The organism is Catonella sp. (genome assembly GCF_057250765.1).
In genome coordinates this window covers 1-51,235 of record NZ_DBHIEC010000019.1, presented here as the reverse complement: position 1 = coordinate 51,235, position 51,235 = coordinate 1, and the positions used below count along the sequence as shown (strand labels likewise).

The following is a 51,235-nucleotide window of genomic DNA, read 5'->3' as shown; positions in this document are numbered from 1 at the left end:
GCGGATTAGGGACTTTCACCCTTTAGAAACGTGCGCCGCAAGGCACACTACAGAAAAACAGGTGGCATTTTGCTTTGCCACCTGCTATAAAGTTTTATGAAAATGTAGTTATCTTTGGTTGAGAAACTGATGAATTATTAGGCATCATACTTTCTAATTTCTTCCATTACTTGACTTTTGTGTAAAGCAATCCTGAATAGATTTACAAATTCTAATTTGTCGAGTTATATAAACTGACTTAAGTGACGCTCCGAATGATAACATTTCAGACTCGCTCCGGCATCCGCTTCGCTCCGCCTAATGCGCTCGCTTAGAATTTATCATTCGTAGCTGGCACCGTAAATCTATACAAATAATAACTCGAATGCCAAATTAAAGACAGCACCCCACCTGCCCCCATGTGGCTGATGCATTTGTTTGTTATCGTTCATCAATTAAACAGCCGGAACTAATAATGCCTAAGCGAGCGCATTAGGTTTTTCGTCAACGGAACTATTCTTAAGCAGCATCTTACAGAAAAACCGGAGCGAGTCTGGACATTTATTAGTGGAGGCGTAACTTAGTCAACAAACAAACACATTAGCCCTACAAATTAGTTTTTAGCGATTTACCTCATTCCATCATAATGTGTCCACATACGTGCCACCTTCACTATTCCTTCATACGCTGTATCATCTTCATAAGTTTCCTGAGCATAGACTTCATAAACTAATCTATGCTGTATATTTATTCTTCTTGAATAGAAACCGCTCAGATTTCCAACCAATTTCTCATATGGCGGTGGCTCTTTGAATGGATCATCCGCTATAATATTTAGAAGTTCTTTTGCTTTTCCATCAAGCCTTGCACCCTTTAATAGCTTTTTGTCCTTATCAGCCTGTTTACTGAATTTAATTAAATACATCTACCACTCCTCCTCCGGATTATAAGATGTACACTCAGAAACATCTTCTGCTCTGGAATCCAAAATACTTTGCGTCATACCCGGAACGGAATTAAGATACAAGGTTTCCTGAATTGCCAGCCAATCATCCTCTGATATTAATACTGCATTTTTCCCCCTATTATTTGTTATTGTTATAGGTTCAGAGTATTCATTGACATCCGAAACTGTCTGATATAAGTTTGCTCTTGCCTTTGTTATACTAATTGAAGTCATGACATCATCTCCTTTCACCTTAAATATAACGTACTTTTTAGCGTACGTCAAGTTGCGGTCAATAACAGTTTTTAATTCTAATTGAATGTTACATTAAAATATAGGACATAAATCACCCCGTCTAATATATAATTTATCATAGCATAACACTTTTGCTTTTTCTATCACAAAAATAACCCCGGCAACACATCATCACCAGGGTCATCATCTTTTTTTATTAAATACAAGTTCCTAGGTCAAATACCGTTTGATTCCTACGATATCACTTAATTTTACTCTATATAAACATATCCGAAATTAAACTGTGAATTGGATATTACCTGTTTCAAATTTGAATTTGTCTTTCTAAACTTTAGCATTTCAGCTTTCAGTTCCTTCTCCTCTTGAATATTTGTTATTTTTATCCATATTTTTGCTTTTTCTTCATACACAAATTCACTAGGTACATAAGCTTTGCAATCAGGACAAATAACACCGTCACTTTCAGATACAATCTCCAATACTCTAGCAGAATATACAATATCGTTAACATCTTTTCCAATAGCAAATAGTATTCTTACATTTTCACCCGATTCACACAAAAAATTATAATCCCTTACTTTTTTCTCATTCATACCTTTAGAAAGTGCATTTGTAGAGAACCAAGTATAACCTTTCCCATTTTCAGAGCAGTTCCTAATATACGCATTAATTGTTTCAATACCATCAATTATATTTCCATCTGCATCTTGGCTTGTTCCTAGTTTCATAATAATATAATCGTTTAATTCTTTCTTATGTGTTCTCTGCATTAACATCTGCTTTGCCGCCTCCACTCCTAGGGATTTCTTCTTTAATCTTGTGTACAGTTCCTCATCCTGACACAACATATAGATTTCAAGCATTTCCATTAGTGCCTTAGTTTTTTTTAATTCCTTTGATTTTAACAAATTCATCAAATATCTGTTGTGTTTTCTCATCTGCATACAATGACATATACCATGGTCTGCCCATAACATTATCCCTCTCTATATAATTGTACCGCAAAAATCTATATAAGGATTATACTATCTCCAATTTCATATGTCAATAAATTGTGATATAGTGGTTTGTGTCAAAGTCTCCAATGTATACCAATGGTCAGTTATATCACCATCTTTGCCTACGAAAGAAAGAAGCTTTCTTATCTTCTTTTCTAGATATCCATTTAGAATTCTGTCAAAGTTTATAAGGTTGCTTGTATCCATAGCGATAATGTGGTCAAAATCCCCGTATTCTTTCTTGGTTATTCGAATAGAAGTATGTAGTAGAACAGACACCCCCATTTCTTTAAGCTTTTTCACTATCCCATAGTGGATGGAATCTCCAAGTGCCTCTATACTGGTAGCCTTGGAGCCAATAAAGAACTCGTCTGTTGACCTGCTTTGTTAATTATGTCTTGGATTACAAAGTGCAACATGGTACTGTGGCGGATGAAAAGTATTTTTGTCATAGTTATCAAACTCCTTAAATCACCCTGAATCACCTTATTTTGCAGTCCTTTCAGGGATTATAGGTAAATTGTTGTTTGATTGTCAGACAGACAAATTATAGCATCATTTAGCAAGTTACAACTACCTGTTACTAGTAGAAATGGTAGTAAAACGGAAATTCCTACTAATAAAGATTTTCGTTAGTATATTCTTCCTTTACTATAGGCTTTAATTCTAATAGGAAATGGGTAAATATAATTGCATTTAATGCCATCTTTCTATTTGGATATGTATCATACCAACAATGAGCTATGCCATGTCGCCCAGGAACATCTAATTTCACTTCATCTGGTTTAGTACAATTATAGAAAATAAATTCATCACAAAATGATGCGAATATTTTATTAAATTCATTTTCTTTAATTAACTTTCCAAGGTTTTCACGAGTCTTTCGACAAATACGATAACTGTTATCATTCATTTTCTCTTGAATAATGCCTTCCCATAAGGTCGATAGTACACTAACAGTAAGTGCATATTCTCTACGATGATAGGCTTGAACGGATTGAATTAAAATTCTTGTCATGTATGATGGAAGATTCATTTGTCTCCATCTACGTTTGAAGTTATTTATTTCTTCCTTGCCATAATAAGAAAAAATCAGCCTATCAATTCTATTTACCCGATTTTTACTAGCTCTACTAGTATTTAGGATTTCAAGCATTGAATCAACAATTCTACAATCAGCATTCCATCCTGCATATGGGAACCACCTTACATTGAACATTGCTTTCAGAAATATCTCATTGACTTCTTCATAATCAAAATCAAATCCTATATTTTGAATATTCTCTAAAATACCTACCCAAGGTGAAAAGTCTACCGTTTGCAACCACTTACCGAAGCATGATGTGAGTGACTGTATCCCTTGAATCACAGGATTTGTAATGAATGCAGTTAATTCTGTAGCTAAATTTGTTGCTACGCTGTTACTCCATTCATCACAGATTCTAAGAGTAGGACTTTCAAATTGTTGTATTCTTTCCTGTAGTTCCAAAATGGGAGCAACACTCACTTGGATTTTTTCTATAACTTCTACACTTTTACACATCGAGTTTGCTATACTCTCATATGAATCCTTCTTATCCATCTATCTTCCCTACTTTCTCTTCGTCATATTTTACTACTATTTTATTTAAAGCAAACAAAGGGATACCTTGTATCAAAGTACCCCTTAATTATTATTTGAACACTTGCTCCGTATAGGTTCTCATCTGTTCAATAGTATTCGAATTTGAACACATCAATTCAACATAAAGGATGGCTCCAGATTCAATAATAATAGCACCATATTCACAAATAGGCACTTGCCTATTGTCCTTAAATCGTTTATCTGGTGTTCCATTCTTATTCACTTTCAACCACGTTTTTCCGACTACTTTGGCATCTTTAGGCACTACACCATCTTCAATAAATCTTGTTGTACCCAATTCCATCCTAATTTCATTGTAATTAATCGCACCAACTTTTGTACCTGATACTACAAGTAATTTATCTGGCAAAAAGAATAGTTGTTGCTTACGCAATTTTAAACCAAAAATCTTTACATTAGGTTTTATAAAAAACGGAGGCTTGCCAATTGCTTTTGCAGGAATTCGTGTAACACTCCTACTTGCACCACCATTAACCTTCGTATTCTGAATCTTAGCAGCTGATATGGTTTGCCAAAATTTCTTATTTTGATTCATACTCATCCATGTTGCTGTGAGATTCTCAAAAGAGTGTTGTGTATCTTCATCAAATTCATATTCCATGGCAATAGGCAATTTTACATGTACACAAATTTTTAGTATCACACCTACAATTCCTGTAAAAACGAAAACAGGAATTGCAGACAACAAAAATGTCCAAATCAGTATTGTGCTCAAGAAATTCAAGCCTTGGATTTTCTTGATACTATATAATAAATCTCTATATTCTGCCGTCTGATAATCTCCCACATTAACAGTTTCCATATTTTCGCTCGTCAAAATATCATTAGCTGACTGCACTGGCACAGGAGTATGTGGTACGCAATTGTTCACTCTGCCTTGTTTGTTCGTTTTTCTCTTGTGGCTAATTTCTTCCGAATAATATAATCCAGTACCCGAAATGCCAATTGTACCTCTTACATTTCCTTTGGTCGTCTTAGTTATTCGTACACCTTTCATACCCCAACTATAACCAATACCACTTTTGCTTATATTGATTCTAAAACCGCCACCAAGTTTTATGCTCTTGCGAAATCGTAATCCCATAGAAATTCCTCCTTGGTCCTTCTCCTTTATCGCACTTGTCTTACCCATAATACTATAATAATATCAGAAATGCCCAATTTCTACAAGAAAAAAGTACCCCTGTAGCCCCAGTAAAGCCTTAGCGTCTCTATCCTGTAGCATTACTACACTACTTTAATCATTTCTGCGATACCGCATTTGCATCATTTTTTCTATTTATGCATGTGCCTTTCTAAACTCTTCCATTCGTTTCAACTCTTCCGCAACTTTTTCTAGTTGAGTGTCTTTCTCGTAACACTATCATTTACCACCACACCTGTAAATCGAAATCCAAATGGATTCGTTACTATTAAATCATCATCAACCGCCATCTGGAATGCTCATTGAAGAACACCACGAACTGTTTTTATCATACTTGACCACTTTACATCATTCTGCAACTTTATAATGAGTAGTTTTGCAGAGACCGATAAAATTACTCAAGTCACAAAATGTACCTCCTAAAGTACCATATTTTACCCTGTTTTGCGTGGGTTTGCCTACTCAGCTTTTAACTGCAGTATCGTTAAAAAGGTTTCAAATTAAGAGCTACCGTTATAAGGTCTGAACCAATGCTTTTATTTTACCAAATAAATATGGATTTGATAAGGCTTAATAAAGAAAAAACAGGTGGCTATTTTGCTTTGCCACCTGCTATAAAGTTATATGAAAATGTAGTTGTCTTTGGTTGATAAACTGATGGATTATTAGGCATCATACTTTCTAATTTCTTGCATTGCTTGACTTTTGTGTAAAGCAATCCTAAGTAGATTTACAAATTAGAATTTGTGTGATTAGCTTTTGATTTTCCTCACCATTGATAGGAAAAACTGAGATTTAACTAATGAATTGATTTCGATTTATGACGATTCTTTCATTTTGCTGTAATGCTTTATGGTAATGAAGATGATAACTGTACTCCATAAAGCTTCCCAAACCTCAGCTGTCCAAAGCGTTACAATTCCTCTCTGGTACAGCGCAGGAAATGTGTCCAATTTTCTCATAAAGAAATTTGCCTCATTTTTTATTCTCATGCTATCATCTTCATTCACTCTCTATCTCTCCCCTAGTCCTTCCTAATCACTGCTATCGCACAAGGCAGCTTCCCCTTTATAAGCTTATATTGAACCTCTTCAAAGCCTGCTTTAGCAAAGAACTGCTTGTAAGAGTCAAAGTTAAACTCCTTCTTAAAATCTGCCCCTAGTTTTTCTAAGCATTTAACAATAAATTTTGGCTTGTCACCAGTTTTATTATTGATATATGTTGGAATGATGACATATCCGCCCTCTTTGCATACCCTAAGGAGCTCCTCAAGTGCCTTATGGGGTTCATCCAGTAAATGTATAACATTGCCTGCGACAACCTTATCAAATGCTTCATCCTCATACCCAAGGTGCATAATATCAGCTTTTTCTATCCTTACATTCTTTAAGTGAACGCAGTTCTTTCGCGCCTGCCCTAACATGCCTTCAGAAAAATCTGTTGCCACAACCTCTCTGCATCTAGGTGAAATGCCCCCTGTTATCATACCGGTTCCACAGGCACATTCTAAAACCACATCATCCTTTTCAATCAAGCCTGCAACTTCCGCCACAAGCTTTTTGTTCACTTCCCCATTGAAGCATTTTTCAAAAAAATCATAAAATCCCGCTATCTTATCCCAAAACATTGCTACTCCCCCTTAGTATTAAATTATAGCCAAGCTCCGTATTTTCTGGTATAAAACTTCTTTACAATCTCAATTGTGACGCTGTATAGCACTAAAATTAGTATCAAGAACACAAAGAATTCTGCCGGCATCTTGGTAAATACGGCATTTGAAGTTCTGTCGAATATGAAAGGAATTGAAATAGCTGCCAGTATGCCAAGTGCAGATGCCAGCCCAAGCCTTGCGTCACATCTTGATTCAATAATAGGCCTCTTGGCAGTACGTATAAACTGAACTATCAGTATCTGCGAAATGAGTCCTTCAACAAACCATCCCGTCTGGAAATAGTTCTGCATTCCAAGTGTGTTGTACCCCAGAACGAACCAGAGAACTAAGAAGGTCATTACATCAAATACTGATGACACACCGCCCATAACATTCATAAATGACACAAGTGAGGCACTGTTCCACTTGTGAGGTCCCTGTAGGAACTCATCATCAACATTGTCCCAAGGTATCGCAATCTGAGTGAAATCGTATATTAGGTTCTGAATCAGAATCTGCAGAGGCAGTATTGGTAAAAATGGCAGGAAAATGGAGGCAATAAGCACTGAAAATACATTTCCGAAATTGCCTGAGAGAGCCATTTTCATATACTTAAGTATATTGCCATAGATTCGTCTTCCCTCATAAATACCGTTTAATATAACAGTCAGGCTCTTCTCTAAGAGAATGATATCTGCACTTGCCTTTGCTACGTCTGTTGCATTATCTACTGATATACCCACATCCGCATCATGAAGGCTTGGTGCATCATTTACACCGTCTCCCATATATCCTACAACGTGGCCGTTCTTCCTTATGGCATCTACCACACGCTTCTTCTGCATTGGAGATAGACGTGCAAATATGTCATTGTTTTCAACAACGGATGACAGAGCCTCATCACTCATATTTTCAATGTCAGAGCCTGTTATGGCCTTCTGTCCGTCTGTCCTCATTCCAACCAGCTTGCATACGTGTTCTACAACTACAGGTGCGTCTCCCGAGATTACCTTTACGTGAACCCCTGCACCATAAAGACCGTGTATTGCTTCCTTTGCATCAGGCTTAGGAGGGTCAAGAAATGCGACAATGCCTAAGAATGTCAAATCATTTTCATCCTCTGCATGAAAGACCGTTGGAGCGTCAATACTTCTTTTCTTTGCTGCAACCCCAATTACGTGCATACCTTCTTGGTTTAGCCTGTCAGCCAGGGCTTTTATCCTATCCAAATCGGCCTCACTGATATTGTTATACTCCCTCTTCACTCTAATACGGCTGCAGCACTCAAGTACAGACTCGAGGGCTCCCTTTGTAATAAGCACCTCTTCATTTGGCTTAGGAAGCAATTCCTCTTCACCACCGTCTAAGTGCATTCCTCCGGGATTAGATACAAGCACGCTCATTCTGCGGCGTTCAAAGTCATAAGGAATCTCGTCAGTCTTTACATATCCTCCCGCATACTTATTTACATCATTTTCTTGCCCATAGGCTAAAATAGCCCTATCGATCAGGTTCTTAACTCCTGTTGAGTAATATGCGTTCATCCACGCATAATTAAGTACCAGATGTGATTCTTCACCGTTAATATCATAATAATTCTGCAAAATTACATTGTCCATTGTCAATGTTCCGGTCTTGTCTGTACAAAGAACATCAATCGCGCCAAGATTCTGAATGGCTGACATGTTTTTAACAATCGTTTTCTTCTTTGCAAGAAACTTCGCACCCTTTGCCAGAGTACCATTTACAATCATTGGGAGCATACCAGGCGTAATGCCTACTGCAACTGAAATCGCAAAGAGGAAGGCTTCAAGCCAGTTCTTCTTAACCAGACCATTGATTAGGAGCACAAATAAAACTACAACTACCATGTAGGTAATAAGTATCCTTGTTATCTTTGCAAGACTGCGGTCAAAGTCAGTCTCTTTCTTCTTTGTATGTATTGTGGAAGAAATTCCCCCAAGATATGAGCTCTTTCCTGTGCGTACCACAACACCAAGGCCTGTTCCTGAGTTAACAGTAGAGCCACCAAGGCATATATTGTTTAACTCAGCAGCATTTACATTTCGTAAATCTGCACCAACAGTCTTTTCTACAGGAATTGATTCCCCTGTAAATGCTGAAACAGATACAAATAAATCTCTGCTTTCAAGGAGATATAAGTCACCGCAGACAATGTCTCCTGAGCCAATTAACTGTATGTCTCCCGGAACAACCTCTTCAACAGGTACCTCTCTTACTTCAGGACCATTTTCACCCGGAACCTGTATTCTAACTGTATCATGTTCCATTTCCTTAAGCTTTTGCATGTCAAGGTAAGAACCGTAGTCCTGTACAAACCTTATGACTGCACTCATGCAGGCAAGAGCAAGTATAATTACTCCGGAAACAACATCCTTCTCAATGACGAAGGTAACTAACGACAATACAAGCAACACCAAAATAAACGCATCAGTGAAGCTGTGAACTATAAAATACAGCCAGCTGTGCTTTTGATTTGCGGATAAGTCATTGTATCCGTATTTTTCAAGTCTTTCTTCCCTTTCATCATCACTTATTCCCTTATCACTGCAGCTAAGCTCTTTAAGAAGCTCTCCCTTCTCTTTCGCAGCAATACTCCTAAACTCTGCCTCAACCCCCTCTGATTTTGACACAGAGCTTGTCATCTTTTCATCCATTAAGCCCATAGTTTGAATCCCTTTCCTTTAGCAGGTAGTATCAAAACTATCTGTTTTGTTATTCATTTCTAACTTTGGAGTATATACCTATTTGGAGAAATAATCAATAAAAATGTTGACGGCTATAATAACTCTTTTAGCTAACAGCTGTATCTTCGCTTATCTACATAAAAAAATAAAGCACGCCTTTATGGATACACTAACTGTAAATGCCATAAAGCCGTGCTTACAATATACCTAATTACTTTCCAAGTCTCTTTTTTCCTAAAGCATCTGTTGCAATGATAGCGCAGTAGAGTTCTTCAGGGGTTACATCTCCTGCAAGGTTATGAATGGTTTCACCTTCTACACAGGCATTTTTAGACATAGTATGGATGTCTTCATCTGTGAAATCACCAAGTTCTGAAAGTGTTATAGGAAGTCCTACCTCAAGGCAGAAGTTCTGAATATCCTCAAACTCTGCTTTGTCAGCTCCCTCAAGAGTAAGCTGCACTAGGGTACCAAATGCTACGCAGTTACCATGGTAGGCATCATGTCCACCCAAAGATGTAAGACCATTGTAGAATGAATGTGGCGCTGCACAGTTTACATTATCAGCACCTACGCCTGATAGATAAACAGCTGCCTCTATAACAGCATCAAGAGCAGGAGTAACAACATTATTCTCACAGGCAACAACTGCTGCCTTTCCATGAGTCCTTAAAGTCTCATAGCAGGTCTTTGCAATAGCCATACCGGCTCTTGTGATACCGCCACCCTCAAGGCTAGGAGACTCAGTACGAAGTGAAGCTCTTCCCTCGAAGTAGGTGCCCAAAGCATCCCCCATTCCTGCTATTAAGAACTTAACAGGGGCCTTAGCTATTACATCGCTGTCCACTAAAACCGCATCAGGATTCTGTGGATAGAAAAGGTATTTATTAAAGCTTCCATCATCATTATAAATAACTGAAAGTCCTGTACAAGGTGCATCAGTAGCTGCAACGGTAGGTATGATAACTACTCTCTTGCCTTCATAATAAGCTGCTGCCTTGGCTGCATCAACTGCTGAGCCACCACCTACTGCAACTACTACATCTATTTTATCAGCCACAATTATATCCTGCATCTTCTTTATCTCGCTGATACTGGATATCCCTCCGAATACCTCATATCTGCGGTAATCATCCTTACCCTCAAAGCTCTTTTCTAACTCATCGTGGCAGCATTTGTAACCGCTGTTGGAACAGACAAATAACCATCTCTTGCCCATGTATTCCATTTCTTTGTGAAAGTGAAGAAGGGCCCCTTTTCCCTGTACATACTTAAGTGGCGCACGCATCATTCTTAAACGTTCCATAACAAACCTCCATTTAATTTAGTTGTTAACATAATACTTTAGCAAAGTATGTTAAATATTTAACATTTATTTCTGGAGGTTATTCTAGCACATTAATTATTTATTTGCAAATGTTATTTTATTATTTTAGAAATTTTTGCAATGGCAGTTTCTTGATAATATATTTCTGCCTTTATCATTTTAAACCATATCTATGCATCATAGCTTTACAACCATTATTAGCCATCAATTGCAAACCTCCTAACAGTTGTTTTTTTTCATAAACGTTCATAAAGCCAGTCCACACGCCATATGGACCGGCTTAATTCATTGAAACAACAGGACTGCTTTAAATAAGCCTTTGCTTAACTAATACATTACTTCTTCAACTTATTAGGTAAAATCAGATAATCTGAACCCTTTGATATTTTAAGAGTTATCACTCCCTTGCTCACAGCCTTTACTTCACTTCCGTTAGCTTTTTCTATCCTGTTTTTCTTCTCATTGTATTTATATACATAGAGCTTTGTATTCCTTGGATATTTAAAGAGCTTATCGTGTAGCTTAATGGTAGCAGTAGCAGGGAATTTACCCCTATATGTGAATGAAACTACAGCTCCATTCTTACCTTTAAGCAATGATTTTAAAGGCTTTATCTTGACTGATGGAATAACCTTTAAGCCTAAGCTAAGGTCCTTAAACTTACTCTTAGAAGCCGCAAGTTCCTTTCCACTTATAAACCATGAGTAAATCACCTTCTTTTTCTCATCTCTTACAGAAAGGCTCAAATCAGCTGGCTCCTTCGCAGCCTTCTTCAGTGTGACCTTTTTAACCAATATCTTGGAAAGATTCTTAATACCTTTCTTTACCTCAGCCTTTGTAAGGTTAAAGTTAAGCCTTATCTTTTTAAGTGCTGTATTCTTCTTTTCTTCACCTGTGGTAGCGGTATTTCCCTCTACTACCTTACCCTCAGGAGTCTTATCTTCGGTAAGCTGAATTTCAGGTGTAGAAGGTTTCTTGGCAGGAATTACCGGGATTACAGGAATACCTGTAGTCTCAGAAGGCTTATTTGTTTTTAATCTTACCACAGCATAAGAGGTATCACCGTTTTTACCCGCAGTATTTACAACAAGGTGAACCTTTCCGTTATTTGCTGCTACAGTAACATTAGGATCTGCACTGATAACCTCACCAAATTCCTTGTCGATGTCTACTTCAATTGTGCCAAGATTCTTCATGGTAGGATCGGATACTCCGATTTCAACCACATCTCCACTCTGCTTCACAATGATTGATGCCTTCTTATCAGAACTTATGCCACTTACACTTGCCGTCTTGTCCTGCCAGAAGTTTGCACCGATTACACTCTTGTTCTTGTAGCCTACAGCCTGTACTTCATCGGTATTTGCAAGGATTTCTACAGAAGGATTCTTCTCATATTCCTTCATCTCTTCCTCAGTTCTACCCGGAAGAATTACGTAGGAATACTCGGCATTCTGAGGATTCTTGCCATGGTCAAACCATAACTCAAAGTAATTCTTAACTACATCTTTTGTAGCGGTAAGATTAATATTTCCCCAATTACCTGTACTTGCTGCTATTCTCGCCTTTAACTGTCCGGATTCCTTTGGAAAATAGAAACCAACCCCATCTCCTTCTACATTTCCTTCAAGCTGAATCCACTTAGGATTCTCAAGCGCCTTTCCTTCCATTGAAGCAGCACCTGTTCCAAGGCCTTCACCCTTTACAATCTCAGCCACATTTACATTAACAGGTGTGAGTTCAAGCTTATTCCCGTTCAATGTAATCTGATTTGATGCAGTATCATTTAGCTTCCTATTTTCAACAGTTGTTTCTGTGATAAAATTGCTGTCTTTATCATTTATTCCTGAACCTAAGCATACTATTTCATCACCAAACATAAAGTATGACTTTAACGCTCTAAGATTAGGCTCATAAGGTGTCTTTGAGTCATTTTCTCCTGAAAGTGACATACCGTTTATACCATAGCCACCAAGCTCGCTTCCACCAACCCAGGCCTCTTTAGAGGTATAATCTCCGTCCTGATAGAAGCCGCTGCTATCCTTTACGCCATTTCCTATATTCTTTGACACAGTTGTAGTTCCCGGTAAGCGGAAAGGATTGATGGTATTCCAGTAATTATCGTTATAATAGGATGTATCCTTGCCATAAAGATAGGTCATACCATCACTCTGATGCCATCCATAGAGATTCTCTCCATTCATAATCTCAGTATTTTGTATTCTTTCAGAAAACATACTGAGGGTAAATAGCCAATTATCAGTTCTGTGAACCGCCCTATCCATCAGAGGATAGTTCTTATGAGCTCTTTCAACAACACCTGAGATACCTGCATTTCCGATTATTTCCTGAGCCTTTTGCTTTACAACGATTTCATTAAGTTCTTTTAGGGTTCCAACAAACTCAGAGTCAGCAGCCAGCCAGTTCTTAAGATAGTTCAATAATATCTGTCGTCCGGTTTCACTAACAGTGTCTAGTGACTTGATAATATATGTCATTACCTGGCGTCCAATTGATTTGTCAGTAACCATTTCTCTTGAGACAGCTCTGCCTCGTAAGGTATCTAACATTAAACCATTATAAACACCTAAACCATAAGTATTTACAAATATATCCTCTAATATCTTAGCCTTCTCAGGTCTGAACTGCCAAGGAGAATTGTTTAAAATTGCTGATATATTCACTATACCCTCAAGTACTACTATTCCGTAAGAACCTGCATAAGGAGTACGTGAGTGGTCTATATAGGAACCGTCCTTATAATATCCGTTTGGGTAGCCTTTTTCAGCAAGTTTTGTACTATCCTCAACTGAAACAAATTCAAGTACTGAAGATGAGGCTTCACTTGCAAGATACACAGACTCATTGTCTTCAAGCAATAAACCTATTCCAAGTGCAGTCATCGAGTTATCCACCCTATTAGCTGCATACTGCATGCGATATCCAAGTACATGTGTAGAACCGGTGCCAATAGAGCCACCATGATAAGGGTCAGGCTGGAAGAATCTAACTCCCTCAGTGAACTTTTCTTTCTGCTCCTTGGTTAAATCATCCGCTAAAAGTATGAGGGTAGGAACTATATCCTTAGGAATACCTATCTCCCAGGTCCACCAGTTGTCAGTCTGAGACTGTGGACGATAACAGTTGGTAGTCAGCCAATCAAGTATGTTTATCATGTCATTAAGCAAGGCTTTGTTGTTATACAGCGCACCATGCTCCAAACGATAAGCTTTTGCCATCAAAAGTACATTCTTAAAGGTCTGTCTGAATTCAACCGCATCCCTTGCAAACTCAATGTTCTTATTACCCTTCTTGCCGATTTCATCAGGCCAAGGAACATCTGCGCAGGCAGACTGTCCCTTATATCTGTAACTATCCCACAATGCCTGAGCCTGTGTGTTTAGACTATTAATTGTCTCCATAATAGCGGCATCATTCGCATCAGGATTTTCTCCTATCAGCTGAGCTGTCCACTTCCCTATGAGCCTCTTATAGTCCTCAGAAGTTACTTTTGGAAGATTTTCTTTAGCTGTATATAATACATTTACCTTCCACTCTTTGCTCTTACCCTTGCTGTCAACAGCCCTTGCATATACCATTCCCTTTTCAAAAGCCGTTATAAGTCCACCGTCATCTGTGCTTTCTATCTTTGCTATATGGTCTGTCTTAGCTATACCCTCAGAGCGGTCTCCATCTTTTTCACCATTCTTTAATTCATCTTTCTTTTTCTTGCTTCCTACATTTTTAATTGGATTACCATCTGCATTCTTAAATAGTGTAGTCCAGGTGATTGGCTCCTTAAACCCCTCAGGAGTCTTAATTAAGGCCGTACTTCCTTTTACAACCTCAATACTGTTAACTTCACTTTCTGTAGCGCTGCTTTTATCCGACATGGTTGTATCCTCCATCAAAGAAGCCTTTGCAACTACAGGCGTAGAAGGCATAAGTATTTGTGTACATAAAACAAGTGCTAAAATCCAACTGACTTTTTTTCTTACCCCATTAAGTTTCATAACAACCTCCATTAAGAATGTTTTATTTACAGTGAATCTTTACACAGGATTCCTTTGTTAAGGCTGCTTTCCGATGTATGCAAGTATGCCTCCGTCCACATATAGTATGTGTCCATTTACAAAGTTTGACGCATCAGATGCTAAAAATACTGCAGGGCCTGCCAAATCTTCAGGCTCACCCCAACGTGCAGCAGGAGTCTTGGCAATTATAAATGAATCAAAAGGATGTCTTGAGCCGTCTGCCTGCTTCTCTCTAAGAGGAGCTGTCTGAGGTGTAGCAATGTATCCAGGTCCTATTCCGTTACACTGGATATTATGCTCGCCGAATTCAGATGCAATGTTCTTGGTAAGCATCTTAAGTCCGCCCTTTGCAGCTGCATAAGCACTTACAGTCTCTCTACCAAGCTCGCTCATCATTGAGCAGATATTGATTATCTTTCCATGTCCCTTTTTAATCATGCTTGGTATTACAGCCTTTGACATGATGAAAGGTCCGTTTAAGTCAATATCTATTACCTCTCTGAACTCTGAAGCCTTCATCTCGCACATAGGTATACGCTTGATGATACCTGCATTGTTGACAAGAATGTCGATGATTCCAACCTCTTTTTCAACCTTTGCTACCAGCTCTTCCACTGCGTCTTCATCTGTTACATCGCACACATAGCCGTATGCCTTAATTCCCTCTTCCTTATAGGCCTCAATTCCCTTTTCCACAAGCTCTTCTCTTCTGTCGTTAAACACTATGGTCGCACCTGCAGAAGCAAGTCCCTTAGCTATGGCAAAGCCTATTCCGTATGAAGCACCTGTAACAAGTGCCACCTTTCCTGTCAAATCGTACTGTTTCATTATGTTTTCCATACTCTTCTCCTATCTCAAATCAGTAGTTTCTATATTGTCCATATCATCAAATGCCTGATTCTCTCCACCCATAGCCCATATAAAGGTATAGTTTGAGGTTCCTGCACCTGAATGTATGCTCCAGGATGGTGATATCACAGCCTGTTCATTCTGCATTACAATATGTCTTGTTTCCTGTCCCTCACCCATCATATGGAAGACAACCTGATTCTCAGGCACTTCAAAGTACATATAGATTTCCATTCTACGCTCATGTGTATGTGCAGGCATGGTATTCCATACACTTCCCGGCTCAAGTACTGTCATTCCCATTGAAAGCTGGCAGGTCTGAAGCACGTCAGGATGAATGAACTGATTAATTACTCTCTTATTAGAAGTTTCCATACTTCCAAGAGGCTTTTTTGCCGCCTTCTCAATAGATATAAAGGTGGTCTTGTATGAGGTATGGGCAGGTGCACTTACCATATAAAATTTAGCAGGATTTTCAGGAGAATTGCTTTCAAATGTTACTTCCTTTGTACCCTTTGTAATATAAAGGCAGTCCTTGTAGCCCATTTCAAAAACTTCTCCATCCGCCTTTATCTTACCTGCTCCACCTATATTGAAAATGCCTATTTCACGTCTTTCAAGGAAATACTCAGTACCGAAGTTTGCCCATACATCTATGCCCTTGCTGATGGAAACTGCCTCATTTACAGGCATACAGCCAAGTGTCACCATTCTGTCAACGTGAGAATATACTGCAACTACCTCATCCTTTTTATACAGATTCTCAATAAGGAATTCTCCCCTTACTTCCTCTGTGGTATAACGCTTAAAATCTCTCTGATTAACCGAATATCTAATATCCATTTCATCCTCCTATTATAATTTATAGAGTATTTCTACTCCTTAGCCATTTTAGTAATACTTGTAATTTGTCCATTTCTTAAAAGGCAGTTTCTACTCATATTTAGCCTATGTTTCTACGCTTCCACTCCCCAGGCCTCTATCTGAGTGAGGGCTGGGAAAGGTGATTCTCCTTCAGCTTTTATAAGCTTATCAAGTACAAAGCTTTTAACCTTCTTTTCCTTTATCTTAAAGCTCTGAGGCTTATCTGACTTTTCAAGCTTTAATACCTCTTTGCTTCCGTCATCAAAGTTTACTGTTGCGCTTACCCAGTAATTATCGTGTGGATAATCTGCTCTTAGGGTAAGCCTAAGCTCTCTAATCACTACCTCTCTTCCAAAGTCCACAGTGAGAGCGGCATTAGGATCTCTGTTTATGCCCCAGCTCTGATAAGGATACCTTCCATGGGAAGAGTTGGCATACATGCCGTCCACTGCATTTCTGGCTGCAAATACTGCCTCTCCTCTGGTTTCCACATTGGCTGATGCGTGAGGGAAAAATGTAGAGTTTTCGTGCTGGTCATATACATTTAAGACCAGATTTTTTTCCTTTGCAATCTCTTCCTCTGTAGCGTAGCGGGCCTCTATATAGTGCATTGTGCCTGTAAAGCTCTTTGGTGAATAATTAGGTCTGTTGTTTACAGGTGGTATGAAGAAGGCTACATTTCTTTCCGGTACATAGATAAATGCCTCTCTCATACTGTCTTCAAAGCGTACTACACAGTATCTTCCTGCCCTATCCGTATCAAGCACTATCCTGTCGCCGTCAAGGTATTCGCTTGTATAGACAAGCTCTGCCCTATCCTCGCCTTCAAAACCACAGGCCTTTTCTCTTTCATCCTTACCAACAATCTTTAATTTAATCATTATTCTACTCCTGTAGTTTGTTTACCAATACATCTTCCAATCAGGTCTTGCAAGCCTTGTGAGAGCTTCCATAAAGAAATAATCTCCCCAGATTACACATTCATCCACACCTCTGTTCTTACAGGTGTTATAAGGTGTCTTCCTCGCATAGGTACCATGGAGGAGCTGTCCGTTTGATACAGCCTTATCCTTTACCTGATAGTTCTCTATAAGTGAGTACATAAGCTTCTTTGCAACCGATATATAATAAGCGCTCTTCTCATCATCAAGGTACTTGCTCATTTCAAGGAAACCACAGATTGCTATTGCCGCTGAAGAAGAGTCTCTTGGCTGTTCTGCCTCATCTCCATCTCCAAAGCAGAGATCCCAGTAAGGGCAAAGGTCCTTTGGAAGGTGGTTTAGAAAATATCTTGATACTCTTTCAAAGTATTTAATGTACTCAGGATCTCCTGTATTCTTATAAGCAATTGCAGTACCATATATGCCCCAAGCCTGTCCTCTTGCCCAGGCAGAGGCATCCTTGTAGCCCTGGCAGGTAGCTCCGTGTGAGAATTCACCGCTGTCAGGATCAAAGAAGATTGTATGCCAGGTAGAATCATCATCTCTTATTACATACTTCATAGTTGTAAGAATGTGATTCTTAGCTACATCTGCATAGTGTCCATCTCCTGTCACCTCACTGGCCCAGTATAGAAGTGGTACATTAAGCATACAGTCAATGATGAGCCTTGCATTGTCCCTTGCCCACATCTCTCCCCAGGCCTGGATGTACTTTCCTTCGGGACGGTATCTGCTTACAAGCTGGTCGGCAGCCTTTATGGCAGCTTCCTTTCCATTTTCATAGCCTAACAGACGGTAGGCGGCAACACAGGAAGGTATATATAAAAATCCCATGTCATGGTGGTCTATATAATGCCTAATGTTGATTCTCTCTAAGAATGAATCAGCCTGCTTCTTTCCTGCCCTTTCAAATAACGCCTTATCTTCAGCATTTGCCGCATTTTCATAGGCAAGCCATACCTCACCTGTCCAAAATCCGCTTGTCCAGTCAGTGTTGATATCAGGCTTATAAAAATTCCCCTCGCTGTTGGCAGGAGGAAAATGCTCCTCAAATTCAGGCATATTATTCTTAACCTGATTTGTGCAGGTATCAAGAGCATTTTTAACCATTTCATCCGTAGCTTCCGGATAGTTTTTAAGTAAATCAACATCAATCCATTTTTCCACTTGTCCAATCTCCTTTATCTTACCCATAAGACTATAGTCAAACCATAATCTATGATTTTTTTGCTGATTGTAATCTATACAAAGTATAAGTTAACTACCACCTTAAAACTGTCATATACTCAGGTTTTTTATGGAGAGAGGCAGCCATAGTCTGTCCAATTCCATATACTCCCTTGATTCCGTTTAAGTCTCTTCCGTTTCCTACATCATCCTTGTATAGTATAACACTGTATTCCTTTTCACCTCTGGATATTAAGTATCCCTGCACCTCATCATCCTTAAGTACGGTTTCATTGGTGAGGTTATAAACTTTCTCTTTGTTTATCACAGTCTTTTCGCCTGCCTGATTCTTTACTATAATTGTAGTAAGAAAATGTGAAGCTTTCGTACTTAACCTAAGAGCCTTGCTTTCGCCTATATGGTTATAATGCCTTGACACCTTGGCTGTGACTATATCCTGCGCCACCTCTCCTCCTTCATCAAAGCTCTTTACCACAAACTCACATTTAACTCCCTTACCTCGTGATTCTCCTACTTCTTTCTTTAAGTCAATAGTTTCTGCGAAGGCAAAATGCTGTGAGAGTTCATTCTTCTTATTTCCTATAATTTCATCGCAGATTACGATAATATCAGGCTTTAGGGCAACAACTCTTCTTCTAAGCAAAACTCCTGCTTCCATATAGCCACAATGTGCACCTTCAAACAGTAAAAATCCGTCCTTGTGATTGTAATAATTCCCGACTGATAAAGGCAGCTTTTCATATATCCACGAATCGGCACTAGGTGCATATTCAAGATTGTTTATTATTGGTACATTGTGAGCCTTAGAGCCTTTTAGTTCATATCTTTCTTCTACATGTTTATACGTATATCGTCCGCTATCCCTAAGTATCTGTTCGCCTTCAAACCACAGCTCTAAATGAAGCTTATCCTGGTGCCCATGTCCGCCCCCAAGGCAACCATTTCTAAAATATATAAAATCGGCATCTTCATTATATGAGCTTCTCCATACAGCCTCTCCACTTTCATCACTTACCTGAAGCCCCCCAATAAGTTCAGTAGTTTCAAGCTTTTCATAGGTTTCTATTCCTTTAGTTCCAAAAAGCCAGGCTCCTTCAAAGTCAATCTCCTTATATCCTGCAGACTTTAGGGTAGAATCCTTAAAAATAAGCGCTGACTGGCTTAATAAATCCCTCACATCTGTGTCATCCGAATCACCTGTCATTAGCTGATGATGATTAGGATAGGTTCTCATAAGAGTCGCGTATGCCATTCTCTTAACAATCTCTCTCTCATCCTCTGTAAATGGCTTGTCTCCATAGATTTCAGCCACCCTAAGAACTTCAAGATAGGCTGCGAGTACCTCATTGTGGTACATAGGGGAGGACTCCCACTGGAAACCGTCATCATGTATCTGAGTGTGTAATCCCATTTTCAGGAAATATATTGCTGTTTTTTTGTATTCTTCATTGTCAAGCACAAGGGAGAGAATGTAAAGTCCTGTATATTCCATCACTCCCCAGTTGCTTTTCATTGAAAATCCTTTTTGGGGATTTGCAGCCAAATGCCCTGCGTGTACTAAAAGAGCCTCAAAAAATCTTTTCTTTATATCATCTGTAATAAGTGGGCTGTCTGCAAAAAGCGCCATAGCTCTCACCCAGTAATCAGCTCTTAGTCCCGTTTCAAGAGTTCTCCAAATCGCTTTATCAGCTTTTTCTATGTCGATGTTCTCATCTATCCAATCAAGGAGCTGCCCTATAAATGCTTTTACATACTTTTCATTGCCTGTAAGTCTATAGGCCTGTCCCAGGCTTATCCAGTATCTATGCCTGTTTAGCTGAAAGATGAATTCCTCGTCTTCATTTAGAACATAATTCCACTTGATTTTCCTGTCAAAATGTACGACTTCACTCGTGGCTTCCATGTCCCACGGAAGCCTGAATAAAAAGGTATTCTCTGCAGTTTCATCAGCTGTCTCCATAACAAGCTTCATCATTTCACCACAGTTTTTCAAGCAGAAATCTGCTATTTTTAAGGCTTCCTCTTTGTCATAACCCAGGTGTTTTTGAAATTCATCCCACAACAATTCTGTATTATTCATAAGCCATTTCCCTACCCCAGTTATCCATAAAGCCGTCATTTTGGCGTTTCATCCAGTTTACAACCTTTGCTTCAAGCTCCCTTGCAAGCATTTTATTCTCTTTAGTATCCAAGTCAAGTGGATGAATCTGCTCAGGATCTTGCTGGTTATCATAAAGGTATCTCTTAGGCTTACATATTACATCATAGCCAAGTTCAATTACATAGGTATATCTCTTGGTTCTGACACCCCTCCAGCCATAGGTTGCAGGATCCTTACCTGTCTTCTTAAACTTCTCCACAAAATCAGCCCTGCCGGGACTTGCACAAAGAAAGCTTACCCTCTCCTCATCCTCTTCACCTCTTATAAATCTCTGACAGTCCTCGCCCTCTACCGTACTAGGTATAGGACAGTTTAAGAGCCCAAGGATGGTCGGCATCATATCCTGGCTTCCTATGCAGGTGCTGCATCTTCTGTTCTCATTTCCCGGCACATGCACGACAAATGGGATTCTAATTGACTCCTCATACCAGACGTGCTTTCCCATAAGTCCATGTGAGCCCATCATATCGCCATGGTCAGCCGAAAGAATGACTATGGTGTCATCATACAAATCATTTTCTTTAAGATAGTCTATTATTCGTCCAAACTGCTTATCCAGTCCGCTTATAGCTGCATAATACTGCTTCGTGGTAAGAGTCATTTCCTCCTCTGTCATTGGTGCCTCTTCGCCTGTGTGGTGATGAATCCCTCCTAAACGGACATTATTTTTAAGCTTGACGTTATCATAGAGCTTAAGATATTCTTCAGGAACCTCACTATATATGCTATGTGGAGGATTCCAAGAAATGTAAAGGGCAAAAGGCTTTGATTTATCCCTCTTTTTCTCCAGATATTCAATCGCCTTATCAGTCTCATGTTCCGGAGACCACTGGTGAATTTGAATCATTTCATCTGTATCCTCCCAGTAATGAGGTGACAAATGCTTATCGAATGTTCCATAAGAATACCAGTAGTCAAATCCATGTCTTCTGACACCGGGCGGAGTATAGGCATCCCAGTTTCTGGCTCCCGACTTTGGCTCAGCACAATAGGTCTGTTCAGCCTCATCCAAGTGCCATTTTCCGATATAAGCTGTATCATAGCCTTCCTTCTTAAGTACATCTCCCACACAGATTTCTTCATCTTTAAGTCTTAAAGTCAAGCCCTTCTTGCAGTTGGTGAAAAACCCTGCGGAGAGAGGATATTTTCCAGTCATTAGACTTGCTCTATGAGGAGAGCAGACAGGGAATGTACTAAATGCATGGTCGCAGTAGGTCGATTCCTCACAAAACCTGTCCATAAGCGGAGTTAGCACGGGATCTTCCTTTGCATATCCCATGGCTCCAGCTCTCCACTGATCCGCAAAAACAAATACCAGATTCATTTAGCCCTTAACGCCTCCTGTTATACCACCAATAATCTTCTTTGACAGACCTATGTAAAGTACAAAGGTAGGTATGAATACTATAATAACTGATGCGAAAAGTCCTGACCAATCACCGCTGTACTTCATTCCGTTGATCATAGAGAAGAGTCCCAAAGCTACAGGTCTTAGCTTCTCTGAGTTTACGAAAAGCAGTGAGAGGAAGTACTCATTCCATATTGCTATGAAATTAAAGATTGTTACCGTTACTACACCGCCCTGTGCAAGAGGGAATACAATCTTCCAGAAAGTCTTTACAGGGTGACAGCCGTCTATAGCCGCGGCTTCTTCATAGGCCTTTGAAATATTGGCAAAGTATGCCATAAGAAAAGTAGTTGTGTAAGGTATCTTTACTGCCACAAACAGTACTACAAGTACTATTCTGTTTGAGAATGCATTACCAAGTACTCCTGTTCTTGCTACCCAGGTATAAAGAGGAATAATTACCATTATAATCGGAATACCCATTGTACCTGCAAGTGCTGATGTTATTGTCTTTCTTCCCCAGAATTCAAATCTCTGAAGTACATAGGCATAAGGCGCGCAAATCAAAATGAGAAATGCACATGACAGGACTGCATAAATAAGGGAGTTGGTAAAGAACACCGACACATTTGACGATACCCAGGCCTTTTTATAGTTTTCAAAATGAAGTCCTGTCTTAAATCCAAGGATATCACCCGAAAAGATATCTGCTGTAGTTGACAAACTCGCTGCAACTACCCATCCAAGTATAACTACCGTAAAAATAATCCAGGTAATTATAATTATATATCCCGGCAAAAGCTTAATTTCCTTCTTGAAATTAAAAGGCACAGAATTTTTTTCTTTTTTTGCAGTTTTAAACATTTTCATAATCTAACCTTTCATATTTGACTATTAGAACTCTAAATCATCGTCCCTAATAAATTTGTTGGCAAGCTTGAATATAATCAAGACTAAAACACAAAGAATTATACCAATAGCCGCGCCTGCTCCGGCATCACGGGAAATTATATCTGCAGTTTCAGCTCCAAATACCTTGGTATACATATATACCATAGGAACTACAGTAGATGTATCCGCTGTAAGTGGAGAGAAGAGCTGTGACCAGATAAAAAATCCTGCTATTCTTATGGACCACATGATAATATTGGTTCTTAATATACCCCTAAGAAGAGGAAGGGTAATATGAAAAAACTGCTGAACTTTATTGGCACCGTCTATTCCTGATGCCTCATAATATTCCTTGCTGACTCTCTCGATACCGCTTATCCATATAAGCATATGATGGCCTATCATTCCAAAGCAGTAGGAAATAAGAAGTGCCCAGAATTTATGTTCCGCATCCAGCCACTGTATTTTAGCTAGGCTCTCCAGACCCAACATTCTAAAGAATGTTGTTAAAAATCCATAAGAAGAATTAAATACATACTGAATCCACATAGTTGCCATTGCTACGGCACTAATTACATTAGGCAGGTAAATTGCTGCCTGGAAAAATCCCTTGAATCTTATTCCGCTTGTCAGGATTATGGCTAATAATAACGATACGGCAAGAGTTATTACACCACCTATTGTCCATATCTTTCCTATATTGATAAGAGACTGCCTAAACAGTGAAGCATTAAACAAATCAATGTAATTGCCTAGTCCTCTAAATTCCCATCTACTAACCGGGTCTGTAATCTCCACAATTCTAAAAAAGCTCATGATTACAGTTCTGATTATAGGATAGACAAATACTGCAATAAACAATAATGTTGCGGGAAGAGTAAATGCTAAAATCATACTTCTATTGCGCTTCATAAATATTTTCCCTTCTGAACAAACTCCTTTAGTATAAACCCCGGTTTGGGGTAAGTAACTTATAAAACGGGCAGGTCAAATAACGATAAGTTACCTGCCTGCCCCTATTATGTACATTTGTAAATCTAAGTACAAATCACATATTTGTTAAAAACAAAACTATAAATCCTGTCTTAGTCTTACTTTCCTGCAGCTGCCTTCATGTTAGCAACGAACTCTGCACCTGTAATCTTACCTGAGTACAGCTTAATCAAGTTCTCCTTTAATGCAGGTGTAATGTCAGGATTGCTTTCTGCTCCACCCATAATCTCTGTACAGTTATCAAAGTAAGGCTTTACATCTGCAAGCTGCTCTGGCCAGTTTTTATTTTCTGTATCTGCTGTAATACTGATACTTTCTTTGCCTAACTTCTCGTCAAATTTGCCTCTTGTCATCTTCTCGATGAATCCAAATGCTGCTTCAGGGTTCTTACACTTTGAAGTAATAGCAAAGCTCTGTCCACCGATAACCATAGCTTCTGTACCGTTAATTCCATTATTTACCTCAGGATAAGCGAAGAAGCCCCACTCAAAGTCAGGTCCTGTGATATTCTTAACCTCGTTAACCATGTAGGTTCCTACGCAGTACATAGCAGCCTTTCCTGTTGCAAACTCAGTATTCTGTCCTGTAGGATATACGTTTGATGCAACCAGCTCTGAGAAATATCCCTTAGCCGCAAGGTCTGCGAGGTCGTTAGCTGTCTGTAAAACCTCAGGTCTGTCCCAACCGTTTTCATTTACGATTTTCTTCAAGCCTTCGCTTCCTACAAGTCTTCCAAGGTGCATACCAAATGCCTGTGGCACATAAGCATCATCAGTAGTAATAGGTGTGATTCCGGCATCTTTAAGCTTCTGACAAGCAGTTAAAAACTCTGACCAGTTAGCAGGTGCCTTCTCGATTCCTGCCTGTCTGAAAAGCTTTTTATTGTAAAGATATGAATTAGCCTTAAACTGGAAAGGTATTTCTTTAAGTACTCCATCATTGTAGCTTCTGAAAAGTTTCATCATAGTAGGGTTGGAGCGTGGCTCGTAATTATGCTCCTTAACTAAATCCTCAAGACTTATAATACGGTCACCGTAATTACTCTTATTTCCGGCACCGTCAAAGAAGTCTATCTGCTGATTTGCATCAAGAGCAGGAATCAAACCTTCTTTAATTCCCTTACGTCCCTTAAACTCAACCTCAATATCAATACCGGTCTCCTTCTCATAGTCCTCAATAGCCTCAGCAACTACCATTCCCTGTGGCTCTGTAGCTTCCCAGCTTGACCAGTATACAAGCTTTACCCCGCTATAATCCTTAGCCTTTGTGCCTGAAGCAGTACTTGTTTTCGCAGAACTTGTTGCTGCTGACTTTGCTGCACTTGCAGAAGCTGATTTGTCTGTCTTTTCTGAGCTTCCACATCCTGTAAGTGCGGATACTATCATAGCTCCTGAAACAACTGCAACCCCAATTTTCTGTAACATTTTCTTTCTCATCAAGAAATCCTCCTTTTAATCGATGTTTACATTTATATGAGTTTTTGTACATCCATAAGTTTGACTTTATGTACAAACATTTCATAACAGCTTAAATTTTCCTACCCACATCCGGTTATAGTAGTGATTTGAACAAATATTTCACTGGACATTGTAGAGTTCTGCATTGTTCTCAAGTGCTATATCTATCTTACATAGCATCACATCCGGCACAGGCAGCTTTTTGATAAGGCAGTCAACCATTGCATTAAATGCCATATAGCCCTTTTTGTAAGGATTTTGGTCTATGACCGCAACCATTTCTTTTTGTTTTAGATACTCTAGGGTTTCCTCATTTAAGTCAGTGCCTATTATAGCAACCTTTTTATCACCCTCTCTTCTTCCAAGGGCCTCGACAAAAGCCACATTGTCGTGAGAGGTAAGGGCGTACATTAAGCAGACATCATCATTTTTATCAAGAGCCTCACAGGCATTGCGGTAAAGCTCTCCTTTGCGGTCCATTTTTCTCGTATAACCTTTTATAATGTCCAAAGTCAATCCCGGCTTGTTCTCTTTAATATAGTTACAAAAGCTGTTCAGTCTTCCTTCGTGAATCTTGGAATCAGAACGTCCCCCGGATACAAGCACCCTGCCCGTTTTAGGTGTAACTAGGGAAGCAAATTCTGCTGCAACCTTTCCTACCTGAACTTCTCTTGGGTGAATGCACATAAGCCCTTCAGGTGTGGTGATATGATCATCTATAACCAAAACCTTAATATTAAGCGCCAGCAATCTTTGTAGCTGCATAAGAATCTCCGGTGCCCTTGTAAATGAAAGTGTTATAACTCCCCCATAGCTGTCAGAACCTTCTCCTGCTATCTCCTTAAGCTGTGTAAGCTGTTGTTCTTCGTCATCACATACAAAAGGAATTATTTCAACATTTAATCCCTTCAATTCCTTTGCACTTTTTTTAATTCCAAGCCAGATGTAGTCGAAGTACATTTTCTTCTCCCACTTGCCCTTGGGAAGAACCACCGCCACTCTTTCTGTCTTCCTCTTAATTGAGGCTGCGGCATAGTTTTCCACATACCCCATCTCTCTGGAAGTCTCTATGATTTTGGCGCGAAGCTCGTTGCTCACGCCCTCTTTACCCTTAAGTGCTCTGTGAACAGAAACCGAAGATACTCCTAGTTTTTTTGATATGTCTTTTATCGTAACCATAGCTGAAGCCTTCTTCTTAAAATCATCCATTTCCACCCGATAAGCATAAGTTATAATAATCTTTGCTCATCTTTTTGTGAAAACAAATTAACGTTTAGCGTTTAAGTAATCGTTTACTTATATAACATTTTATGATATAATCATTCCGATGTCAATATCATTTGGTTATTTTTTATATTTTTTTTAGGAGGTATTTATGTTATTGCACGATATTATTGAAAACTGCGGTGTTGTTCCTGTGGTAGTATTGGAGGATGCCAACAAGGCTGTTCCTCTTGCAAAGGCCTTACTCGCGGGAGGAATCAAGACCTGCGAAGTAACTTTTAGGACTGCTGCCGCAGAAGAAGCCATTAGGCAAATTGCACTAAACGTTCCTGATATGATAGTGGGGGCAGGTACAGTAGTCACAAAGGAGCAGCTTAAGAGCGCTGTAGATGCCGGAGCTAAGTTCATCGTATCTCCGGGAAGCGATATCGAGGTGGTTAGATACGCTAAAGAGCTAGGGGTATATATGCTTCCCGGGGCTGTAACTCCTACCGAGATAATTCAGCTTATGAAGGAAGATATAAAGGTGGTTAAATTCTTCCCTGCAGAAAACTACGGCGGGCTTAAGACTATCAAGGCCATATCCCAGCCTTTCCCTAATATCAGGTTCGTACCTACAGGAGGAGTGAGCCTATCAAACCTCTCCACCTATCTTGAGTTTGGTAAAATAGCTGCTGTTGGAGGCTCCTGGCTGTGCACAAAGGACCTTATAAATGAAGAAAAATGGGATGAGATAACAAGGCTGTCAAAAGAGGCTATGGAGATTTTCAGGAAAGTAAGAAACTTATAACTGCCACCGTTTGACTTGTAGCCTATGAAATATTGGAAAAGTTGGAATCTGTAGCGTTGACAATGTTGCTTGTAACTTATGAAATAAACGATATGAGTAGATAGCCATTTTGGCAAAGGCAAGCGGATTACGAATATTTTGCGAGGATTATAAGACAAAACGAGGAGAGGCACAACATTTTTTCATAACTTGTTTGTGCCTTGAGTGAAGCGAAAGGAATGATAAAAATTATGAATTTACAGATTAAAAGCAAGGAAGAATGTGCCTATGACGAGGTATCAATGGGAGAAGTTATGCTACGCCTCGATCCGGGTGAGGGAAGAATAAGAACTGCGAGGAGCTTTGCGGCCTATGAGGGTGGCGGAGAATACAATGTAGCAAGAGGACTTGCCAAATGCTTTGGCTTTAAGACTGCTGTCATCACCTCTCTTGCAAAAAATGATGTGGGCTATCTCATAGAGGAAATGATTGATGCAGGAAAGGTTGACTCTCAGTTCATACTGTGGAAAGACTTTGATGGCATAGGCAGGGCTGTTAGAAACGGACTTAACTTTACCGAGAGAGGACATGGAGTAAGAGGCGCCCTTGGTATATCAGACAGAGCTAACACAGCTGCCAGCCAGCTTAAACCGGGTGACTTCGACTTTGACTACCTCTTTGGCAAGCTTGGTGTAAGATGGTTCCATACAGGAGGAATCTTTGCTGCCCTCTCTGAAAGCACCGCAGAGTTCACCATCGAAGCTGTTAAAAAGGCAAAACAGTACGGTACTGTTGTAAGCTATGACTTAAACTACCGCCCTTCTCTTTGGAAACACATAGGAGGCCTTGAAAAATGCAGAGAAGTGAACCGCGAAATAGCTAAGTATGTAGATGTAATGATCGGAAACGAAGAAGACTATACCGCCTGCCTTGGTTTTGAAGTGCCTGGAAATGCCGAAGATCTTACCTCTCTTAACTTAGACGGCTATAAGCTTATGTTAAACGAGGCAACCAAGGTATACACCAACTGGAAGGCCGCAGGTACCACTCTCCGTGAGGTTAAGACGGCTACAATCAATGACTGGTCTGCAATGCTATATGTGGACGGAGAAATATACCGCGCAAATGAGTATAAGGCTCTTGAAATCTTAGACAGAGTGGGCGGCGGTGACAGCTTTGCTTCAGGTCTGATTTATGGACTTATGGAAACAGGCGATCCAGCGAGGGCTGTAAACTATGGCGCAGCCCATGGTGCACTTGCAATGACTACTCTGGGAGATACCTCGATGGCAAGAAAGAGCGAAGTTGAATCCCTTATGTCAGGCGGCTCTGCAAGGGTTAAAAGATAGATACTGCAGTTAAGACACTGGCTTTCATTTTTGATGCTTAATGCAAGTCCGCTGTTAGTTACAATGTAAATGATAGGAATAAAAAACAGCCACATTAGGAATTATTATCTGATGTAGCTGTTTTTTATTCTCTGTTTCAAATAGTCATTTCCCTTCATGCCTATTCCCGACTAATTTACCCCTTATGTCTAATCTATGAAGCAGCTAAATAGCTATTCGCAATCTCCCACTCAGCATCAAATTTTCCCAACTTTCTCAGGGATGTAGATAGCTACCTTAAAAACAGCCTCAGCAGCTTCTCCTTAAATCCCGTATAAGGCTGGTAGCGTACAGGCATATCCATCCAGGTCTTCTTATCCACCATGCTTCTTGTATGGCTAAATTCCTCAAAGCCTGCCTTGCCGTGATAAGAGCCCATTCCACTCTCTCCGACTCCTCCAAACGGCATTTCACTTGTAGCCAAATGGATTACCACATCATTGATACAGCCACCGCCAAATCTGCATTTTTTAAGTATTCTCTCTTTAACTCTCTTATCCTCCGTAAAGCAGTATAAAGCCAAGGGATGGGGATGACTTTCAATCACCGAAACAGCCTCATCTAAGGTCTTATAAGTAAGTATAGGGAGTATTGGACCAAATATCTCCTCGCCCATTACTGGATCTTCCCAGCTTACATCAACCATAACAGTAGGCTCTATCCTCTGCTCCTTTTCATCTGACTTTCCGCCCCAGACCGTCTTTTCCTCATTTATCAGTCCTTTTAACCTATTAAAATGCTTTTCATTTACTATCTTGCCATAGTCAGGATTCTCAAGCGGTTTGCTTCCAAACTGTAAGGTTATTTCCTTCTTGACTGCAGATACCAAACTATCTCTTATACTTTCATCACAGAGGATATAGTCAGGCGCAACGCAGGTCTGACCACAGTTTAAGAACTTTCCAAATACTATTCTCCTCGCAGCAAGACCTATTTTGGCGCTTTTTTCCACTATGCAGGGACTCTTTCCTCCAAGCTCAAGCGTAACAGGTGTTAAATGCTCTGAGGCACATCGCATTACCTCCTTACCTACTTCCTTGCTGCCCGTGAAAAATATCTTGTCGAATTTCTGTCTTAAAAGTGCCTGATTTTCTGCTCTTCCTCCTGTAACTACAGCCACCAGCCCGGGATTAAAGCTCTCTTCAAGCATTTTCTTTATTATCTTAGAGGTCTCGGGTGCATAGGCACTTGGCTTAATTATAGCTGTATTTCCCGCAGCTAGTGCATCCGCAAGAGGCTCTAAGGTAAGGAGTAAAGGATAGTTCCAAGGGCTTATTATCAGCACATTTCCATAAGGAGACGGACTTCTAAAGCTGGTTGCCGCAAACTGTGCAAGAGGGGTGAGGACATATTTCTTTCTCATTAGCCCTCTAAGATGCTTTATAAGCCAGTTTATCTCAGAAATAGCAAGTCCTATCTCACACATGAAAGCCTCTGCCCTGCTCTTGCCAAGATCCTCCTTCAATGCTCTGCACAACTCATCTTCATTACTAAGTATCGCTCTTTTTAAGGCTTTAAGAGAAACAAGTCTTGATTCATAGCTCCTTGTAAGCCCTGAATTAAAATACTTATTCTGCTCTTTAATAAGTTTTTCTATATCTTGGTCAGTCATTTTATTTCCTCCCGCAAAGCATATTCTACAATTGTAGAACCACTTTCCTCTTCCTTATATGACGTAGCTCTTAAAAGTGTCAACCTTCTCTTACAAGCACTCCCACTTGATTTTCAACACCTTTGATGCTTATATCATCCTCTTAAAATTTATTATATATATGCTCAGCAGAGCAAAGTACATCCTTAAGTTCTATCTTTCTTCCATCGTCTAAGATGGCAGTACCACTCATTTTACCAAATACCTGATGCTGGTCGGAGCAAAGAAGTTTTAGGTCGATTTTCGCCTTTCTGTCGATGATAGGTTCAAACTCCATTTCAAAGCGTCCGTCAGAGGAGATATATTTCCACTTATCCATGTAATTGATGACTCGTTTTTTATCTCTCTTTCCGGGTTTAACTTCTTTTCCCTTGTCATTAATGGCATCAGGTCCTTCATCACCCGGTATCACAAACATAACATCGTCAAGCTTATGACCTACCCCGTCATAAAAGAGGATGTTTTCACTTGCCGCCTTTGTATTGCCGAATCCATAGCCTATGTTAAAGCCAAAGCTGTGTCCGTCTAAGTCACAGCTACAAGTTCCCCAGTACCAGGTATTTTCATAGGTCCATACTCCCCTGCCCCAGTCAAGCGTACCAAAGTCTGTCTTAGGGTTAAATTGATAGGTTTTATCATTAAACTGCACCTCTCCTGAGGCGCGCATACAGTTTATTTTCTGATTATAGTAAAATGCGTGTTTTTTATTCCAAGGTGTAGCTATGACCAGGCTGTCCATTTCAGGCTCATCAAGCCATACATCACACTTAAAAGGCTTGCCGTTATAAAAGTTCTTAAAATTGCAGATTATATGCCTTTTTCTACCACTTCCCGAAGGATTGGCAACAATCTCATAAGAGAGGGTAAGTCTCTTATCTTTGTAAAAGCAGTTTCCCTCCTTGCTTGTCTCAGGCATCTTCAGCTTGCCCATTGGAAATGGTGTTAAGATGGTTTCCGTATGTTCAAAAGGCTTTCCTGTAAATTTAAGAAAGCTTGCAGACTGCAGTCCCAGATAGCCGTCATCAGACATTGTAAGGGCTATACCAAAGTCTTTATTTAATATGAGATAGTAGTCCCACTCCTTAATCCTTACTGCAGGAGCTTTTATATCCTTCCTCCTGTACCTTTGAAACTGCTTCCTAGACCACCCGGGCTCCGCCACATTTCCATTTTTGTCTAAAAGGTTTTGATACTCTGTGATTTCGTGATTTCTCATGTAGTTACCCCCCTTTAAGCTTATAATCACTATAAATTTGGGTTTTCTTTGATATTTTTAATTCTTACTCCCTTGCAATCTCTACAAACAACTCAAAGGAAGTCATTTTATTCTCTTTGTCAAAACTGATTGTTGCATAATATTCATTCCAAAACAGATGGTCACTGTTTGTTCCCCATTTCAATCCATAGTACAACTGAGTAATATCCGCATCTTTGTCAGGTATCGACCATATATTCCCGGCAAATGTCTTTTTTAACTTTTCTCTTTTCAGAGTAGTAAGCAATTCCATGCCGTTTAATTTGTATGAGAGCGACTTCCCTTTTGCTGCCGCTATGCCCTCCTCATCAGTCTTAAAGCCTATAATTTTACTATTTTCCAGTACTATATCCTCTGTCTCACCACCATATAATTCTATGCTTCCAAGAACAAGCCCCTCTTTTACAAGAATATACTTAGCATTCTCTACAGAGTCATTAACCGGGTGAAATCCTTTTTCTATCCTTACGCTTTGGTCAGCCGGATATCTTACATAGCTCCCTGATGTAAGAAGTTCATTATAGTCGGTGCTCCCTGCACCTGACCTCCTAATGTAGATATCACAGCCACTATCAATCAAATCTTTGGCAGTCGTCCTTGCTGCTGTAATAGGAACGTGGTCTACTACCAGTAAAGGTGCTTTTTGAGGAAGACCTATAAGCGCATTGGCCAACATCAAAAACAATGAGACCATGAATGCCATTACCAGAGCAAGCATGGCTTTACCGGTACGTTTTCTTGCATTAAAAAGTGCCATAACCGGTGGCAGAAGAATTGCCTTTGCAAGGATAGCAGAGCCTCCTCCTTCTTGTTCCTGCATAATCAGTACTACAATGAGAGCTGCAACAATAATTATAGAGCCATATACCAATAACTCTCCTGCCCCCATTTTGTCAGTTCTTGTCTGTTCATTTACAGGCTGGTTCATCAGTGGCTCCCCATTAACCAGAGTTTTCTTCATCCGGTGATACATAAAGAGCCCAATACCTGTACAGGCTGCCGCAAAAAATACGAGCAAACCTATAAAAACCATCCTTACCATATCCGCTACCCCCTTTTAGAACTTACAATCACCTATAAACCCCGCAATTTATACGACTATTCTTTTACTTGATAATATCACATTTTAAAGCTTTGAACAAGGTAAGTCCTGCCTCTCTACTATAAAATACAAATAATTTTTCTCATGATATGGTAATTATGCAACGACCCGTTGCATGATTGTACAATCACCTAAATCCCTACCTCTCCTCCATAAACCATAAATTATTGTCCTCATAATAAAGATGGCTCTTACATCCATCCACTATGCAGGTGTAGCGGAGTCCTACTCCTCCCGCTTTCAGGCTTGCTGCCCTGCGTATATCTGTCACCTTCTGAATCTCATAAACCTGTCCGTCCTTCCACACAAAGCTCTTCGGAATGAGCCTCCCGTCCTTGGTAAACTCAGCCGTTACATCCACATATACCTTATGGCTTTCCATCTAATCAACCCTCCATTTTTAACATATACAAAGTACAGACCTCGCACACGAATCTCGCCCTCAGGCAAGTTTATATACCTTAGGCTATACAACATATTTGCAGCATTCTCTTTTATTTATCTGCCAAAAGACTGTAAATTCTCTTGCGGGCAGGTTCCATTTAATTTCATAACTTTGGCGCTTGCATCACCCAAAGTACCCGATAGGGTGCACAGTATGATCTTCCTTAGCATTACAGGCAGATAAGATAGAATCTCTGTACATAAGCCCCCTCTGAATGCTGTAAAATCCAAATCTTTTTCTTATATTGTCAACAGTGACATCCATCTTCATCCTCTTTTCCCTAAGCTTAGGATCCATAAATATATCCATCTGCTCCCAGTAAAAGTCTGTCACAAGATCTGAGCCACTGATTCCTATACTCCTTAGAGGCTTTTGATAAAATTCCGTACCAAAGCTTTTAAGCTCATATTCATTTGCAGGCAGACTGTAGCTTTTTTTGTAAAGCATATAAGCTGCTTCAGCTATTTCACCTGTGATATTGCTGGCATTTTTAAGCTTGGTCTGTTTTGAAAAATGAAATAATTCCTTGTCTCTGATGCTTATTTCCACAGTTCTGCAACGAAATCCATTTTCACGAAGCCTTGCAGCCACGCTCTCTGCAAGAATGTATAATACGATCTTTACATCCTCATCAGTTCTCATATCCTTCGGAGTTGTGGTGCTGTTGCCTACTGATTTAATCGGTGCGGAAGTATTTTCAATCTTTACGGGAGAGGTGTCATAACCATTTGCAAATGCATGGATGATACTTCCCACCTTGCCAAGCTTTTTAACCAGAATAGCCTCGTCCATAAGTGCGAGGTCACCTATGGTTTTTATGCCGAGCGAAGATAATTTTCTACCTGTAGCCCTACCCACATACAAAAGGTCGGATGCCGGAAGCTGCCATGCCTTTGTGCGATATTCATCCTTCCCCATGGTGGTAATGGCATCAGGCTTCTTGTAGTCAGAGCCAAGCTTTGCAAAAACCTTGTTAAATGAGACTCCTATACTGACGGTTATGCCAAGTTCCTTTTTCATCCTGTTATTTATTTCCTTTGCAATTGAATATCCGTCTCCCTTTACGCTCACACTCTCTGTCACATCAAGCCAGGACTCATCTATTCCAAATGGCTCTACCTTGTCTGTGTATTCCGAATATATTTCCTGAGCCATCCTTGAAAATCTAAGATAAAGATCCATCCTGGCAGGAAGAAAGATGAGGTCAGGACAGAGCTGTCTTGCCTGCCAGAGCGCCATACCTGTCTTTACTCCATACCTCTTTGCCTCATAATCTGCTGTGAGAATTATGCCATGCCTTGCATCGGGATTGCCACAAACCGCCACAGGCCTTCCCCTAAGCTCGGGGTGGTGCAAAAGTTCAACTGAAGCATAAAAGCAGTTGCAGTCACTGTGAAGTATGGTTCTACTCATATCTGTGGCCTTCCTTTCCCTAAAAATAATATATAAAATGCTAAATATCTTGTGACTCCCACATCACTCAATAATGTTGTATATTGAAATCGAATCTATGTTCGAATATCTTGTATATAATATAACTCTAATTTTATTGAATTTCAAGTGTTAATTTTTTATTTATTCTATTGTTATTGATTTAAGCTTGAATATTTGATGTTTCAATGATATAATGATACAAGTGTCAAAAGTATAAAAATTCGATGCAAGCTTGCTTGCAAGAGAATTTATTATCTTTTGACACGCAAAAAATATGAGTAAGTAGCCATTTTTTGCAAAAAAATGAGCGGATTACGAATATTTTTGCAAGGATTGCTAAAGCTACGCTGTAGCAATCCTGTATCAATGGGTGTCAAATACTTTTGACACCCACATCATTATAACACGAGGCTGAATTGAAATCCGAAGTTCCAGTTTATATACCCAACACAAACACGGAAAGGTGATTTATTATGAAAGATTTGGGAAAAACTATCGCAAAGCATAGAAAAGAGCATAAGCTTAAGCAGAGCCAGCTTGCAGACAGGCTTACAAGCTACGATATCTTTGTTAAACCAAATACCGTAAGTGCCTGGGAATCAGGACTTTCTCTGCCAAGCTCTAAGCAGCTACTTGCTATATGCGAGATTTTAAACATTTATGATATATACACAGAATTTATAGGGACTAATCCCGACAATCCTTTCCGTAACCTGAATAAAGAGGGTATAGACAAGGTAATGGAATACACCTCTCTTCTTGAAAAAAGTGGAGATTATAAGACTGCCGAGATTATTCCTATCAATGTGATAAGAGAAAGAAAGGTTTACTTTGCCGCCGTATCAGCAGGCAATGGCTCCTTCTTAGACGGGGAAGACTATGAGATGCATGCTTCAGCGGATATACCTGAGAAGGCTGATTTTGGGGTTCATGTAAGTGGAGACAGCATGGAACCTGTTTATAAAGATGGTGAACTTATATGGATTGAGCAGACCTCTTCACTTCTTGACGGCGAAATCGGCATTTTTTTCCTTGATGGCAATGCCTATGTGAAAAAGTTTCAAAATAATAAAAAAGGGGCTTATCTCGTTTCTCTTAACAAGAAATATGCCCCTATGCCTATTACGGAGAGCAGTTCATTTAAGATATTTGGCCGAGTTTTGACAGGGTGAGGTGGATTAGCGCTAATAATATGTGCCATCACTTATGCCTTTACAAGGTTGGTTAATTTGAGTTACTCGGTTATATGCTTGCTGGTCCGTATAAAAAGCACTCTGCTCGAGTACTTGACACAAACGCCCTGTTGCAGGTGCTTGATTTTTAATGCTATATACTGTATAATCAAAATAAATAGAGGTTGTACCGTTCCCCCACAAGGTTTCTTTGAAACTGGGAGCGGCCACAATCTCTATTTTATCTCTTGAACACTTTTAATATTTCATTATTCAAACTTACCTTTATCATAAAAAAGCACCTCCCTATACATTTATTGTATCAGAGAAGGTGCTTTTATTCCACTAAAATTACACTATTTTTTCACTATTTTGCTTTTAGGCCTTTAATCCTTTATATACTACTTCTTCTTAGCCTTTTTCTTCAAAATAGCATAAGTTCCTGACTTATCTGTCTTAAATACAAGCTCCTTTTTCTTCTTGTCGTAAGAAGCCTTGTAACGCTTGCCGGTTTTTATATCGGCAGCGTAGAATACATAGCCCTTTGCTGCCTTCTTGTATGGAAGCCTTACTTCTACCTTTTCCTTAGACACAAGAAGTTTAACCTTGTAAGCTTCCTTGGTAAAAAGAGCCTTGAACTTCTTAACTATCTTATTTAAGGCTGTCTTTGCCTTAATCTTGGTTAACTGGTACTTCTTTATGCTGCCTGCTTTTCCAGACTCAGAACCCTGGTTAGCAGCGTCTCCCTGAGGAGTCTTATCGCCATCTATATCAAGCTTCGCATCAGGATTAGTTGGCATAGGCGTAATATCAGGTGAAGGCACTAATGAACCACCAGGTGCTGGAGTAGTACCTGGAACTGAAGGTGCTACCGGAACTAATGGAACTGAAGGAGAAGGTACTACAGGTGTAGTAGGAGTAATTTCAGGCTTCTTCTCTTCCTTAATGGACTCTGAAAGAGGAGCATCATATACATTTCCTGCCCAGTCTTCAATGTAGAGGTTAATGTCTTTAAGTTCCTTGCCTTCTCCTGCTTCTGATGTATTGATTACATATACTCCGTTGTCTTCCTTAACTTCAAGGTATTTTACCTTGCCATCTTCCATAATATATGCAGATACATCTCTGATTCCTGAAAGTTCTTCTTTAATCTTACTTACCTTAAATTCGGTCTTTTCAGCATCATAAGAAGAAAGTTCTACTTCAGGCTTAACTCTGTCAACTATAAAGTTAAAGGTCTTTGTTTGGATACTAGCGCCGGATACGAGTGGGTAGTAGCTAACCTCAATAACATACTTTCCATCAGGCGCTTCAGCGTCTCCTACTTTACCGTCCCACTCCCAGTCTTCGCCTGTAGATACCTTTTTATCAATATCTTCCTGTGTTGCAATAGCCTCTCCATGGTAGTTCTTAAGACCTTCTGTATCCTCTTTGCTTGTATAGATTTCATCTCCTGTAGATGCATCTTTTACCTTAAATGTAAAATCTCTGAAGCCTCTTAAGAAGGTTCCATAGAATCTTATAAAGTCATAGGTACCGTCCCCATTAGGAGAAATCGCAAGATGATCGGCTTTATACTCGTTATTTTCTTCATCTACAGGTATTTCTCCGAGTACCGCCTGCTTTCCATTTACTTTACTGCCAAGATGTGTATATGTAGCATAAGGGCTATAATATACAGGTGCCTTTCTTTCATTTTCAAGAGTGTAGATGTCATCCTCAAGTACAGGAAGATTAGCCCAATCTCCTACAAAACCTGTTACAGGTATGCTTAACTCTACTTCTGTATCAGAAGTAAATACTATGAAACCATCAAGATAGTTACCATATGGTGTTTCAGGGAAGTTATATTTTGACACATCTATTTGTGCATTAACGTTAACAGTTTTCCCTGCATCTACAGTTACACTGCCAAGGTCAATAGCACCAAGGGTAACAGGGTCAAGTGTAAAGTATCTTCCTGTCTTTCCATCCTCAACACCGTCTGTAGTGAGGTAGAGCTTGGCATTGTAGGTAATGCTGCTCTTTGTAATATTTTCCAAGGTTACACTTACATCAGCTTTGCCACCTTTTGCTATACTTCCAAGGTTAACACCTGTAACATGGTCTTTCCCGTATAATACGGCTGGCGCATAGATAGCATTGTAAAGATTTAAGACGCCCGCACCCTGCTGTCTAGGTGAACTATAGAGTCCATTTGTTAAACTCTTATGAGGAAGAGCAGAGCTCATAAGAATATTCTTGGTAAGTTCCTGCTTCTTGCTCTCTTTAACCTCAGGGTAATCCCTGTTTATTCTCTGTAAAATAACAGCAATCGCACCTGCTACGTGAGGGGATGCCATACTTGTACCAGACATATTTCCATAAGTCTGGTCATTCAATGTAGAGTAAATATTTCCACCCGGAGCTGTTATATCAGGCTTGAAGTTTCCATCAGATGTAAGTCCCCAGCTGCTGAAATCTGACATTTTGCCTTCGTTAGGGCTCTTAACCTCAACCGTTTTCTTTGCAAAACGGAGCTTAGATGAAGGATTATCTCTCAAGAATATACCATCATCATAGGAAATCATGGTTGTAACTGTTTCTGTATCATTGGTTACCATTCCCATAAGGTTGGAACCGCCCGCCTGGTGATTATGGATGAGCACTATCTTAGCGCCGTGAGCCTTTGCATTCTTAATCTTATCAGCAAAGGTAATTTCACCTCTTTGTATAAGAACAATCTTACCCTCAAGGCCGTTCTCCGTATCATTCTTAAAATCATCCTCTTTACCAAGACCTCTGAATACGACTTCCTTGTAATTATTATACAAGTCTTCTTGATCCTTATAATTGTCTGCGTTCATAAGACTTGCATATACAAGCTTTCTATTGCTTCCTTCAACTTCAACAACACTTCTTCTTACAATGGTATTCTCTATAGAAGCAACTGTAAGTGCATCAGGAACTATACCCGGTGATGCTGCAAGTCCGTAGTCAGGGAATTCTACACTAGGCAGTGCCGTTCCCTGACCAAAATATCCGTCATTACCTTCTGCAATAGCCACAGTCATACCTGTCGCCTTTGCCTTCTTAATTACAACAGACACAGCCGGATCCATAAATCTCTCAGAGCCTGCACCTGAGCCAAGACTCATATTGGCTGCATTTACTCCTAAAGAAACACAGTCTTCAAGAGCATTTACATAATCTCTTGTACGTGCTCCCTTGTCGTTGTCTCCAAATACCTTCATTATAAGTAACTGAGCATTAGGTGCAACACCTACTACTCCGTTATCCTCAGGGTTTACCGGATTAGCTGCAGTAATACCAGCTACATGCATACCGTGAGAATCCTTTTTAGGTTCTAATACGTTATTATCCTTATCAGCATAATCGTATACAAAAGGTATCTTTTGATTTATGTACTGGCCTCTTTTACTTCCTGCAATAAAGCCTTTAGCCAAATCATCGCTTACCTTACCTGTTACTCCCTCATCCAGACGGAAGTCAGGATTATAGACATCTGCACCTGAATCGATGATGGCTACAGCCATTCCCCTACCGTCATATTCAGCAGGCACCTTATCCTTGACCATACGGATGTTGTTTGGCACGTAGCTTCTAAATGCTGCTCTGCCTACCTGTCTCTCAGGCATCTTAGCCTGCTTGTATACCTTCTCCCTGCTTACAACCTCTACCTCAGGCAATTGTGCTATCTTAAGGGCATCAGCCTTGGTAGTCTTGTACACAACTCCTGCAAATTCGGTGTTGAATACCTCTTCAATCTCCGCTTCTACGCCAAGGCTCTTCACCTTCTCAGTAAAGGCTGACACCGCTGAAGCAGGATTTTCTCCATCCTTAAGCATCACAACGAAGGAGCCTTTTCCTTCCTTCTCGCTAGCAAGCAAAGACTTCCAGCTTATAGCAAATGAGCCTGCAGCATATGAAGCAGCCTGATTCAAAGAATCCGTACTTTTGTCATTTGCTAAGGCATACCCTGACTGGAAAGTTGACAAACTTGTAGCCAGCGCAAGGGTAAGACATAACACTTTTTTTGAAACCATTCCTGTTCTCCTCCTATAATGTGATTTTATTGTCTGCATAACACAACCTACTTTATAGTATAATTATTCATAATATTAACTATGCCAATTGGTTATATAATGTCAAACAATTAGGCCCTGGCACACCAAGTATGCCAAACGCGATAACACATTATACATAATAAATTCACAAATGTCTATATTTATACATAAATTCTTAATATTGTTGCATATTTCTAAAAATGTAACCGAAATGAATTTAAATGGTTATGGCTTCATCAAGTCTTCCCCTAATACCCTCCTAAAGTTCTCATTAGCCTCATAGACTTCATCGAAAGTCCCGAAAGCCTCGCAGACTCCATCATTTATAAAAGCTACATAGTCTGCACTTTTAATAGTGGAGAGCCTGTGGGCTATCATTAGGGTTATCCTGCCCTTCTTTAATTCATTTAGAGACTCATTTATCTTGTTCTCGTTTTCATAGTCCAAACTGGCAGTAATCTCATCCATTATCAATATAGGCGAGTCCTTTAAGAATGCTCTTGCTATGGATATTCTCTGCTTCTCACCGCCTGAAAGGCTTGCTCCTCTTTCTCCTACAACTGTCTTTATCCCCTCTGGAAGCCTGTTTATCAGATCCATAACATTGGCATCTTGTAAGGCTTTCTTTATTTCCACATCTCCAGCATCTTCCTTTGCCAATTTTAGATTTTCTTCTATACTACGGTTAAACAGGTAGACATCCTGCGGAATGACGGAAATCATCTTCCTTAACTCCTCTATCTTTATTTCTTTTATGTCATTTCCATTTATGGTAATGTTTCCCTTATCTACATCCCAAAATCTTTGTAAAAGCTTGATTAAGGTGGATTTACCCGAGCCTGAAGAGCCAACTAATACAACGCTCTTTCCCTCTTCTACAGTAAATGAAACATCCTTTATAACCTTGTTTTCTACCCCTGTTTCCCTGTCTTTATAGGCAAATCCGACATTGTTAAATGCTAATCCCCCTACATTTTCACTCATTACATCTTTTGCATTTAACCTGCCGCCATTGATAACAGGCTCTTCTTCATTTAGAAAATCAAATACCCTGCCTGCTGCCGCAAATATTCTTCCATAGTTACTCTTCATAGAAAGCATCTCACTTAAAGGGCTGTATACCATACTTGATACCGCAATAAGCGGAAGTACAAATTCAGCAGAGTATTCACCTTTTATGGCAAAATACACTCCTGCAACGGCTGAGATTACCGAAGAAATGCCTATGATTAGATTGGTGTTGGTTACTTCCTCCACAGCCTCTCTAGAATAGTCAAAATAAGCTTTGTTATAATCATCATTGTACCTAAACATCTTCTTAAAATATGCCCTAAAGCCACGAAATGTAATGATTTCCTTAAGCCCCTGTATCCCGTCTATAATGACAGCGTTTAACTCGCCAAGCCTTGACTGCGTCTCACTTCCGTATCTGTCAGCCTTACTATTTTTCCTGCCTGAGATTAGTAGAATAATAATCGAAAACGCTATAAGGATAAGCGAAAATTCAGGTGAAAAATATCCGACAATGATGAAAGAAATGACTGGTAAAATGATTGCCACAAAGACCTGAATTATCGAATGGGCATAGAACCACTCCAATATTTCCACATCTTCAAGCACGATACTCATTATGTCTCCACTTTTTTCGCCCTCAAGTCCCGCCGGTGCAAGCCTTGCTATCTTCTCATAGGATACACCCCTTAATGTGGTGAGTATCTTGTATGCCGCATCATGCGACACATAGATGTCAAGATAATTTAATACTGCCATACCGATAACCATCGCAAGTACGATTAGAAAATGCATCACAGGGCTTGTCAAAATCCCACTCATAGCCTTTGACACGATTAATGCCGTTTCAAAGCCGAGGCATATAGGCAGGCTCTTGTAAAGGGCATGGATAATAACGCAGAGTATAACATTTATTCTATAATTCTTTATATACTTTGAAAGTAAGAACACATATTTCATCTTACCCATATCTATTTCACTCCTCTTATAAGCCTTCTAAAAAGTTCACAGTTTTCCTCCAAATATCGCCTGTTTCCTCTATCAATAATCTCTCCATCTTCCACCACCAGGATTTCATCGGCCATACTTATAGTGGATAATCTATGAGCTATAATGAGAATACCCTTATCAGGCTTTAGTGACTGCAGGGTTTCCCCTATGCATCTTTCATTTTCCCTATCAAGAGCAGAGGTAGCTTCATCAAAGATGAGAATAGGCGCATCCTTAAGCAAAGCCCTTGCAATAGCTATTCTCTGCCTTTCACCAGCAGAGAACCTGCTGCCAAGCTCATCCACACCAGTATCAAACTCTTCAGGAAGCGACATAATCAGGTCATAAATCATAGCTTTCTTAGCAGCCTCATATATCTCTTCATCGGTAGCAGACGGCTTTCCCATCTTTATATTCTCATAAATGCTCCCGTAGAACAGATGATTATCCTGCCACACAGCAGCTATATTGTCGCCAAAAAATGCTGTATTTTCATTGTTCATCACCTTTTCATTTAGTGTCACTTCTCCACTATCTGCCCTGTAAAACCCCATCATAAGCCCAGCTATAGTGGACTTTCCACCCCCTGACGGTCCTATCAGGGCTATGGTCTTACCCTTATATAGTTCAAAGCTTATGTTCTTTAAGGTATCCTTTTTAGCTCCCTTGTACCTAAAAGACACCTTATTAAAGCTAAGCCTGACATCCCCATTTATAACCTTCTGAAAATGCTTCTCATCAAGTAAGGACTCTAGTTCCTGCCTGTTTTTTGCCTCCCTGCCTATTACATCATTTTCCATAAGATTCTCACTCTTGGTCTCAAGGAATTCACCCAAAGAATATGAGCCTGAAACACCCTGAAAGCCCAGATGCCAGGCACTGATTAGATTTAACATAGGGGAAAATGCCGCCCCTATAGCAAAGAACGAATATATGAGATAATTTTTATCCACATAGCCATAGGCACACCTAAGCCCGGTAATAGCTATAGTCAGTGCAGTACCTACTCTTAAGAAGAACTCTGAAAATGTACCCTCTATGATTGTGACCTTCAGATGAGCCATAATAGCCTTTCTGTAATTCTCACCGTAGTTCTTAATATCCCTTACATACTTAGCATCCGCATTAAATGCCTTAAGGCTAACCATTCCCTGCAAACCGTCCAGGCACTCACTGTAGTAAGTAGCGTGTTCTTCCCACTCTTTCTTTCCCTTTTCTTTCATAATACCAAAAAACAGCATCGGGATGACAAGCATCATTACCACCGAAACAAGGGAAACTATGCCTGTATAGATATCTACATACATAAGGAAAATAATAAATATACCTGCATTTAACACTGCACTTAGAATAACAGGAAGATACTTAGTATAATAATTCATTAGCCATTCTACTCTGGTAGTAAACATTGAAGTCAAGCTACCTGTGCGGATAGTATCAGCATATTCAGGGCCAAGGAGAAAGAGCTTCTGAAGTATCTTCGCTCTTACATTATCCTTTATGCTTCTTCCTGCCTCATTTACCACTCTTACATTTAATCTGTAAAGGAATTTAATCACTATAAGCAGGACAAATATAGAGCCTATAAGCATGGATACAGAGGGACTTCCTATCTGCATAGACTTTAGCAGCTCGTTTATTAAAATACTCAGGCAGACCGATACTGCTGATGAAAACATCGTTATTATTAGCTGTAAGAAAATGGCTTTTGATATTTTACTTTCTGAACCTCTTGAAAATGCAAGCAGAGCTTTATTGATAAAAATAAAATCACCCCCCTGGTAGCTACGTCAAGTCCCCCAAAACCTGATATGGAGTTAGAATATTTAATAGATTACATGAAATATACTACAACCTTTTGTGAATAATATCAATAGTCATTTTCAATTGCAACGGAAATGATGTTCTTTCCGAGAACCATTTCTTTCTTCATATGCGAGAGACTTGAAGGGAACTAAACTTAGTGATATAATACAAAATAACGAGGGGTTAGAGATGAATTTACAATTTTTGCGGAAAATGATGTGCCAAAGCAAAGTTCAGCTTCATTAAAGCGTGCTATCAAAAATTTATCCAAAAGGATTAAGGAACATGAAGAATATATAGAGAATCCATATGTTCATGTTCCAGAGTGGGATAAGGATAAGAGCAACCTTTTCTATGATGGCAAGGCACTGGCTTATTATGAGATGCTTGACATAATTAAGGCAGAATTAGACATAAGGGAACAGGACTTGAAAGAGTTCGGGCTTGATGATAATTTAGAGGAAAAACTGCTTGCATAAAGCAAAGATAATATTTAAAAAAGCGAGTGCAAATAAGGATAATTCCGATATCGCCTAAAGGCCCGCATTGTGTAGTTAAAAGATCTAAAATAAAACTGTCTCTAAACTACATTAGTTTAAAGACAGTTATTTATTATGTTATTAGCCCACTCTCTATTCTATTAACCCACTCTCCCTTAAGAGAATCTCGATATCAGTTCCCTTTGCTACGTTAAGCGCAATCTTTAGAGCAATTTTCTCTTTAAATGACAGAGGAAGTTCAGACAGTTTCTTCTTGTCGATTGCATAGTAAGCAGCCCTTAGAAGCTCTCTTATGTCATACTTTGAGCCCCATACCTCCGGTACGCCGCGGTCAACATTAAGAAGGGTATATACAGCCTCCATTCCGGTACGAATAGAGTATTCTGTAGTAAATATAGTGTCTCTTGGTGTTTCCGTGAACTGTCCAAGGAATGCGAAGTTAACTGCTCCCTTAGGGACTACAAGCGGTCTGTCCTTTTCCTTTCTTGGCTGGAAGAAGGCATTGATATAAGGCATGAAGCAGGTGGTGGTGTTGCAGCAGTTCTTTGCCCATTCGTCTATCTTGTCAAGCGGAGCTCCTATGTGATACAGCCATTCTCTGCACACCTCTTCACCTGTACAGTCACGCATAGCCTTCTTGACGTAGTTTCCTTCTTTATTGGTAGTAAGTGCATATACCCAAATCAAAACAGTATCCTTATTTTGAGACTTAAACTGTGGCTGGCGGTTGATAGTCCAGGACAGATACCAGTTATCCGTACTATCCTTTACAGTTACTATACCGCCTGTGGTAACCTTTCCTGCCCTTGGGTCTCTCTTACATATGCTGATTATCCTTTGAATGATTTCCTCATCTGAGGTTTCAACTGTTGCACTCATCCAGTTGGTTGCTTCAACATCACTGCAGAACTTGTCAGGATTTCCATACTCACCGTTTTTAGCCTGAGATGCGATATTTTTCCACAAATCCCATGACTCACCTTCACCATTCTTCACATTGCTTATATCAGGCGCGGTATTCTGGTCTCCATAGCAGGAGGTATCCGTACAACATCCATTTGTAATGAATACCAAATCATCCTCTACAAGGTCTATCTGATCCGTCTCTCCATTCTTCTCGTATACAATCTGAGTGGCAACCTTTCTTCCATTCTCATCCTTAATGATAACATTTTTAACATCTATACCGTATTCTACCTTTACTCCGTGATTTTCAAGATATTTTACAAGTGGAAGTATCATACTTTCATACTGGTTGTACTTTGTAAAACGAAGTGCAGTAAAGTCAGGAAGCCCATCTATATGGTGGCAGAATCTACATAAATATCTCTTCATCTCAAGTGCAGACGACCATCTTTGAAATGCGAACATGGTCTGCCAGTACAGCCAGAAATTAGTTTCCCAGAAAGAGTCCGGCAGAACCTCGCTTATCTTCTTGTCTTCAAGCTCCTTCTCCGGTGTCATAAACAGCTTGGTAAGTGCCATCTGGGACATCTTATCAAGTGTAAATTTTTTATCTGTATGCGCATCCTGTCCGCGTTTTTCAGAGGCTCTGCAAAGCGAGTAGTTCGGATCGTGTTTATTTAACCAATAATATTCATCAAGCACAGATATTTCAGGATTTTCTATGGAAGGCACATCTCTGTACATGTCCCACATACACTCAAAGTGGTTGTCCATCTCCCTTCCGCCCCTCATGTAAAAGCCCTTTCTCACGTCTTTTCTACCATCGCAGCTGCCTCCTGCGAGCGTAAGCTTCTCAAGCAGATGAATCCTCTCACCCTTTACCTGTCCATCCCTTACAAGATAGAATGCTGCAGAAAGCCCTGCAAGTCCTGTTCCTATTATATAGGCTGATTTCCTGTCAGCTCCCTCCGGCTTCTCCGGCTTTGCAAATGCTTCATAAGTTCCTGCTGAATAATACATAGGCTTAGTCTCCTTTTCATTTATTTTTGTAGCTAAACTCCCTTGTCTAGCTCATCTGTTTTCTATGTGCATAAGTATAAGCATTATTCTAAGATAATAATATGCACAAAATCGGGGGATTGTCAGCATATACGACAATCCCCCGATTTTGGGTTAAAATACGACAAATCACCGTCTTTGTCGTATTTATTTATTCAATTTTGCATTGTTTAGAGCCTGCTCAAAGTTGCCTTGAATAAGCGAATTTAGGCGTTCTACAATGAGTGTGGGCTCATCTTTCATTCCATTGTCAATCCATTCCAGCAAAAGACCCACAAAGCCGTATTTATAAAAGTTTGCAATAAAGGCCTTGTCGTCTTCTCTGATAACCATTCCCTTTGCCTTTTCCTCCAACACATCGTAAAGAAGCTGATATGTAGCCTTATATAAGTACCTGTGCAGATAGTCACTCGGCACATTGCGGTAAATATTTATAATAAAATTCTTGTCTTTTTTTATCATGTTGAATATAGACAAAAAGCCTTCCTGCCAGGTTTCATATGTACGATTTTCGCTTAATGCTCTTTCTGCATCCGATTCGCAAATCCATTCTGTGAGCTCCAAAATGTCATGAAAGTGATAATAAAAGGTCTGACGGTTCATTTCACACTTTTCTGCGATATCATTTATTGTTATTTTGTTTAGAGGCTTTTCCAGTAATAATTCCTTAAAAGCAAATGCAATAGCAAGCTTAGTCGTTGACTTGCTCATCTTTTCACCTTCTTTCTCAGCCTCATTATATCACAGTACATTTGCAAATCTCAATATGGCAGAGCCGCTATTCTCTGCAAGGGCCTGTCTGTATCAATATATTATTTATCCTTTAATCTTAAATACCCTGAAATGGTTTTTATTGTCATTTGATTTCTCTATGTTACAGGTAAAACCACAGTTTTTATCAGGATTTTTTGTTAGAATGAGCCCCATTAGAGTACTTACAAAAGCCATACTATAGGCCTTTTTCGACTCATTCACACTGACAAACAATGCGTACTCATTCCCATTTTCAATATTATAAAATTCATCAATAAAATCCTTGATATTACACCAGTCATGCTTTTCATAGACAAGCTCATAGTCTGCATTGTCAGACATATCAAAGAATTCAGGTTCCTCTTCCACATCTTCTCCTTTGTGAAATTCTTCATAATCAAACCTGCCAATATCTGAAATAGCCACATTATCTAAATGGCGATTTACATTATCGATTAATTTTTCATACTTATCTGCATGTAGTCCAAACTCTGATGCTTGATTGTATGCCTGCATTTCTTCAGTAATTTTCTTCCTTACTGCATCAATCTTATTTTTGGTATTGTTCATTTCAGTTTGATATGACTGTCGGATATCTTTGATTTCCTGCAATCTCTTTTCCCCTTTAGCTATTTTTTCGTCAAAGGCTCTACAGATTGCAAGATTATCCTTATCAAGAAGCCCTCTTATCTCATCTATTGTAAATCCGGCTTTTTGAAGATTTTTTATTTTAACAAAAACATAAGCCTGCTCCTCATCGTAATATCGGTATCCTGACCACCTATCTACTTTAACCGGTTTCAGTAGGTCTATTTGATCATAATAACGAAGTGTCTGAGGATTGCAGCCACAGATATGGGCAAATTCTTTAATCGTCATATCATCCTCCTTCCTGAACCATTTATATCATTACAGCTTACTGTAAGGTCAAGGAGAATTTTATACCATTTCCACATATTAATTCATCAGATTCAAATAAGAATCGTTAAGTGTAGGCGTTACCTCCCATGCTGATTCTATGGGCTTTTCTTTTGATATTACTCTCAACAAAACTCCATCTTCAAGCAAGTCTTTCTTTGAAATGAAATAATTACTTTCAAAATGTAATGACTCATCTTCACTTGTTTTTAATTCCCAAACATTGCCTTTACACCTTGCGATGAGTTCATCTTTACTACCATTATAAACGCTTTTACCATTATCAAGTATAAGCAATCTCTTACAGGTAGACTCGATATCAGAAACTATATGTGATGATATTATTATAGTCCTATTTCTTGAAAAAGTAGTTAGTACATTACTAAAATGTATTCTCTCCATAGGATCTAAGCCTACTGTTGGTTCATCCACCAAGAGTAAATCCGGATTGCCTATAAGTGAAACAGCTATACCCAGCCTTTGTTTCATTCCACCGGAAAGTGACTTGGTCTTAATTCCTTTGCATTCTTCAAGATGGACTGTTTTAAGTAAATTTTCTATTATATCTGTCTTATCCTTTTTTACCATATTAAGTTCAGAAAAATAGTCCATAATTTCAAATACGGTCATATTGGGGTAAAACGAAAATTTTTGTGGTATATAGCCTATTCTATGTCTTATTTCGTTAATATTCCGTATTTTTTCGCCACCGTAAAAAATCTCTCCTGCATCTTTTTCAAGAACACCTGCAAGTATTTTTATAAGCGTTGTTTTGCCTGCACCATTTGCCCCCAAAAGCCCATACATTCCCTCTTTTACATGGAAACTTATATCACTTAATGCAGGCTTTTCTTCATAATTCTTACACAGCCCATTTACCTTTATTTCCATCAATTTCTACCCAATCCTTTACCTTTTACTATGAAAAACAGTATCACTGCCATTATATAAACACCTGCTATAAGGCTGATTACTGAATATTTCAGGTGGTTAGTATAACAGCAGACATTTAGAAAAGCAACATTTTCTTTACCTACTGCACAGAACAGATAATATCCCAAATAAGCTACATATCCTGTAATTTCCTTGCCTGTTGCCTCTGAAAATATCACTCCAAACAACCCAAGATACAGGGAACTGATGCAAATGGATATGGCCCACAATCCAATAACTACATCATTCATATACGAAATAAAATATAATGAAAATGTTATTAACCCTACTGTTAACATAACTCCCATTATGAATCTTGTAAAATATATTTTAGTATAGGAAGTTCTCACTGTATAAGTAAACTCGGTAACTCCATTTCTTTTTTCTATATTACATAGTGGTAATAGCATAAACATAGAGAAAAATATCACTATATTTTCACCGGTAGTTTTTATGTCATATTCATTCATGTTTCTATTTGCAAATCTTATTAACAACACAAGTAAAAATAGTATGCTTATTATCACATTACTGTTATATGCAAGTTTCAATTGATAAACTAAAAATGATTTTTCCTTACAACACAGCTGTTCATGCTTCTTTTTGCTCAACCTATCAAAAAATATATCATTTATATAGTTCCTCCTGTATTTAAGCCTTCTACCGTTTCTTGCCTTATCAAATATCGTTACAGAAATAGCAGTAATGATAATTGATAAAAATACCATAAATATACGATTTATATATATGTCATTTTTTATTCCATCGTAATACTTATCCATCCCAAAAGAACTAAATCTTATTACTACCCTCCATATCTCATAATTCCCCATAAATGTAGCTATAGACAACAACCAGACAATAAACTGTACTCCGAAAACGAGGATTAAATTATTTGATAAAATATCCAGAAAAACTGATAGCGAAACAGTTACCAATATGGTAGGAACTATCCAAACAGCCCAGTACTTTATAAAAGGAATGCAAGAAATAATATAGCCATAAGTTATCGATTCGCTGTAAAAGTACACTGCTCCAATGATTGTCATAATTAATGTCATTAAACAAATAGGTATGACTGCTGACGCAATTCTTATAAGTATAATTTTTGAACTTTTACTATTGGACGCATATATGAATTCCCTGACATAGTTCTGCCTGTCTTTTATAAAAACAGTAGCCGCTATGATTGCTGAAACAAGGCTTGTTAATATTCCCATATAGTTCATAAAATATCTTGCATATCCTTCTGCAAGTCCCGACTTTAGTGAGTAATTAAATATCTCTCTTTCCTCTTTTACCACATTACGGTTATCATCATGTAATCTATTTATTCCAAACCTTTTATATTTATAAACAGCATAAAGTCCGGACTTTTCACCATAATGGTAATTTGTCCTATAGCCTATTGTTTTCTCAAATCCATTTATTAATTCCAAAATTTCCTTATCAGTTAAGCTTATTTCAACCTCTGACATTTTCTCGTCTACATTAAATGAGGGATTTATTCTTGTTATTATTTCTTCTAATCTTGCTCTTATCTCCTCATTTATCTCTAAATCAACAGGAATTCCATTGCCTTCCTCTCCGCCATAGACAACCAAGCTGCCCTGCTTTACATCTTCCTTTAACTTAAAATAGCTATATTCTCCAAAACTCAGCGGTTTGCTATAATAGTAGTCAACTTCAGGTGCAATTGATAAAAATGTAAATCCCATCACCAACAGCATGGCTATCACAAATACTATAGATACTGTATTTTTCTTTATTTCAATCCATAACATAGTCTGCCCCTTTTGAAATTATAGCCCTACGGCTTAATAATATCGCATTATTCCCAACTCCCTTTTGTTTTACAAGATTTTGCCATATCTCAAACGCTTTATCAAGATTCCCAGCTTCAAACTCATATTTTGCTTCCATATATCCAATTTCAGATTCAAACAACAGTGACGCTACGAATGATAACATTTCAGACTCGCTCCGGCATCCGCTTCGCTCCGCCTAATGCGCTCGCTTAGAATTTATCATTCGTAGCTGATACCTTAAATTTATGAAAATAACAACCGAATACCAAATTAAAGACAGCCACTCCGACCTGGCCCAATGTGGCTGATGTGTTTGCTTGCAATTATTCATCAATTAAACAGCCGGAGCTGATAATGCCGCATAGTTCGCTGTTTCCACTCTGACATCGTGCTACGCACTCGTCACTCGTGGACAGCTATTATATAGGCAGGACTAACGCACCTTGCTTCGTTGCTTCGCAACTTGCAAAGTGCGAGTCACTGCCAAAAAGCGAGCGCGTTAGGTTTTTCGTAATCATGTAAAAACTTAAAAATAGCACCTTGCAGAAAAACCGGAGCGAGTCTGGACATTTATCAGCGAAGGCGTAACTTAGTCAAAAAACAAACACATCAGCCCTACAAATTAGAAGTTACTGACATTATAAATCATCAAACAACCAGTCCAC

General features: G+C 39.2%; 39 protein-coding genes. 4 read left to right on the top strand and 35 right to left on the bottom strand.

The features are described 5' to 3' along the window. Positions 1-607: 607 nt before the first annotated feature. The 21 genes from ACO6HM_RS09875 to ACO6HM_RS09775 form a co-directional block, all read right to left on the bottom strand. Positions 608-904, bottom strand: a complete 297-nt coding sequence (locus ACO6HM_RS09875) for a Txe/YoeB family addiction module toxin (protein ID WP_485379936.1) — start codon at positions 902-904, stop codon at positions 608-610. Continuing rightward, complete coding sequence (locus ACO6HM_RS09870) at positions 905-1,159, bottom strand: type II toxin-antitoxin system Phd/YefM family antitoxin (protein WP_485379935.1); 255 nt, start codon at positions 1,157-1,159, stop codon at positions 905-907. It abuts the gene before it with no gap. A gap of 272 nt (positions 1,160-1,431) precedes the next feature. Further along, on the bottom strand, positions 1,432-2,157 hold the full coding sequence (locus ACO6HM_RS09865; protein ID WP_485390874.1) for a hypothetical protein: 726 nt from the start codon (positions 2,155-2,157) through the stop codon (positions 1,432-1,434). A 60-nt stretch (positions 2,158-2,217) separates the two neighbouring features. Then, entirely contained in the window at positions 2,218-2,538 is a 321-nt protein-coding gene (locus ACO6HM_RS09860; RefSeq protein WP_485390877.1) for an arsenate reductase/protein-tyrosine-phosphatase family protein, read from the bottom strand. 256 nt (positions 2,539-2,794) lie between these two features. Then, positions 2,795-3,760 carry a hypothetical protein gene (locus ACO6HM_RS09855; protein WP_485390873.1) on the bottom strand — a complete coding sequence of 322 codons (966 nt, stop codon included), beginning with the start codon at positions 3,758-3,760 and terminating at the stop codon, positions 2,795-2,797. A gap of 91 nt (positions 3,761-3,851) precedes the next feature. Next, the gene (locus ACO6HM_RS09850) at positions 3,852-4,907 is read right to left on the bottom strand and encodes a DUF4236 domain-containing protein (RefSeq protein ID WP_485390872.1); all 1,056 of its coding nucleotides are present in this window, start codon (positions 4,905-4,907) and stop codon (positions 3,852-3,854) included. A gap of 878 nt (positions 4,908-5,785) precedes the next feature. Then, a complete protein-coding gene (locus ACO6HM_RS09845) occupies positions 5,786-5,977 on the bottom strand; it encodes a hypothetical protein (protein ID WP_485390871.1) in 192 nt (63 codons plus the stop codon). A gap of 14 nt (positions 5,978-5,991) precedes the next feature. Further along, positions 5,992-6,594, bottom strand: coding sequence for a class I SAM-dependent methyltransferase (locus tag ACO6HM_RS09840; protein ID WP_485390870.1), 603 nt, complete (start codon positions 6,592-6,594; stop codon positions 5,992-5,994). Between the two features lie 23 nt (positions 6,595-6,617). Next, positions 6,618-9,305 (bottom strand): magnesium-translocating P-type ATPase, encoded by a 2,688-nt coding sequence (mgtA, locus tag ACO6HM_RS09835; RefSeq protein WP_485390869.1) that lies wholly within the window; start codon positions 9,303-9,305, stop codon positions 6,618-6,620. Positions 9,306-9,537: 232 nt separating this feature from the next. Continuing rightward, positions 9,538-10,632, bottom strand: a complete 1,095-nt coding sequence (locus ACO6HM_RS09830) for a glycerol dehydrogenase (protein WP_485390868.1) — start codon at positions 10,630-10,632, stop codon at positions 9,538-9,540. A gap of 356 nt (positions 10,633-10,988) precedes the next feature. Next, positions 10,989-14,666: a polysaccharide lyase 8 family protein gene (locus ACO6HM_RS09825; RefSeq protein WP_485390867.1), complete on the bottom strand. Its 3,678-nt coding sequence runs from the start codon at positions 14,664-14,666 to the stop codon at positions 10,989-10,991. A gap of 57 nt (positions 14,667-14,723) precedes the next feature. Next, complete coding sequence (locus tag ACO6HM_RS09820) at positions 14,724-15,527, bottom strand: gluconate 5-dehydrogenase (RefSeq protein WP_208430214.1); 804 nt, start codon at positions 15,525-15,527, stop codon at positions 14,724-14,726. A gap of 9 nt (positions 15,528-15,536) precedes the next feature. Further along, on the bottom strand, positions 15,537-16,379 hold the full coding sequence (kduI, locus tag ACO6HM_RS09815) for a 5-dehydro-4-deoxy-D-glucuronate isomerase (protein ID WP_485390866.1): 843 nt from the start codon (positions 16,377-16,379) through the stop codon (positions 15,537-15,539). 113 nt (positions 16,380-16,492) lie between these two features. Next, positions 16,493-17,281 carry a carbohydrate-binding protein gene (locus ACO6HM_RS09810; protein ID WP_485390865.1) on the bottom strand — a complete coding sequence of 263 codons (789 nt, stop codon included), beginning with the start codon at positions 17,279-17,281 and terminating at the stop codon, positions 16,493-16,495. Between the two features lie 21 nt (positions 17,282-17,302). Further along, on the bottom strand, positions 17,303-18,508 hold the full coding sequence (locus ACO6HM_RS09805) for a glycoside hydrolase family 88 protein (protein ID WP_485390864.1): 1,206 nt from the start codon (positions 18,506-18,508) through the stop codon (positions 17,303-17,305). Positions 18,509-18,602: 94 nt separating this feature from the next. Next, positions 18,603-20,609 (bottom strand): heparinase II/III family protein, encoded by a 2,007-nt coding sequence (locus ACO6HM_RS09800; RefSeq protein ID WP_485390863.1) that lies wholly within the window; start codon positions 20,607-20,609, stop codon positions 18,603-18,605. After that, positions 20,602-22,014, bottom strand: a complete 1,413-nt coding sequence (locus ACO6HM_RS09795; protein ID WP_485390862.1) for a sulfatase family protein — start codon at positions 22,012-22,014, stop codon at positions 20,602-20,604. The genes ACO6HM_RS09800 and ACO6HM_RS09795 overlap by 8 nt, the downstream gene beginning before the upstream one ends. After that, positions 22,015-22,902 (bottom strand): carbohydrate ABC transporter permease, encoded by an 888-nt coding sequence (locus ACO6HM_RS09790; RefSeq protein WP_485390876.1) that lies wholly within the window; start codon positions 22,900-22,902, stop codon positions 22,015-22,017. It lies immediately after the preceding gene. Positions 22,903-22,932: 30 nt separating this feature from the next. After that, positions 22,933-23,841, bottom strand: coding sequence for a carbohydrate ABC transporter permease (locus ACO6HM_RS09785; protein ID WP_485390861.1), 909 nt, complete (start codon positions 23,839-23,841; stop codon positions 22,933-22,935). A 179-nt stretch (positions 23,842-24,020) separates the two neighbouring features. After that, a complete protein-coding gene (locus ACO6HM_RS09780; protein WP_208430206.1) occupies positions 24,021-25,358 on the bottom strand; it encodes an ABC transporter substrate-binding protein in 1,338 nt (445 codons plus the stop codon). Positions 25,359-25,499: 141 nt separating this feature from the next. Then, a complete protein-coding gene (locus ACO6HM_RS09775; RefSeq protein WP_485390860.1) occupies positions 25,500-26,588 on the bottom strand; it encodes a LacI family DNA-binding transcriptional regulator in 1,089 nt (362 codons plus the stop codon). Positions 26,589-26,754: 166 nt separating this feature from the next. Here ACO6HM_RS09775 and ACO6HM_RS09770 point away from each other — a divergent pair, with 166 nt between their 5' ends. Together ACO6HM_RS09770 and ACO6HM_RS09765 are read left to right on the top strand one after the other, a co-directional pair. Then, positions 26,755-27,393, top strand: a complete 639-nt coding sequence (locus ACO6HM_RS09770) for a bifunctional 4-hydroxy-2-oxoglutarate aldolase/2-dehydro-3-deoxy-phosphogluconate aldolase (RefSeq protein ID WP_485390859.1) — start codon at positions 26,755-26,757, stop codon at positions 27,391-27,393. A 230-nt stretch (positions 27,394-27,623) separates the two neighbouring features. Next, a complete protein-coding gene (locus ACO6HM_RS09765) occupies positions 27,624-28,721 on the top strand; it encodes a PfkB family carbohydrate kinase (RefSeq protein WP_485390858.1) in 1,098 nt (365 codons plus the stop codon). A gap of 271 nt (positions 28,722-28,992) precedes the next feature. Here the strand turns inward: ACO6HM_RS09765 and ACO6HM_RS09760 are convergent, their stop codons facing one another. From ACO6HM_RS09760 to dinB, 5 genes are all read right to left on the bottom strand, one after another. After that, positions 28,993-30,372 (bottom strand): aldehyde dehydrogenase, encoded by a 1,380-nt coding sequence (locus ACO6HM_RS09760; RefSeq protein ID WP_485390857.1) that lies wholly within the window; start codon positions 30,370-30,372, stop codon positions 28,993-28,995. A gap of 142 nt (positions 30,373-30,514) precedes the next feature. Continuing rightward, positions 30,515-31,627: a DUF2804 domain-containing protein gene (locus tag ACO6HM_RS09755; RefSeq protein ID WP_485390856.1), complete on the bottom strand. Its 1,113-nt coding sequence runs from the start codon at positions 31,625-31,627 to the stop codon at positions 30,515-30,517. Between the two features lie 64 nt (positions 31,628-31,691). Next, positions 31,692-32,708, bottom strand: coding sequence for a hypothetical protein (locus ACO6HM_RS09750; RefSeq protein ID WP_485390855.1), 1,017 nt, complete (start codon positions 32,706-32,708; stop codon positions 31,692-31,694). 199 nt (positions 32,709-32,907) lie between these two features. Further along, the gene (locus ACO6HM_RS09745; RefSeq protein WP_208430418.1) at positions 32,908-33,150 is read right to left on the bottom strand and encodes a hypothetical protein; all 243 of its coding nucleotides are present in this window, start codon (positions 33,148-33,150) and stop codon (positions 32,908-32,910) included. Positions 33,151-33,336: 186 nt separating this feature from the next. Further along, the gene (gene dinB, locus ACO6HM_RS09740; protein WP_485390854.1) at positions 33,337-34,626 is read right to left on the bottom strand and encodes a DNA polymerase IV; all 1,290 of its coding nucleotides are present in this window, start codon (positions 34,624-34,626) and stop codon (positions 33,337-33,339) included. A gap of 494 nt (positions 34,627-35,120) precedes the next feature. Between dinB and ACO6HM_RS09735 the strand changes: the two genes are divergently transcribed. Further along, complete coding sequence (locus ACO6HM_RS09735; protein WP_485390853.1) at positions 35,121-35,819, top strand: XRE family transcriptional regulator; 699 nt, start codon at positions 35,121-35,123, stop codon at positions 35,817-35,819. Positions 35,820-36,220: 401 nt separating this feature from the next. On the opposite strand, the gene ACO6HM_RS09730 is transcribed toward ACO6HM_RS09735, so the two are convergent. The 3 genes from ACO6HM_RS09730 to ACO6HM_RS09720 all read right to left on the bottom strand — a co-directional run bounded on the left by ACO6HM_RS09730 (position 36,221) and on the right by ACO6HM_RS09720 (position 43,590). Then, positions 36,221-39,865 carry a S8 family serine peptidase gene (locus ACO6HM_RS09730; protein ID WP_485390852.1) on the bottom strand — a complete coding sequence of 1,215 codons (3,645 nt, stop codon included), beginning with the start codon at positions 39,863-39,865 and terminating at the stop codon, positions 36,221-36,223. Between the two features lie 246 nt (positions 39,866-40,111). Next, positions 40,112-41,866 carry an ABC transporter ATP-binding protein gene (locus ACO6HM_RS09725; RefSeq protein WP_485390851.1) on the bottom strand — a complete coding sequence of 585 codons (1,755 nt, stop codon included), beginning with the start codon at positions 41,864-41,866 and terminating at the stop codon, positions 40,112-40,114. 2 nt (positions 41,867-41,868) lie between these two features. Continuing rightward, positions 41,869-43,590, bottom strand: a complete 1,722-nt coding sequence (locus ACO6HM_RS09720; RefSeq protein WP_485390875.1) for an ABC transporter ATP-binding protein/permease — start codon at positions 43,588-43,590, stop codon at positions 41,869-41,871. Between the two features lie 321 nt (positions 43,591-43,911). Between ACO6HM_RS09720 and ACO6HM_RS09715 the strand changes: the two genes are divergently transcribed. After that, on the top strand, positions 43,912-44,172 hold the full coding sequence (locus tag ACO6HM_RS09715) for a transposase (protein WP_485390850.1): 261 nt from the start codon (positions 43,912-43,914) through the stop codon (positions 44,170-44,172). A gap of 153 nt (positions 44,173-44,325) precedes the next feature. Here ACO6HM_RS09715 and ACO6HM_RS09710 read toward each other — a convergent pair whose 3' ends face one another. The 6 genes from ACO6HM_RS09710 to ACO6HM_RS09685 form a co-directional block, all read right to left on the bottom strand. Beyond that, positions 44,326-46,119 (bottom strand): oleate hydratase, encoded by a 1,794-nt coding sequence (locus ACO6HM_RS09710; RefSeq protein WP_485390849.1) that lies wholly within the window; start codon positions 46,117-46,119, stop codon positions 44,326-44,328. Between the two features lie 186 nt (positions 46,120-46,305). Further along, positions 46,306-46,869, bottom strand: coding sequence for a TetR/AcrR family transcriptional regulator (locus ACO6HM_RS09705; RefSeq protein ID WP_485390848.1), 564 nt, complete (start codon positions 46,867-46,869; stop codon positions 46,306-46,308). A gap of 105 nt (positions 46,870-46,974) precedes the next feature. After that, a complete protein-coding gene (locus ACO6HM_RS09700; RefSeq protein WP_485390847.1) occupies positions 46,975-47,790 on the bottom strand; it encodes a helix-turn-helix domain-containing protein in 816 nt (271 codons plus the stop codon). 78 nt (positions 47,791-47,868) lie between these two features. Next, on the bottom strand, positions 47,869-48,720 hold the full coding sequence (locus tag ACO6HM_RS09695; protein ID WP_485390846.1) for an ABC transporter ATP-binding protein: 852 nt from the start codon (positions 48,718-48,720) through the stop codon (positions 47,869-47,871). Further along, complete coding sequence (locus tag ACO6HM_RS09690; protein ID WP_485390845.1) at positions 48,720-50,546, bottom strand: ABC transporter permease; 1,827 nt, start codon at positions 50,544-50,546, stop codon at positions 48,720-48,722. Before ACO6HM_RS09690 ends, ACO6HM_RS09695 begins: the two co-directional genes overlap by 1 nt. Further along, the gene (locus ACO6HM_RS09685; RefSeq protein WP_485390844.1) at positions 50,533-50,733 is read right to left on the bottom strand and encodes a hypothetical protein; all 201 of its coding nucleotides are present in this window, start codon (positions 50,731-50,733) and stop codon (positions 50,533-50,535) included. Before ACO6HM_RS09685 ends, ACO6HM_RS09690 begins: the two co-directional genes overlap by 14 nt. Positions 50,734-51,235 lie beyond the last annotated feature (502 nt).

Coding starts and splice junctions, on each gene's coding strand:
- ACO6HM_RS09850 (WP_485390872.1), bottom strand. CDS start 4,907: ATGGGATTACGATTTCGCAAGAGCATAAAACTTGGTGGCGGTTTTAGA.
- dinB (WP_485390854.1), bottom strand. CDS start 34,626: ATGAGTAGAACCATACTTCACAGTGACTGCAACTGCTTTTATGCTTCA.
- ACO6HM_RS09690 (WP_485390845.1), bottom strand. CDS start 50,546: ATGTTATGGATTGAAATAAAGAAAAATACAGTATCTATAGTATTTGTG.
- ACO6HM_RS09765 (WP_485390858.1), top strand. CDS start 27,624: ATGAATTTACAGATTAAAAGCAAGGAAGAATGTGCCTATGACGAGGTA.
- ACO6HM_RS09790 (WP_485390876.1), bottom strand. CDS start 22,902: ATGTTTAAAACTGCAAAAAAAGAAAAAAATTCTGTGCCTTTTAATTTC.
- ACO6HM_RS09685 (WP_485390844.1), bottom strand. CDS start 50,733: ATGTTATCATTCGTAGCGTCACTGTTGTTTGAATCTGAAATTGGATAT.
- ACO6HM_RS09785 (WP_485390861.1), bottom strand. CDS start 23,841: ATGAAGCGCAATAGAAGTATGATTTTAGCATTTACTCTTCCCGCAACA.
- ACO6HM_RS09780 (WP_208430206.1), bottom strand. CDS start 25,358: ATGAGAAAGAAAATGTTACAGAAAATTGGGGTTGCAGTTGTTTCAGGA.
- ACO6HM_RS09820 (WP_208430214.1), bottom strand. CDS start 15,527: ATGGAAAACATAATGAAACAGTACGATTTGACAGGAAAGGTGGCACTT.
- ACO6HM_RS09875 (WP_485379936.1), bottom strand. CDS start 904: ATGTATTTAATTAAATTCAGTAAACAGGCTGATAAGGACAAAAAGCTA.
- ACO6HM_RS09760 (WP_485390857.1), bottom strand. CDS start 30,372: ATGACTGACCAAGATATAGAAAAACTTATTAAAGAGCAGAATAAGTAT.
- ACO6HM_RS09855 (WP_485390873.1), bottom strand. CDS start 3,760: ATGGATAAGAAGGATTCATATGAGAGTATAGCAAACTCGATGTGTAAA.
- ACO6HM_RS09775 (WP_485390860.1), bottom strand. CDS start 26,588: ATGGATGATTTTAAGAAGAAGGCTTCAGCTATGGTTACGATAAAAGAC.
- ACO6HM_RS09705 (WP_485390848.1), bottom strand. CDS start 46,869: ATGAGCAAGTCAACGACTAAGCTTGCTATTGCATTTGCTTTTAAGGAA.
- ACO6HM_RS09770 (WP_485390859.1), top strand. CDS start 26,755: ATGTTATTGCACGATATTATTGAAAACTGCGGTGTTGTTCCTGTGGTA.
- ACO6HM_RS09800 (WP_485390863.1), bottom strand. CDS start 20,609: ATGAATAATACAGAATTGTTGTGGGATGAATTTCAAAAACACCTGGGT.
- ACO6HM_RS09795 (WP_485390862.1), bottom strand. CDS start 22,014: ATGAATCTGGTATTTGTTTTTGCGGATCAGTGGAGAGCTGGAGCCATG.
- ACO6HM_RS09700 (WP_485390847.1), bottom strand. CDS start 47,790: ATGACGATTAAAGAATTTGCCCATATCTGTGGCTGCAATCCTCAGACA.
- ACO6HM_RS09830 (WP_485390868.1), bottom strand. CDS start 10,632: ATGGAACGTTTAAGAATGATGCGTGCGCCACTTAAGTATGTACAGGGA.
- ACO6HM_RS09725 (WP_485390851.1), bottom strand. CDS start 41,866: ATGGGTAAGATGAAATATGTGTTCTTACTTTCAAAGTATATAAAGAAT.
- ACO6HM_RS09750 (WP_485390855.1), bottom strand. CDS start 32,708: ATGGTAAGGATGGTTTTTATAGGTTTGCTCGTATTTTTTGCGGCAGCC.
- ACO6HM_RS09840 (WP_485390870.1), bottom strand. CDS start 6,594: ATGTTTTGGGATAAGATAGCGGGATTTTATGATTTTTTTGAAAAATGC.
- mgtA (WP_485390869.1), bottom strand. CDS start 9,305: ATGGGCTTAATGGATGAAAAGATGACAAGCTCTGTGTCAAAATCAGAG.
- ACO6HM_RS09870 (WP_485379935.1), bottom strand. CDS start 1,159: ATGACTTCAATTAGTATAACAAAGGCAAGAGCAAACTTATATCAGACA.
- ACO6HM_RS09730 (WP_485390852.1), bottom strand. CDS start 39,865: ATGGTTTCAAAAAAAGTGTTATGTCTTACCCTTGCGCTGGCTACAAGT.
- ACO6HM_RS09825 (WP_485390867.1), bottom strand. CDS start 14,666: ATGAAACTTAATGGGGTAAGAAAAAAAGTCAGTTGGATTTTAGCACTT.
- ACO6HM_RS09865 (WP_485390874.1), bottom strand. CDS start 2,157: ATGTTATGGGCAGACCATGGTATATGTCATTGTATGCAGATGAGAAAA.
- ACO6HM_RS09735 (WP_485390853.1), top strand. CDS start 35,121: ATGAAAGATTTGGGAAAAACTATCGCAAAGCATAGAAAAGAGCATAAG.
- ACO6HM_RS09755 (WP_485390856.1), bottom strand. CDS start 31,627: ATGAGAAATCACGAAATCACAGAGTATCAAAACCTTTTAGACAAAAAT.
- ACO6HM_RS09810 (WP_485390865.1), bottom strand. CDS start 17,281: ATGATTAAATTAAAGATTGTTGGTAAGGATGAAAGAGAAAAGGCCTGT.
- kduI (WP_485390866.1), bottom strand. CDS start 16,379: ATGGATATTAGATATTCGGTTAATCAGAGAGATTTTAAGCGTTATACC.
- ACO6HM_RS09710 (WP_485390849.1), bottom strand. CDS start 46,119: ATGTATTATTCAGCAGGAACTTATGAAGCATTTGCAAAGCCGGAGAAG.
- ACO6HM_RS09745 (WP_208430418.1), bottom strand. CDS start 33,150: ATGGAAAGCCATAAGGTATATGTGGATGTAACGGCTGAGTTTACCAAG.
- ACO6HM_RS09695 (WP_485390846.1), bottom strand. CDS start 48,720: ATGGAAATAAAGGTAAATGGGCTGTGTAAGAATTATGAAGAAAAGCCT.